This is a genomic window from Salinicoccus jeotgali, from assembly GCF_039538805.1.
Lineage (GTDB): Bacteria > Bacillota > Bacilli > Staphylococcales > Salinicoccaceae > Salinicoccus > Salinicoccus jeotgali.
This window is the reverse complement of sequence record NZ_BAABCK010000022.1, coordinates 57,672-115,342: the sequence shown is the minus strand read 5'-3', so window position 1 is coordinate 115,342 and position 57,671 is coordinate 57,672. Positions and strand designations below refer to the sequence as shown.

57 protein-coding genes (2 of these 57 cut by a window edge) are annotated in these 57,671 nt (G+C 44.9%); 10 read left to right on the top strand and 47 right to left on the bottom strand.

Annotated elements, in window-relative coordinates; all coding sequences use genetic code 11:
- The 3 genes in view from polX to zapA are tightly spaced (at most 28 nt apart) and all read right to left on the bottom strand, a layout consistent with a single transcriptional unit that may run on beyond the window.
- Positions 1 to 544: the beginning of a DNA polymerase/3'-5' exonuclease PolX gene (gene polX, locus ABD734_RS06710; RefSeq protein ID WP_344702727.1), read on the bottom strand. Its footprint begins 1,160 nt before the window's first position; 544 of the gene's 1,704 nt are visible here — the first part of the coding sequence; the start codon lies at positions 542 to 544; its stop codon lies off the left edge, out of view.
- Between the two features lie 28 nt (positions 545 to 572).
- On the bottom strand, positions 573 to 1,106 hold the full coding sequence (locus ABD734_RS06705; protein WP_344702725.1) for a CvpA family protein: 534 nt from the start codon (positions 1,104 to 1,106) through the stop codon (positions 573 to 575).
- A gap of 4 nt (positions 1,107 to 1,110) precedes the next feature.
- Positions 1,111 to 1,368 (bottom strand): cell division protein ZapA, encoded by a 258-nt coding sequence (gene zapA, locus ABD734_RS06700; RefSeq protein ID WP_344702723.1) that lies wholly within the window; start codon positions 1,366 to 1,368, stop codon positions 1,111 to 1,113.
- A gap of 118 nt (positions 1,369 to 1,486) precedes the next feature.
- On the opposite strand from zapA, the gene rnhC reads away from it, so the two are divergent.
- The gene (gene rnhC, locus ABD734_RS06695; protein WP_344702721.1) at positions 1,487 to 2,173 is read left to right on the top strand and encodes a ribonuclease HIII; all 687 of its coding nucleotides are present in this window, start codon (positions 1,487 to 1,489) and stop codon (positions 2,171 to 2,173) included.
- 79 nt (positions 2,174 to 2,252) lie between these two features.
- On the opposite strand, the gene pheT is transcribed toward rnhC, so the two are convergent.
- The 4 genes from pheT to ABD734_RS06675 all read right to left on the bottom strand — a co-directional run bounded on the left by pheT (position 2,253) and on the right by ABD734_RS06675 (position 7,809).
- Positions 2,253 to 4,661 carry a phenylalanine--tRNA ligase subunit beta gene (gene pheT / locus ABD734_RS06690; RefSeq protein ID WP_344702719.1) on the bottom strand — a complete coding sequence of 803 codons (2,409 nt, stop codon included), beginning with the start codon at positions 4,659 to 4,661 and terminating at the stop codon, positions 2,253 to 2,255.
- Positions 4,648 to 5,715, bottom strand: a complete 1,068-nt coding sequence (gene pheS / locus ABD734_RS06685; RefSeq protein ID WP_344702717.1) for a phenylalanine--tRNA ligase subunit alpha — start codon at positions 5,713 to 5,715, stop codon at positions 4,648 to 4,650. Before pheS ends, pheT begins: the two co-directional genes overlap by 14 nt.
- Positions 5,716 to 5,995: 280 nt before the next feature.
- The gene (locus ABD734_RS06680; protein ID WP_344702714.1) at positions 5,996 to 6,742 is read right to left on the bottom strand and encodes a TrmH family RNA methyltransferase; all 747 of its coding nucleotides are present in this window, start codon (positions 6,740 to 6,742) and stop codon (positions 5,996 to 5,998) included.
- Positions 6,736 to 7,809 carry a M42 family metallopeptidase gene (locus ABD734_RS06675; RefSeq protein ID WP_344702713.1) on the bottom strand — a complete coding sequence of 358 codons (1,074 nt, stop codon included), beginning with the start codon at positions 7,807 to 7,809 and terminating at the stop codon, positions 6,736 to 6,738. The genes ABD734_RS06680 and ABD734_RS06675 overlap by 7 nt, the downstream gene beginning before the upstream one ends.
- A gap of 155 nt (positions 7,810 to 7,964) precedes the next feature.
- On the opposite strand from ABD734_RS06675, the gene ABD734_RS06670 reads away from it, so the two are divergent.
- Entirely contained in the window at positions 7,965 to 8,240 is a 276-nt protein-coding gene (locus ABD734_RS06670; protein ID WP_344702710.1) for a hypothetical protein, read from the top strand.
- Between the two features lie 52 nt (positions 8,241 to 8,292).
- Here ABD734_RS06670 and rplT read toward each other — a convergent pair whose 3' ends face one another.
- The 26 genes from rplT to ABD734_RS06540 all read right to left on the bottom strand — a co-directional run bounded on the left by rplT (position 8,293) and on the right by ABD734_RS06540 (position 38,668).
- Positions 8,293 to 8,652: a 50S ribosomal protein L20 gene (gene rplT, locus ABD734_RS06665; RefSeq protein ID WP_344702706.1), complete on the bottom strand. Its 360-nt coding sequence runs from the start codon at positions 8,650 to 8,652 to the stop codon at positions 8,293 to 8,295.
- A gap of 25 nt (positions 8,653 to 8,677) precedes the next feature.
- On the bottom strand, positions 8,678 to 8,878 hold the full coding sequence (rpmI, locus tag ABD734_RS06660) for a 50S ribosomal protein L35 (protein WP_344702704.1): 201 nt from the start codon (positions 8,876 to 8,878) through the stop codon (positions 8,678 to 8,680).
- A gap of 19 nt (positions 8,879 to 8,897) precedes the next feature.
- On the bottom strand, positions 8,898 to 9,428 hold the full coding sequence (infC, locus tag ABD734_RS06655; RefSeq protein WP_344702701.1) for a translation initiation factor IF-3: 531 nt from the start codon (positions 9,426 to 9,428) through the stop codon (positions 8,898 to 8,900).
- A gap of 222 nt (positions 9,429 to 9,650) precedes the next feature.
- Complete coding sequence (gene thrS / locus ABD734_RS06650) at positions 9,651 to 11,579, bottom strand: threonine--tRNA ligase (RefSeq protein WP_344702699.1); 1,929 nt, start codon at positions 11,577 to 11,579, stop codon at positions 9,651 to 9,653.
- Positions 11,580 to 11,884: 305 nt separating this feature from the next.
- Positions 11,885 to 12,814: a primosomal protein DnaI gene (gene dnaI / locus ABD734_RS06645; protein WP_344702697.1), complete on the bottom strand. Its 930-nt coding sequence runs from the start codon at positions 12,812 to 12,814 to the stop codon at positions 11,885 to 11,887.
- Positions 12,815 to 12,819: 5 nt separating this feature from the next.
- Positions 12,820 to 14,151, bottom strand: coding sequence for a replication initiation and membrane attachment family protein (locus ABD734_RS06640; RefSeq protein WP_344702693.1), 1,332 nt, complete (start codon positions 14,149 to 14,151; stop codon positions 12,820 to 12,822).
- On the bottom strand, positions 14,138 to 14,611 hold the full coding sequence (gene nrdR / locus ABD734_RS06635) for a transcriptional regulator NrdR (RefSeq protein ID WP_344702691.1): 474 nt from the start codon (positions 14,609 to 14,611) through the stop codon (positions 14,138 to 14,140). The genes ABD734_RS06640 and nrdR overlap by 14 nt, the downstream gene beginning before the upstream one ends.
- An 88-nt stretch (positions 14,612 to 14,699) precedes the next feature.
- Entirely contained in the window at positions 14,700 to 15,704 is a 1,005-nt protein-coding gene (locus ABD734_RS06630; protein WP_344702689.1) for a glyceraldehyde-3-phosphate dehydrogenase, read from the bottom strand.
- An 85-nt stretch (positions 15,705 to 15,789) separates the two neighbouring features.
- Positions 15,790 to 16,380, bottom strand: coding sequence for a dephospho-CoA kinase (gene coaE / locus ABD734_RS06625; RefSeq protein ID WP_344702686.1), 591 nt, complete (start codon positions 16,378 to 16,380; stop codon positions 15,790 to 15,792).
- A 4-nt stretch (positions 16,381 to 16,384) separates the two neighbouring features.
- Positions 16,385 to 17,254 carry a bifunctional DNA-formamidopyrimidine glycosylase/DNA-(apurinic or apyrimidinic site) lyase gene (gene mutM, locus ABD734_RS06620; RefSeq protein ID WP_344702684.1) on the bottom strand — a complete coding sequence of 290 codons (870 nt, stop codon included), beginning with the start codon at positions 17,252 to 17,254 and terminating at the stop codon, positions 16,385 to 16,387.
- An 8-nt stretch (positions 17,255 to 17,262) separates the two neighbouring features.
- A complete protein-coding gene (gene polA / locus ABD734_RS06615) occupies positions 17,263 to 19,863 on the bottom strand; it encodes a DNA polymerase I (RefSeq protein ID WP_344702682.1) in 2,601 nt (866 codons plus the stop codon).
- Positions 19,864 to 19,978: 115 nt separating this feature from the next.
- Positions 19,979 to 21,556 carry an AbgT family transporter gene (locus tag ABD734_RS06610; protein WP_344702680.1) on the bottom strand — a complete coding sequence of 526 codons (1,578 nt, stop codon included), beginning with the start codon at positions 21,554 to 21,556 and terminating at the stop codon, positions 19,979 to 19,981.
- A 91-nt stretch (positions 21,557 to 21,647) separates the two neighbouring features.
- Positions 21,648 to 22,580: a malate dehydrogenase gene (gene mdh / locus ABD734_RS06605; RefSeq protein WP_344702678.1), complete on the bottom strand. Its 933-nt coding sequence runs from the start codon at positions 22,578 to 22,580 to the stop codon at positions 21,648 to 21,650.
- A gap of 28 nt (positions 22,581 to 22,608) precedes the next feature.
- The gene (gene icd, locus ABD734_RS06600; protein WP_344702676.1) at positions 22,609 to 23,874 is read right to left on the bottom strand and encodes an NADP-dependent isocitrate dehydrogenase; all 1,266 of its coding nucleotides are present in this window, start codon (positions 23,872 to 23,874) and stop codon (positions 22,609 to 22,611) included.
- Between the two features lie 40 nt (positions 23,875 to 23,914).
- Complete coding sequence (locus ABD734_RS06595) at positions 23,915 to 25,030, bottom strand: citrate synthase (protein ID WP_344702674.1); 1,116 nt, start codon at positions 25,028 to 25,030, stop codon at positions 23,915 to 23,917.
- Positions 25,031 to 25,263: 233 nt separating this feature from the next.
- Positions 25,264 to 26,811, bottom strand: coding sequence for a solute symporter family protein (locus ABD734_RS06590; RefSeq protein WP_344702672.1), 1,548 nt, complete (start codon positions 26,809 to 26,811; stop codon positions 25,264 to 25,266).
- Complete coding sequence (locus tag ABD734_RS06585; protein WP_344702670.1) at positions 26,808 to 27,119, bottom strand: DUF485 domain-containing protein; 312 nt, start codon at positions 27,117 to 27,119, stop codon at positions 26,808 to 26,810. The genes ABD734_RS06590 and ABD734_RS06585 overlap by 4 nt, the downstream gene beginning before the upstream one ends.
- Positions 27,120 to 27,307: 188 nt before the next feature.
- Positions 27,308 to 28,054 carry a hypothetical protein gene (locus tag ABD734_RS06580; protein WP_344702668.1) on the bottom strand — a complete coding sequence of 249 codons (747 nt, stop codon included), beginning with the start codon at positions 28,052 to 28,054 and terminating at the stop codon, positions 27,308 to 27,310.
- An 87-nt stretch (positions 28,055 to 28,141) separates the two neighbouring features.
- Entirely contained in the window at positions 28,142 to 29,902 is a 1,761-nt protein-coding gene (gene pyk, locus ABD734_RS06575) for a pyruvate kinase (RefSeq protein ID WP_344702666.1), read from the bottom strand.
- Between the two features lie 13 nt (positions 29,903 to 29,915).
- A complete protein-coding gene (gene pfkA / locus ABD734_RS06570) occupies positions 29,916 to 30,875 on the bottom strand; it encodes a 6-phosphofructokinase (protein ID WP_344702664.1) in 960 nt (319 codons plus the stop codon).
- Positions 30,876 to 30,992: 117 nt separating this feature from the next.
- Positions 30,993 to 31,943, bottom strand: a complete 951-nt coding sequence (locus ABD734_RS06565; RefSeq protein WP_344702662.1) for an acetyl-CoA carboxylase carboxyltransferase subunit alpha — start codon at positions 31,941 to 31,943, stop codon at positions 30,993 to 30,995.
- A 6-nt stretch (positions 31,944 to 31,949) separates the two neighbouring features.
- On the bottom strand, positions 31,950 to 32,801 hold the full coding sequence (accD, locus tag ABD734_RS06560) for an acetyl-CoA carboxylase, carboxyltransferase subunit beta (RefSeq protein ID WP_344702660.1): 852 nt from the start codon (positions 32,799 to 32,801) through the stop codon (positions 31,950 to 31,952).
- Positions 32,802 to 32,823: 22 nt separating this feature from the next.
- Positions 32,824 to 33,240, bottom strand: coding sequence for a FadR/GntR family transcriptional regulator (locus tag ABD734_RS06555; RefSeq protein WP_344702658.1), 417 nt, complete (start codon positions 33,238 to 33,240; stop codon positions 32,824 to 32,826).
- Between the two features lie 9 nt (positions 33,241 to 33,249).
- Positions 33,250 to 34,473 carry an NADP-dependent malic enzyme gene (gene ystJ / locus ABD734_RS06550; protein ID WP_344702655.1) on the bottom strand — a complete coding sequence of 408 codons (1,224 nt, stop codon included), beginning with the start codon at positions 34,471 to 34,473 and terminating at the stop codon, positions 33,250 to 33,252.
- Between the two features lie 76 nt (positions 34,474 to 34,549).
- The gene (locus tag ABD734_RS06545; RefSeq protein WP_344702653.1) at positions 34,550 to 37,690 is read right to left on the bottom strand and encodes a DNA polymerase III subunit alpha; all 3,141 of its coding nucleotides are present in this window, start codon (positions 37,688 to 37,690) and stop codon (positions 34,550 to 34,552) included.
- 15 nt (positions 37,691 to 37,705) lie between these two features.
- Complete coding sequence (locus ABD734_RS06540; protein ID WP_344702651.1) at positions 37,706 to 38,668, bottom strand: DHH family phosphoesterase; 963 nt, start codon at positions 38,666 to 38,668, stop codon at positions 37,706 to 37,708.
- A gap of 75 nt (positions 38,669 to 38,743) precedes the next feature.
- On the opposite strand from ABD734_RS06540, the gene ABD734_RS06535 reads away from it, so the two are divergent.
- Positions 38,744 to 39,100 (top strand): YtpI family protein, encoded by a 357-nt coding sequence (locus ABD734_RS06535; protein ID WP_344702649.1) that lies wholly within the window; start codon positions 38,744 to 38,746, stop codon positions 39,098 to 39,100.
- An 18-nt stretch (positions 39,101 to 39,118) separates the two neighbouring features.
- Here the strand turns inward: ABD734_RS06535 and ABD734_RS06530 are convergent, their stop codons facing one another.
- Both ABD734_RS06530 and ABD734_RS06525 read right to left on the bottom strand, forming a co-directional pair.
- Complete coding sequence (locus ABD734_RS06530) at positions 39,119 to 40,384, bottom strand: DRTGG domain-containing protein (protein ID WP_344702647.1); 1,266 nt, start codon at positions 40,382 to 40,384, stop codon at positions 39,119 to 39,121.
- 73 nt (positions 40,385 to 40,457) lie between these two features.
- Positions 40,458 to 41,147 carry a metal-dependent hydrolase gene (locus tag ABD734_RS06525; protein ID WP_344702645.1) on the bottom strand — a complete coding sequence of 230 codons (690 nt, stop codon included), beginning with the start codon at positions 41,145 to 41,147 and terminating at the stop codon, positions 40,458 to 40,460.
- Positions 41,148 to 41,246: 99 nt separating this feature from the next.
- Here ABD734_RS06525 and ABD734_RS06520 point away from each other — a divergent pair, with 99 nt between their 5' ends.
- The gene (locus tag ABD734_RS06520; RefSeq protein ID WP_344702643.1) at positions 41,247 to 41,825 is read left to right on the top strand and encodes a hypothetical protein; all 579 of its coding nucleotides are present in this window, start codon (positions 41,247 to 41,249) and stop codon (positions 41,823 to 41,825) included.
- Between the two features lie 93 nt (positions 41,826 to 41,918).
- Here ABD734_RS06520 and ald read toward each other — a convergent pair whose 3' ends face one another.
- Positions 41,919 to 43,031 carry an alanine dehydrogenase gene (ald, locus tag ABD734_RS06515; RefSeq protein WP_344702641.1) on the bottom strand — a complete coding sequence of 371 codons (1,113 nt, stop codon included), beginning with the start codon at positions 43,029 to 43,031 and terminating at the stop codon, positions 41,919 to 41,921.
- Between the two features lie 167 nt (positions 43,032 to 43,198).
- On the opposite strand from ald, the gene ABD734_RS06510 reads away from it, so the two are divergent.
- On the top strand, positions 43,199 to 43,696 hold the full coding sequence (locus tag ABD734_RS06510; RefSeq protein WP_344702639.1) for a universal stress protein: 498 nt from the start codon (positions 43,199 to 43,201) through the stop codon (positions 43,694 to 43,696).
- Between the two features lie 54 nt (positions 43,697 to 43,750).
- Here the strand turns inward: ABD734_RS06510 and ABD734_RS06505 are convergent, their stop codons facing one another.
- The 5 genes from ABD734_RS06505 to sppA are packed head-to-tail and all read right to left on the bottom strand — an operon-like array spanning position 43,751 to position 47,988.
- Positions 43,751 to 44,941, bottom strand: coding sequence for an acetate kinase (locus ABD734_RS06505; RefSeq protein WP_344702637.1), 1,191 nt, complete (start codon positions 44,939 to 44,941; stop codon positions 43,751 to 43,753).
- A 17-nt stretch (positions 44,942 to 44,958) separates the two neighbouring features.
- Positions 44,959 to 45,855: a class I SAM-dependent methyltransferase gene (locus ABD734_RS06500; protein ID WP_344702635.1), complete on the bottom strand. Its 897-nt coding sequence runs from the start codon at positions 45,853 to 45,855 to the stop codon at positions 44,959 to 44,961.
- A 58-nt stretch (positions 45,856 to 45,913) separates the two neighbouring features.
- On the bottom strand, positions 45,914 to 46,411 hold the full coding sequence (gene tpx / locus ABD734_RS06495) for a thiol peroxidase (protein ID WP_344702633.1): 498 nt from the start codon (positions 46,409 to 46,411) through the stop codon (positions 45,914 to 45,916).
- A 36-nt stretch (positions 46,412 to 46,447) separates the two neighbouring features.
- A complete protein-coding gene (locus ABD734_RS06490) occupies positions 46,448 to 46,978 on the bottom strand; it encodes an RDD family protein (RefSeq protein ID WP_344702631.1) in 531 nt (176 codons plus the stop codon).
- An 11-nt stretch (positions 46,979 to 46,989) separates the two neighbouring features.
- Complete coding sequence (gene sppA, locus ABD734_RS06485; protein WP_344702629.1) at positions 46,990 to 47,988, bottom strand: signal peptide peptidase SppA; 999 nt, start codon at positions 47,986 to 47,988, stop codon at positions 46,990 to 46,992.
- Positions 47,989 to 48,071: 83 nt separating this feature from the next.
- On the opposite strand from sppA, the gene ABD734_RS06480 reads away from it, so the two are divergent.
- Complete coding sequence (locus ABD734_RS06480; RefSeq protein ID WP_344702627.1) at positions 48,072 to 48,872, top strand: NAD kinase; 801 nt, start codon at positions 48,072 to 48,074, stop codon at positions 48,870 to 48,872.
- Positions 48,873 to 48,893: 21 nt separating this feature from the next.
- On the opposite strand, the gene ABD734_RS06475 is transcribed toward ABD734_RS06480, so the two are convergent.
- The 4 genes from ABD734_RS06475 to ABD734_RS06460 all read right to left on the bottom strand — a co-directional run bounded on the left by ABD734_RS06475 (position 48,894) and on the right by ABD734_RS06460 (position 53,739).
- Positions 48,894 to 49,661 carry a TSUP family transporter gene (locus ABD734_RS06475; RefSeq protein WP_344702625.1) on the bottom strand — a complete coding sequence of 256 codons (768 nt, stop codon included), beginning with the start codon at positions 49,659 to 49,661 and terminating at the stop codon, positions 48,894 to 48,896.
- Between the two features lie 5 nt (positions 49,662 to 49,666).
- Complete coding sequence (gene thiI / locus ABD734_RS06470; protein ID WP_344702623.1) at positions 49,667 to 50,866, bottom strand: tRNA uracil 4-sulfurtransferase ThiI; 1,200 nt, start codon at positions 50,864 to 50,866, stop codon at positions 49,667 to 49,669.
- Positions 50,863 to 51,978, bottom strand: a complete 1,116-nt coding sequence (locus ABD734_RS06465; protein WP_344702814.1) for a cysteine desulfurase family protein — start codon at positions 51,976 to 51,978, stop codon at positions 50,863 to 50,865. The genes thiI and ABD734_RS06465 overlap by 4 nt, the downstream gene beginning before the upstream one ends.
- A 66-nt stretch (positions 51,979 to 52,044) precedes the next feature.
- Positions 52,045 to 53,739 carry a septation ring formation regulator EzrA gene (locus ABD734_RS06460; RefSeq protein WP_344702621.1) on the bottom strand — a complete coding sequence of 565 codons (1,695 nt, stop codon included), beginning with the start codon at positions 53,737 to 53,739 and terminating at the stop codon, positions 52,045 to 52,047.
- Between the two features lie 105 nt (positions 53,740 to 53,844).
- Here ABD734_RS06460 and ABD734_RS06455 point away from each other — a divergent pair, with 105 nt between their 5' ends.
- The 3 genes from ABD734_RS06455 (at position 53,845) to ABD734_RS06445 (ending at position 55,999) form a co-directional block, all read left to right on the top strand.
- Positions 53,845 to 54,315, top strand: coding sequence for a GAF domain-containing protein (locus ABD734_RS06455; RefSeq protein ID WP_344702619.1), 471 nt, complete (start codon positions 53,845 to 53,847; stop codon positions 54,313 to 54,315).
- A gap of 226 nt (positions 54,316 to 54,541) precedes the next feature.
- Complete coding sequence (rpsD, locus tag ABD734_RS06450) at positions 54,542 to 55,144, top strand: 30S ribosomal protein S4 (protein WP_344702618.1); 603 nt, start codon at positions 54,542 to 54,544, stop codon at positions 55,142 to 55,144.
- Between the two features lie 198 nt (positions 55,145 to 55,342).
- Complete coding sequence (locus tag ABD734_RS06445; protein ID WP_344702616.1) at positions 55,343 to 55,999, top strand: potassium channel family protein; 657 nt, start codon at positions 55,343 to 55,345, stop codon at positions 55,997 to 55,999.
- A 52-nt stretch (positions 56,000 to 56,051) separates the two neighbouring features.
- Here the strand turns inward: ABD734_RS06445 and ABD734_RS06440 are convergent, their stop codons facing one another.
- Positions 56,052 to 56,678: a GNAT family N-acetyltransferase gene (locus ABD734_RS06440; protein WP_344702614.1), complete on the bottom strand. Its 627-nt coding sequence runs from the start codon at positions 56,676 to 56,678 to the stop codon at positions 56,052 to 56,054.
- Between the two features lie 91 nt (positions 56,679 to 56,769).
- Here ABD734_RS06440 and ABD734_RS06435 point away from each other — a divergent pair, with 91 nt between their 5' ends.
- Positions 56,770 to 56,979, top strand: a complete 210-nt coding sequence (locus ABD734_RS06435) for a hypothetical protein (RefSeq protein ID WP_344702612.1) — start codon at positions 56,770 to 56,772, stop codon at positions 56,977 to 56,979.
- A 14-nt stretch (positions 56,980 to 56,993) separates the two neighbouring features.
- On the opposite strand, the gene ABD734_RS06430 is transcribed toward ABD734_RS06435, so the two are convergent.
- Positions 56,994 to 57,671: the 3' portion of an alpha/beta hydrolase gene (locus ABD734_RS06430; RefSeq protein ID WP_344702610.1), read on the bottom strand. It continues 243 nt past the right edge of the window; the window shows 678 of its 921 coding nt (coding positions 244-921); the start codon falls outside the window, past its right edge; it ends in the stop codon at positions 56,994 to 56,996.

Sequence of the window (57,671 nt, the reverse complement as noted above, 5' to 3'; positions counted from 1 at the left end):
CGGCGATATCAAACCGCTTGACCCCTTCCAATTCTTTTAATGCATCCGTAATCATCATTTTGAACTTCTGAATTGTTTCAATGGGATGGCGTTCAGGACGCGTGAGTAATTCATCGATACCTTTTATGATGTTTTCTTCAGTCTTTTTCCCGAAGCCGCTCAAAGCACTGACATTGCCGGCCTCGCATTCTGTCCTCAGGCCTTCTAAAGTAGTTACACCAAGTTCCTTATGCAGTTTTGCTACTTTCTTAGCCCCAAGTGTCGGGAGATGGAGCAGTTGGATCAGCGACGCGGGAACAGTCGACTTCAGATCTTCGAGCATAGTCGAGCGGCCGGTATTCACATACTCTTCAATAACTTCATTGACCCCTTTACCTATACCTTTCAGCTCTGAGAAGTCTTCGATTTCAGAAAGTGTCCTTGGATCCCGCTCTATAGTACTTGCAGCCTTGCGGTAGGCGGAGACCTTAAACGGGTTTTCCAGGGCTAATTCCATGTAGGTCCCTATAGTTTCAAGCAGATTGATTATGTCCTTCTTAGTCATGTCTACCTCCTAAAAAAGAGCCATATCGCTATGACTCACTCTGTAACCATTCTATGAATTTTTCGGAAAGAATAAATGTGTTGTCCAGCAGGAATTGAGCCAAACCGGACTCCCCTACCATCGTTTCGATGAAGTCCAGCGGCACTAGAGCAATCATCGTCAAGAAAACTGCCAGTATATAGATCATTTCCATCAGACCGAGCAAAGTGCCCACTATATCACCAACTATACCGAACACACTAATCTGTTGTAGGTAATCGAATGCGCTGACGATAAGTTGGATGATGATTTTAGAGATGATGAAGATGATGAAAAAAGCGGTCATATTATAAAACGCATGTTCGGCATTCGCCAATTCCGGCATAAGGGGATTGGTAAGCGTATCGGAAGTTGAAGGATAGGGCATCACCATATCGAAGCGTGCAGCCAGCTTCTCATAGTTTTTAGCGGAGATGATGATGGCCGAGAGTGTACCAATCAAGTGGAGCAGTTGGAGGACCATTCCTCTTCTATATCCTATCACCATTCCTGCAATCAGGAGTATCAGCAGTATGAGTGTCATGATATCATTTACCCTGCTCTTCCATCTCTTCTATTAATGCCTGATGCTTCTCAAGCAATTTGACATACTCATCCATGACGTTCACTGCTGTGAGTACTGCCTTTCGCGTTGTATCCAAACCCGCATTCTTCGCTCCAATTTCCTGGATTTTCTCATCCACGAGCCTCGCTACATAGCGAATATGCTGAGGGTCTTCTTCCCCAACCAAGGTATATTGTTGATCATTGATTTCGACAGCAATGCGGTTTTTATATTCTGCCATCTGACATTGCCTCCCCGTAAAAATTTCGCTTCCCATATGTTATCATTAATTTATTATACTTATGTAATCAATGTTATACAAGTATATGCATAAGAAAAAACATAAAGGTAGGATAGCCATGAACTATGACACTATGAATACAATCGGCAGCGATGAAGCTGGGGTCGGCGACTACTTTGGGCCGATGACAGTCTGTGCCGCCTATGTCCCGAAGGATAAAGTCGCACTCCTCAAAGAACTTGGCGTAAGGGACTCCAAAAACTTAAGCAACAGCACAGTAAAGAAAATCGCAGGCGACATCATACATATCGTCCCGTACTCCCTTGTAATACTCGATAATCCTTCCTACAATGAAAAGATTGATCAGGGATGGAATATAGTCAAACTTAAGGCAGTGCTCCATGATCACTGCATCAAAAATGTCCATGAAAAATTGACGACTGACTGGAAGGAGACATTGGAAGCCATTGTCATCGACCAGTTCACATCTGAAAATGCATATCGGAAATATGTCCCCCACCCTTTCCGTGAAGATTTGATATACCAGGAAACGAAAGCGGAATCCAAATCCATCGCGGTGGCCTGTGCAAGCATACTGGCACGCAGCAAATACCTGGAACAGATGGAGAACCTGAACCGCAACCTAAAAGCAGAGGTGCCACGCGGTGCAAGCAGCAAAACCGATGTCTTCGCTGCCAAGCTTGCAAAAAAGCATGGTTTGGGATACCTTGATGACATCACTAAAAAACATTTCAAGTCACGTCAAAAAGTCATCGACCTGATTAACAGCAGAAATCATGGCTGACGATATTATTTGTATGGTGCATTTCAAAAAGAGTAAAGATGCCTATGGCGACATCGTCCGCCATAGGCATCTTCATTTATCATCTGATATGTGCACCTTGTGCTTCCAGTGCTTTGACAACCGGATTGTATGAATCTTCCACTTCCGCATCGGTCAGTGTTTCCTCTTTATTCAGGTATACGAGCCTCAAGGCGATTGATTTGCTCCCTACTTCCAGATGCTCACCTTCATACACATCAAATACAAATACATCGTGAAGGTATTTTCCAGCCGTTTTCTGGACCGTCTCAACAAGGTCCCCAGCATGTGTCTCAGAAGAGACCACCAGCGCGATATCCCGGGTAATGGACGGGTATTTCGACAACTGCTGATAGATGATCTCCCCTTGGGCCTTCTCAAGCAATTCACCCATGCTGATTTCAAATACCGCAGCACTATCCAGATCATTCTCATTTGCATACGCAGGGTGGACTTCACCTACGAATCCGATGACAGTATCATTCTCGAGAATGATGTCTGCTGTTCTGCCGGGGTGCATCTCGCTTAAACGCGAAGATGGTCGATAGGTGATATGTGCAGACATGCCGAGTTTCTCAAACACCGTCTCCACAATGCCTTTGGCTGCATAGAAATCTGCAGGTACTTTAGTTCCGAGCCAATCTGTACGGTGCATATCACCCGTCACTATACCAGCAAGCATTTCTTTTTCCAACGGAAGTTCCGCTTCTCCACGCGGGATGAATATCCTGCCCATTTCATACAGTTGGACGTCTTTTTGTTGGCGGTTGCTGTTATATACTGCACTATCAATGAGATGAGGCACCAGACTGGTGCGCAGCACCGCATGATCTTCACTCATCGGCATCAGAAGGTCCAATGTTTCGTCGATTTCCGTAAATTGTCCGGCTTGACTACGGCTTGTCAATGCATAGTTGACTGCCTGCGATAAGCCAAGCGATTCCAGTTGATGTCTTATGACCCGGACCTTTTTCTGGACATCCGTCAATTGCCCTGGAGTAATCTTCGAATACTCGGGGAGTGAGCTCGGCAAAGCATCATAACCGTATATTCTTGCGATTTCCTCTGTGATATCTGCTTTAATCTTCAAGTCATCGCGCCTTGACGGTATCGATACCGTCAATATCCCTTCTTTTTCCGAGGCAACAAGCCCCAACTTACCCAAGACATCGGTAATCTCTTTGACGGTCAGATCCATGCCTAACCGATTATTGATGTAGTCTTCTGTGATTTCTATCGTGGAATCTTCTACGTCCAGTTCACCTGCTGAGATGACTTTCGACGTGGCTTTACCACCTGCATATTTCTGCAGGAGATAAGCTGCGCGGTCGAGTGCCTTCAGTACAAATTCATGGGAGACACTCTTCTCAAAACGCGATGATGCTTCACTGCGCAAGTTCAGGCGATTGCTTGTCTTACGCACGGAAAATGCATCAAAGACTGCCGATTCGATGACGACGTCGGTCGTGTTCTCCGTGACTTCAGAAAATGCGCCACCCATAACACCGGCCAGGGCAATCGGCTCGTTGCCATTGGTTACAACGATGTCACTCTGCTTGAGGGTCTGTTCCTTACCATCCAGAGTCGTCATCTTTTCGTTTTCCTTGGCGTAGCGCGTCACAATCTTATCAGAGCCAATCTGTTGACGGTCGAACATATGCAATGGCTGTCCAAATTCAAGCAGCACATAGTTGGATATGTCGACGATATTGTTGATCGGACGGAAACCTGCTTTAATCAGACGTATCTGCATCCAGACGGGTGAAGGATAAACTTTGACGTCTTCGACCACCCGGGCAGCATAGTAGGGGACTGCCAGATCATCTTCATTATCGACACTCAATTCAGCATCATCACCGAGATGCGCATCATCAATACCATATTCAGGGAGTGAAACCTCTCCACCGAATAGAGCCCGCGCTTCATAGGCGACACCTATCATGCTGAGGGCGTCCTTGCGGTTTGGAGTCAAGTCGAATTCCATGACCTGATCATCGAGGCACAATGCCCGAAGAGCATCTTCGCCGGCAGTTTTCTCCTCTTTAAAAATGAAGATTCCATCACGATATTCCGACGGCACCTGATCTTCATTGATGCCAAGCTCCTCAAGCGAGCATATCATTCCTTCCGAGACTTCACCGCGTAGTTTTGCCCGTTTGATTTTCACACCACCAGGGAGTCTGCCGCCGACTTTACAGACGATGACATAGGAATCGGGAACTACGTTAGGAGCTCCGCATATTATCTGGTTTGTCCCATCCCCTGTATCGACTTGACATATCTTAAGGCGATCTGCCTCAGGATGCTGCTCGACTGACTGGACATGGCCGACCACCAGGTTTTTGATTTCTGCCGTATAATCCTTCAGTTCGTCGACTTCGATACCACCGCGTGTAATCTTTTCAGCCAATTCTTCCGCAGGAACATCGAGTTGTATGAACTCCTGCAACCATTCTTTAGATACTTTCATTCTTTGCACCACCATCTTCTGTCACTTTGAACTGATTGATGAACCTCAAATCATTTGTATAGAAGTGTCTGATATCTTCTATACCGTGTTTCAGCATAGCTATCCTATCAGGCCCCATGCCAAAAGCAAAGCCGGAGTATTCACTGGAATCAAAGCCAGCCATCTCAAGAACATTAGGATGAACCATTCCTGCTCCGAGTATTTCTATCCAACCAGTATATTTGCAGACATTACATCCGTTACCCTTGCATTTGAAGCAGGAGATATCGACTTCCACACTCGGTTCTGTAAATGGAAAATAACTTGGGCGTAGGCGTATTTCACGCTCTTCCCCAAAGATTTCCTTGGCGAAAAGCTCCAAAGTGCCCTTCAAATCACTCATATGGATATTCTTATCGACCACCAGGCCTTCAATCTGGGTAAATTGGTGACTATGCGTCGCATCATCACTATCCCTACGATAAACTTTCCCGGGACAGATTATCTTGACCGGACCCTTTCCTGCCCGGGATTCCATCGTGCGCGCCTGGACAGGTGAAGTATGTGTTCTGAGCAGCATCTCCTCAGAAATATAAAAGCTATCCTGCATATCGCGTGCAGGATGTGATTTTGGCAAGTTGAGCGCTTCAAAATTATAGTAGTCGGTTTCCACTTCATACCCTTCTGCTATTTCATAGCCGAGACCTATGAAGAAATCCTCAATATTTTCGATGATCAAACTGAGGGGATGTGGACTGCCCAAACTAAAATTGCGTCCTGGCAGTGTAACATCAATCGTCTCTTCCGCTAATTTAGCCTCAAGCGCTTCAGCCTCAAGTGTTTGGGTCTTCTGTTCGATAATTTCTGTTATATGGTTGCGTGTTTCATTCACTGCCGCCCCAAACTGAGGACGCTCCTCTTTGGACAAGTTCTTCATTTCCTTCATGAGTCCTGTCACTTTGCCTTTTTTCCCTAAGTATTCCACTTTCAACTGCTGTAGACTCTTTAAATCTTCTATATGGGCCACAGCCTGATCGAATGATTCCTGGACTTGCCCTATTTCTGATGTATCCATCATTTCACTCCTAAAATATAATAAAAACCCCGCCCTTCATCAAAGGACGGAGTTTCCGCGGTACCACCTGATTTTCTGCATGACAATACAGACGCTTATGGAAAGATAAGGGATTGACCCATTGCTCCATCTGCCAGGTGAACCCTGATCTCATCCGTACGCAGCATTCCAGTCCATGTGCTGCGCTCCCTGTTTCGGAATTATAGATCATTTATGTCCGGCTTCATCTGAAGCATCGTATTCATCTTATAAAATCATTATAAATCAAACTACCGAAAAATCAAGCTTTGAAATGATGCATAATAATGCTTCCGGCAACCGCCACGTTCAGACTTTCACTATCGCCAGGCATGTCTATCTTCAGTTTCTGATCGACCAATGAAAGTACTTCTTCTGAAACGCCACGCCCTTCATTACCAAGCACCACCATAACGGACTCCTTGGGTGAACGAGTATCATCGAGCAGTACTGCGCCATCGATGGCAGTTCCCATCACAATACCCTGAAACGCATTAACTGCGGCTGTAGGTTCTACTGTTTCGAGACGGATGTGAAAGAGGCTGCCTTGCGTACTCCTTAACACCTTATCGCTGAATGGATCCACCGTATCATGAGACAAAATGATGTGCTTGAATCCAAATGCATCCGCCGAACGGATCAACGTCCCCAAGTTGCCGGGGTCTTGTACACCATCAAGGAGCAGCGTATTGTCCTCCCCCACTTCAGGAGCCACATAGGACACAGCCGCCATGACTCCTGGCGGCGTATCAAGGGTGGATAAGGTTTTCATCACAGCCCGGCTGACGGTGAGCATCTCAATGTCCTCAGGTATCGGCAGAGCAAAATCGCATCCCTCCAAGAGTATCACAGTATGGAGTCTCTGGTGATATCTGACGGCTTCTTCAACCAGATGCTCCCCTTCTATCAGAAAGCGCTCTTCCTTTTTGCGGTATTTTTTCATCTGTAGTTTCTTGAGGTCTTTGATGCGCTTATTATCTTTTGAGCCGATGAATGTTGGTACTACCAAATGATTTCCTCCACAGCATCATCATTTAGCGACCGGACGATTTCCGTCACGAGGCGGACCGCGTTATTATAGTCATTCCTGTTCAGAATCGAAACATTCGAATGCATGTAGCGGAGCGGTACACCGATGGAGATTGACGGCACGCCTTCGTTGGATACATGGAATGCGCCTGAATCTGTGCCCCCGCCAGTGATCGCCGACCACTGAACTGGTATATCTTTTTCTTTGGCCAATTTCTCTACGTGGCGCCTGAAACCGACATGACCGATATTCGAACCGTCAAGTAGCAGAACAAGCGGACCATCACCCATCTTTCCGGTGCCGTCCTTTTCACTCATACCTGGCGTATCCCAGGAAATGCCGACATCGACTGCAATCGCAAGATCCGGCTTCACTTTGTTCGCTGCCACTTTGGCACCGCGCAGACCGACTTCTTCCTGTACCGTGGCTCCGCTGACAACATTGATGTCCAGATCCTCATCCTTCAATGACTCCAGCACTTCAATGGCTACGCCACAGCCGAACCGGTTATCCCATGCTTTTGCCAACAGATAATCCTTGTTGGCCATTTCTGTGAATTCACAATGAGGTGTAATCATGTCACCGACTTTGACCCCTGCCGATTCTGCTTCTTCTTTTGAAGCGACACCGATGTCTATAAACATCTCTTTCATATCGACAGGTTTCTTTCTTGCTTCTGGAGATAATACATGAGGTGGTTTGGAACCGATGACCCCTGTCAGCACTCCCGTTTCAGTCACTACATTCATCCTTTGGGAAAGCATGACCTGGTTCCACCAGCCACCGATCGGTGTGAATTTGATGAAGCCATTATCATCTATCTGCGTTACCATGAAGCCGATTTCGTCAAGATGCCCACCAATAAGCAGTGTGCGCGCACCATTTTTGGCATTTCGTTTGCCGAACAGCCCTCCAAGGTTATCTTGGATCAGCTCGTCACTGACTGGTTCCAAATATTTTTTCATGACATTTTTAACATCATATTCAAAACCGGAGATGCCATTTGCATCCGTTAGACTTTTCATCATTTCAAGTTGTTTATCCATAATCGGTCATCAATCTCCTTATAATTAATTGGTCGATTTCATTCTATCATAAATTATTTCACTTTTCGTAATATAAAACTTATTAATACACATTTAGCCTTTTAATTGTTATCATCAATAGGAGAAGCGTAAAGCTTGTAGAAGGAGGCGTTATAGTGATCGATATAAAACTATCCAGAATTGAACGTACAGGAAAAGAGTTGGATGTCTTGAAGAAGACATATGAAAGTGAAGAAGAAGCCATTGAAATCTATAATAAACTCACTGATGAATATGCAGAACAGACTTTGCCGTTCTTCGATGAGGATGAACCCCTCATCCGCTTGGACATCATGCCGCAGTCTGATGGAGATCAAGGGAATAAGGAACAGAAGGAATGCTATTTCGAGTACTCGGATGATCTGATGGATACACTCTATAAGAGAATATAGGCAGCATATGTAAAATGGCCGCTCCTGTTAGGAGCGGCCATTTTTTTAAGCATTATTTATTCAAAGCGTTTTTAGCTTGTGTAACGATTTCGCCGAATGCTTTTTCATCTGAAATTGCAATTTCGGAAAGCATTTTACGGTTGATGTCGATACCTGCTGTTTTAAGTCCGTTCATCAGACGGCTATAGCTCAATCCATGCTGACGTGCAGCTGCATTGATACGTGTAATCCACAATTTGCGGAAATCACGTTTAGTCTGACGGCGGTCGCGGTACGCATACTGGCCGGATTTTATTACCTGCTGTTTCGCTGTTCTATAAAGTGTGCTTTTCGCACCGAAATATCCTTTTGCCTGCTTCAGTACTTTTTTACGTCTTTTACGGGACGTTAAACCATTCTTGACACGTGCCATGTGTGATCCTCCTTAATTCGATTGATTATTTTATATATGAAAGTAGCTTTTTGATGCGTTTTTGGTCTGCTTTAGCAACTAGCGTCGCTTTTCTCAAGTGACGTTTCTGCTTTGTAGTCTTGTTGGCGAACAGGTGTGATGTGAACGCACGATGACGTTTGAATTTACCTGTTCCAGTACGCTTGACGCGTTTAGCATAACCTTTGTGAGTTTTCATTTTCGGCATGAGACTAACCTCCGGATTATTATTTTTTGTCAGTGATCGGTGCGACCACCAAGAACATTGAACGGCCTTCCATCTTAGGTCTTTGTTCAATTGTAGCAACTTCAGACAATTCATCTGCAAAGCGCTGGAGCACTTTACGGCCGATATCTTTGTGCGTGATTGCACGGCCGCGGAAGCGGATGGAAACTTTGACTTTGTCTTCCTTCGAGAGGAATTTCTTAGCCTGTTTCAATTTAGTGTTGAAATCATGGTCCTCGATTGTTGGAGAAAGCCTGATTTCTTTAACATTGATCACTTTTTGCTTTTTACGCGCTTCTTTTTCTTTAATCTGCTGCTCATACTTGAATTTACCGTAATCCATGATGCGTGCAACAGGCGGTTTGGCATTAGGCGCGACCAATACTAAATCAAGTTCTACGCGCTCAGCCATCTCTTGTGCTTCGCGGGTGGGTTTTACCCCAAGCTGTGAACCATCTTGTCCGATGAGACGAACTTCTCTGGCGCGAATCTTGTCATTGATTAATGTTTGATCTTTTGCTATCTTTGACACCTCCATATAGTTTGAAGACGAACAAAAAGGGCGGGCACATATATGCGCCCGCCAACCAGTAATGAGAAATTCTGGAATGGTAATATGCCAATCCGTCGTTATCTCACTGCGTGACCCGGTCACTACCTCATAGGTGTTTGCGGGTGAGAAGCGGGAGCTTCTTCTTGTCCGTTCTTATCAACTCTTATAATTCTACAGTCTTTCCCAGACTTTGTCAAGCAGTTATTTTTTCAGCCTGATTTCATCAACAAGTTCCCAGATGAAGTCTTCCCTATCATAAGTGTTCTGGTCCTTCTCGCCGTACTTTCTGACGTTCACCTGGTTCTCTTCAATTTCCTTATCCCCTATTACCACCTGATAAGGCACCTTCCTCATCTGGGCTTCTCTGATTTTATACCCAAGCTTTTCATTCCTATCATCGATGCTGACTCGCATGCCGTGGCTCTTCATTTCATCTTTGAGTGCACGGGCGTAGTCATAGTGCAGATCAAGGTTGACCGGAATGATTTCCACTTGCTGCGGGGCGAGCCAGAGTGGGAATGCACCTTTATATTCTTCGGTCAGGAACGCAACGAAGCGTTCCATGGTAGAAACTACTCCGCGGTGTATCACTACAGGGCGATGCAGTTCGCCATCGCTGCCCGTATAGGTCAATTCGAACCGTTCCGGCAGCAGGAAGTCCAACTGCACTGTTGATAGGGTTTCTTCTTTGCCAAGGGCAGTTTGTACTTGAACATCAAGCTTCGGCCCGTAGAAGGCAGCTTCCCCATCAGCCTCAGTGTACTCGAGTTCCATTTCATCTACTGCCTCTTTTAGCATCAGTTCCGCCTTATTCCACATTTCATCGTCATCGAAATACTTCTCAGTATCTTCAGGGTCGCGATAGCTCAGGCGGAATGAATAGTTCTCGAAGCCAAAATCGTCATAGACATCAATTATCAGTTGGACGACACGTTTAAACTCTTCTTTTATCTGATCCGGCCTGACGAACACATGGGCATCATTCAATGTCATTCCCCTGACGCGTTGAAGTCCGCTCACAGCACCACTTGCTTCGTATCTGTGCATCGTACCGAGTTCTGCAATCCGTATCGGCAGTTCCCTGTATGAGTGCTTGCTCGACTTGTAGATCATCATGTGGTGCGGACAGTTCATCGGGCGCAGCACCAACTCTTCCCCATTCATATCCATCGTCGGGAACATGTCATCCTGATAGTGTTCCCAGTGGCCACTTGTTTTATACAGGTCGACATTCGCCAGTACAGGTGTATAGACATGGTCATAACCTAAAGCAACTTCCTTATCGACGATGTACCGTTCGATTTCGCGTCTGATTGTTGCACCGTTAGGCAGCCATAATGGCAAGCCTGCACCCACCAACTGGTTGTTTTGGAATAATTCCAGGTCCTTACCAATTTTTCTGTGGTCACGTTCCTTACGTTCTTCCAATAGGTTCAAGTAGGATTTCAAATCTTTCTTATCAAAGAATGCAGTGCCGTATATGCGCTGCAGCATCTTGTTATTGCTGTCTCCCCGCCAATAAGCACCGGCTGTAGATAGGAGTTTGAAGGTCTTTATTTTTGATGTGGACGGAACATGTACACCGCGGCACAGGTCTGTAAACTCACCTTGCGAATAGACTGTTACAGTCTCATCCTCAGGAATCGCCTCGATGAGCTCCTGCTTATAGGGATCATCCCTGAATAATTCCTGCGCTTCATCCCTTGTGAGTTCCTTACGCTCTATTTCCACATTCTCATCTACAATGCGCTGCATTTCTTTCTCTATTTTTTCAAAGTCATCCGAGGAAATATTCTCGTCAGTATCAAAGTCATAATAGAAGCCCTCTTCAATTACAGGCCCAACACCGAATTTCACATCGCCGTAAAGGCGTTTCAGTGCTTGCGCCATAAGATGGGCTGTAGAGTGGCGTAAGACTTCAAGTCCTTCTTCGTCCTTATTGGTAATAAGCTGCAAATCAGCATCTCCATTAATCGGTCTTCGCAAATCATACATTTCCCCATTCACTTTTGCGGCAACGGCCGCTTTTTTCAAGCCTGGGCTTATGGATTGTGCAATTTCTTCCGGAGTCACACCCGACTGTAAATTTTGGACATTGCCATCTGGAAATTTTATTTCTATCTGCGTCATGTTTTCCATCCTTTCATCATCATAGTCTCACCAGAAAAAAATCGCCCCTCTACTAATAGAGGGACGATTGACACCGCGGTACCACCCTGATTCACGAGATATAACCCGCCTTCAGCCGGAGATAACGGTCCGCGCCGTCCGGGTTTTGGCCCGGCATATATCAAGGGAGTATCTCAGTCGTTTCATTATGCATGTTCCAGCACTTCATGCACTCTCTTTGAATGAATACGAAAAAGCATTGTCCTTGGCGTTTACTGATGGAATTATATATTGATTATACTGAAGGCCGATTCAATTATCAAGCCTCAACCGTTTCTGTAGTTTCTGCCTTCAAGCTGGACTTCTTCACATAATGAGCGCAACCGCTCCGTCATCCTTCGGGCTTTAGTCTCCTCCACACCGTTTTCCTTCGTCCGGCTATAACGATACTCCAGTTCTTCTATCGAATAGTTTGAACTGATGAACGTCGGTAGGCCTTCGACCATACGGTAGTGGAGCAGGCTTGTAATGACTTCATCCCTCACCCAAGGGGTCACATCTTCGGCCCCCAAATCATCAAGCATCAGCACTTGCGCCGTTTTCAGTGTCTTAAATTTGATATCCGTCGTCCCATCTTTGAAACCTGATTTGAGATCCCGGATGATTTCAGGTACATAGGCGATTATCGAAGAGACCGACTGTTCCTTCAATTCATTGGCGATGCACCCTAGCATATAGGATTTGCCGATGCCGAAACTACCATGTATATAAAGCCCTTTTGTCTTTTCCCCATCGATTATCTTTTTGCTTGCTGAAATTGCCTTTTTGATGATTTCCTGCCTGTTGGAGTCCCCATCCAGAAAAACCGTATCAAATGTCGCATTTTTGACATCTTTAGGTACATGATAGGATTCAATCATCTTCTCCTTTTCCCGGAAGCGGTCTTCTTTGATTTTTGTAGGACAAGGGGAATAGATTACATGTATCCGCCCGTCCCTTACATCTATCGAAGGTACATAACCTTGTGGATGGTTCACACACCCACTCAGCGAGCCACATTTCTCACAGGCTAAAGATTGTTCGGAGTAGCGTTTCAATTGAAGCAGATCATTTTTAATCATAGAACGCGTAATCTCATGCTCGCTGTTTTCGATCAGTTCTATAATGCGCGGATGCTTGATGAGCGATTCATAAAGGCGCTCATTATTCTCCTGCAGTTTCTTTGAGTTTTTTAAAAATTGGTTTATGGGTTCCATTAAAATCACCTAGATTTTCTGAATTCATCTATCATTCTTTGTAGCTCGGGATCATCTTTTGCTGTCTTTTGGGCAGGTGTTGTCTTTTTCTCACTGCCTTTTTTCGCATCATTTTTCTGTTTAGCGGATGGCTTATCCATCCATGCAGGTTTCTTTTCACCTTGGCGTTCTTTGCGTCCGCCTTTTTTCGAGTTGCGTTGCTTTCTGTATTCCATTATCGATTCATAAGCTTCCTTAGCCGAACGTATCCCCTTCTCCTCCCAGTCCCTTGCAATTTTCATTGTATACGGATAGTTCAGGTCTCCACCCTTCTGCTGATAAACATACTCAAGAAGTAGGTTTATGACACCGCCTGGAAGGCTTGTACGGGCAATGATGTCGGTGACAAGCTTCACGTCATTGTCGCTTGGCCGCTGGCCGCGTATATCATTCAGCCGGTCTAAGGGGTTAATGGATTCGAGCTGCTCTATATATGATTCCTTACCAGTGTTATCTTCAGCCGTCTGTTTCGCCGGACCATCAAATTTGGGGACTTTACCCTTGTTTTCTTTCTGATAGTATTTCCTCGCTTCATACTTCAACTGTTCTTTATCTATTCCTGCATATTGTGTTGTAGATGGCAATAGTATTTGTTTTATATCATAGGCATTAAAATTAAAAAGGATACTCAATTTAACGATAAGCATGCGTATTTCCTTAGTGAAGAAAGCACGGTCGATGCGTGTCCCTTTCAGATGTGTAAAAAGTACATCAAAGTCAAAGTCCTCAAGATCGACCTGCGGCCCTGCAGATTCGTTTTCCTTCCTGAAGGTTTCAGTGGGTACTTCGAAACCTTCACCACTCCCTGTGTGGAACACTTCGGTGAACTTACGCGTTACTTCGGTGAAGTTTTCCGGCATGGGCGGATATTGGAGTCGACCCTTCTTTTTATTGAAAGCCACAGAACCCACTTGGCCATAGAGATAGAGGCTAAGCATCGGATCTTTGAAGAAGGCATCTGGTGTGAGCGGCAACAACAGCTCGTATATGAAACGATCTTCATGGGCGTTATTGGACACGAACGTGCGGATAAGTCCAATCGCTTCAAGCTTCTCGAGTATACTTGAGAAGCCTGAGAGCGGCATGTTCAATTCATCCATTACTTCTCTGTGGAGTCTTGTTTCAAGTTTGCTGTAATGGTTTGAAGATTCCTGGAGGTAGATATATGAAATGGTCGCTTCCTGTCCAATCAGGGGGAGATACAGTTCATTGATGATGTTCAGATGGGACTTTTCGAACGATGATGGCATATAAACGATGAACTCGGTATTTGGTTTTAGTCTTTCATTGAAGTTCATTATCGTCACTGCCTTTAGCCAGATGCTTCAAGGTCTCCATGAGCTGGTCGATGTCCTTGAACTCCTTATAGACCGAAGCGAACCTTACATATGCCACTTGATCCAAGGTGATCAGCGCTTTCATGACATGTTCTCCGATATCATTGCTCGAAACTTCCGATTTATTCAAATTCCTGAGATCCGACTCTATCTGGGCTGCTGTCTTCTCCAACGTCTCATAAGAGATTGGACGCTTTTCGCATGCACGGAGCAATCCATCCATCAGTTTCTCCCGGCTGAAAACTTCCCTGTTTCCATCCTTTTTAACTACGACCAGCGGTGATAATTCCATACGTTCAAACGTCGTGAACCTAAAACCGCACTCTTCGCATTCCCTACGTCGGCGTATCGCAGACAGTTCATCGGTATGTCTGGAATCGACCACTCTCGAACTTGTATGATGACAATTCGGGCATTTCACTATGACCACCTCTTCCTACCCAGTTTGGTATACCATTATAATACATTGAACATAAAAAAAGAAGAAACTCCCGTTTCTTCTTTTCTTTCTATAGATTTTCCGCAATTTTTTCAGCAAATTCCACCACTCGGGTCGAATAACCCCATTCATTGTCATACCATGCCAGGACTTTAACTTTATTGTCGTCCATGACCATCGTCAACGACCCATCTATAATTGAACTTCTGCTGTCAGTGTTGAAATCACTGGACACAAGTGGCTCATAAGTGACACCCATGATACCGGCTAGCGCACCATCAGCGAATTTCTCGAATGTTTCATTGAGTGAGTCTTTCGTCACAGGTTTTTTAAGATCAACCACAAGATCGACAAGTGATACGTTCGATACAGGCACTCTCAATGCCAAGCCATGGAGTTTGCCATTCAATTGGGGGAGAACCTCACCCAAAGCTTTTGCTGCGCCAGTCGAAGTCGGTATGATGTTGTCTGCACAAGAACGTGCCCGTCTAAGGTCTTTATGCGGGTTATCGATGTTCTTTTGATCGTTTGTGTAGGCATGGACAGTCGTCATCAGACCATTTTCGATGCCATACTCCTCATCCAGCACTTTGGCGACCGGCGCCAGGCAGTTTGTCGTACAAGATGCATTGGAAAATACATCATATTTATCTATATCGAATTCTTCATCATTTACACCAAGAACCACTGTTTTTACATCTCCGCCTTTGGCCGGTGCAGTCAGCAATACTTTCTTGGCCCCTGCTTTAACATGGGCTGCTGCTTTGTCACCATGGTTGAAGGCGCCTGTCGCTTCGATGACAATATCCACACCCAAGTCTCCCCATGGCAGCTTTTCTGGATTTCTTTCTGTCGTGATCAGAATTTCTTTGCCATCCATGACCAGCTTGTCTCCATTGCCTTCTATCTGCTTTTCGAATTTCCCGTGTGTGGTGTCGTAGTTGAGGAGATGAGCCAGTGTTTCAGCAGGATAGCTGGCGTTCACCGCTACGAGCTCCAATTCATCTGAAGCGGCAACGATGCGAAATACCATCCTTCCAATTCTTCCCAAACCATTGATTGCTACTTTTTTCATGACGATTGCCCCTTTATGCTATACTTTTCACTGATTAGTATAACATATTGAAAGCGTGTTTAAAGGTGTATTCTGCATAAAATGTTCACTTTTCAATCTTGTCTAGAAAGCTTTGAATCTGGCCCCTCAATTCCTGAATAGAGCCACTATTCTGAAACACAACGTCACTTCTATCGCGCTTATCTGACAGCGGCATTTGACTTCTTATTCTCGACAACGCCTCTTCTTCTGTAAAGCCGTCTCTGTCCATCAACCGCTTTTTCTGCGTTTCTTCATCGACATAGACTGTTGCAGTCAAGTCGCATTGTTCATCCAGTCCATTTTCGAATAACAGCGGGATATCCAAAAATACATGACTCTCCAGGCTCAACCGTTCTTTATCCTCATTCATCATGCGTCTCACTTCAGGATGGACCAGACCATTCAATATTTGCCGTTCTTCTGGATCATTGAAAATGATTGCACCCAACTTCCTTCTGTCTATTTCCCCGTCCGACCTTGCAATGTCCTCCCCGAAGTGGTCGAGTATCCCTTTATAGGCAGGGCCATTTTGTGCAGTCGCTTTTTTGGCATAAATATCCGCATCAAGTACCGGATAGCCTTTTGATTGAATATATTCTGAAGCGGTCGACTTGCCGCTGGCAATGCCTCCGGTCAGACCGATAATGTAGTTCATTGGATCACCTCTGACAATTTGTACAATAAAATGTATTTCTTCCTGCTATAGTCTTTGTTTTGAGGGGCGCTTCACAGTCCGGGCATACCTTCTTCTGGTAGACTTTAAACCGGTCCTGCATGCTGCCCCTCTCCCCGGATATCCCTCTATAATCCGAAATTGTGGAACCACCTCGGCTCAATGACAGCTCAAACACTTCAACAATCGCCTGGTGCAGCTTCGTTAACCGTTCAACTGAAATATTCCCCGCCTTCCGCACAGGGGAGATCCCTGACATGAACAATGCTTCTGAAGCATAGATGTTGCCGACACCTGGTATGATCGTGCTATCCATTATCAACGCTTTGATCGCTTTATTGCTTCTGCTGGGATCTTTGATTTTTTCAATGAATTCAGCAAGACTATCCGGATGCGTATACTCTAGGGCCATCCTTTTAAAGGGAGGAAAGTCATTTATCCTTTTAATGGTCGACATTTCCCCAAAACGTCTGATATCACTGTAGACAAGGGACTGCCCATCTGACAGCGGCATGGACACTTGCCAATGCCTACGGTAGTTCAAGTCTTTGATCTGTTCTATCGAGTCGGCCACAAAGAAAGCACCCGACATGCCGAGGTGGGAAATCAGATGGAAGACGTCCCCATCTTTTTCCATGATGAAGTATAGATATTTCCCGCGTCTTCCCACCTTTTTAATACGGCCTCCATCGATTTTCTTTTTAAATGATTCAAGATCTTCTTTTATTATGGTTCTTCGGCCAACCTCATGTCCTTTATATATATGGTCAGAAAAAGACATGGCACCGATTCCCTTCTCTTCTACCGTTCGTTCTAGAGAACGCTTAACCAATTCCACTTCTGGTAATTCAGGCATTCTACCACCTACTTCACTTGATACCAATCACTGCCATAACCATAATCCACATTGAGCGGTACACTGAGTTCAATCGCATTCTCCATAATGCGCCGAATAATTGAGATGAAATCTTCCACTTCATCTTTTGGAACATCGAAAATCAGTTCATCGTGGATTTGAAGCAGCAGTTTTGCATCATATTTTTTCGCTTCTTCAGATCTGTCATATTCTACCATTGCCAATTTTATTATATCGGCTGCTGTACCCTGGATTGGGGAGTTCATTGCAGTGCGTTCTGCAAAGCTTCGTGCATTGAAGTTCTTGCTATGGATATCAGGTATATATCTTCTGCGATTGAGCATTGTCTTCACATAACCATCACGTTTGGCATCTTGTATGATCGACTTCATGAACGCCTTGACCTGCGGGAATGAATTCAGGTAATTATCAATGAAGGTTTTGGCTTCTTTACGGGTGATGCCAAGGTTTTGACTCAATCCATAGTCACTTATGCCATAGACGATGCCAAAATTCACCGCTTTCGCATTTCGCCTCATGTTCTGCGTAACATCCTCTTTATCGACTTTAAATACTTCCATCGCAGTTTTGGTGTGGATATCGGTATCACTTGTAAAGGCATTGATCATCGTTTCATCTTGAGTAATGTGTGCAAGCACCCTCAGTTCAATCTGTGAATAATCAAGAGCCAACAGAACATGATTTTCATCTTTTGGAACGAAAGCTTTACGGATCTTACGTCCTTCGTCTATCCTTATCGGGATATTTTGAAGGTTCGGTTCAACTGACGACAACCTGCCTGTTTGGGCCAGTGTCTGATTGAATCGAGTGTGGATCTTCGAGTCTTCTTTAATTTCTCCCTGGAGTCCAATCACGTATGTGGATTGGAGTTTGGCCAAGGTACGGTAATGCAGTAGATGCTCAATGATTTCATGTTTATCCTGCAGCTGTTCCAGAACGTCTACTGCAGTGGAATAGCCCGTTTTAGTTTTTTTGATGACAGGTAGATTCAGTTTTTCAAACAGAATATGCCCCAACTGTTTAGGCGAATTGATATTGAACGACTCTCCGGCCATCTCATATATGGTACTTTCGATTTCATCCAGCCGCTTCTGTATGTCCTTCTCCATTTCCTCAAGGCGAGAAGCATCTACTTTGATGCCCCTATATTCCATATCAGCAAGGACCTTAGCCAATGGTATTTCAAGTGTTGCCCAGAGTTCATGCATCTCATCTCTTCTCAAATATTCCTCCATCGGTTCTCTGACCTTATGGATGGCCATCACCTTGCTATTAAGAAACTTTTCATGTTCTGCACCGGTCGGGGTTACAGCTTTCTTCCCTTTGCCGTAATGATAGTCATCGCTGTCTATATTGATCGCGAAGTCAGCAGCAGTTTCCGCAACATCAATAATCTTCTTGGAAGGATCCAGGAGAAAACTGCCGAGCATGATGTCGGAATCAAACCCTTTGAAATGAATGTCCAAATGCCTAAGCAGCCCCATTTGCCGCTTGATGTCATATACATTAATGGAATTCCTGGATGTCAGGAAATCTTCAATTGATGACGATTCCAGTTCATTAAGCGGCTTTATGAATGTATGTGTTCCATCTGTTGCAGCAAGATACACAGGCGCATTGACAAGATAATTTTCTGCCCTTACTTCCAGATGGAATGAAACATCACCGCTCAACTCTTCTAGCGAATCCACTAGTTCATCTTCGAATTCGACTTTGTCTTCTGTTTCAGCTGCATCCATATTTTTTAGCAGGGATTCGAATTCCAACTCTTTGAACAGTTCATATTTATCTTCTTCCCGGTCCTGTTCAAACTTCAGGCTGCCAATATCGAAATCGATAGGAACCTCTTTATAGATCGTTGCCAGATCCTTACTCATTAGAGCATCTTCCCGATATTCCGTTAAGTTTTCTTTAAGCTTCTTGCCTTTCACTTCATCAAGATGCTCAAGTACACCTTCCACACTATGGTGTTCTTTAAGCAACTTGAGTGCGGTCTTTTCGCCAATTCCAGGAACCCCAGGTATATTGTCCGACTTGTCGCCCATCAAGCCTTTAAGGTCGATGATCTGCTCTGGCTTGAGACCATATAGTTCTTCGATGAAGGCCGGGGTATAGCGGTCTATGTCGGATATCCCCTTTTTAGTGTAGTAGATTGTTGTGTGGTCACTGGCAAGCTGTGTAAGGTCACGGTCCCCTGTAATGATGATTGTCTCCAGACCTTCCTTATCGGCTTTAGTGCTTAAGGTACCAATGATGTCGTCAGCTTCATATTCATCAAGTTCGTAACGTTTGATGCCATAGACATCAATCAATCTCCTGATGGGTGCCAGCTGTTCACCCAACTCGGGAGGCGTCTTCTGCCTTCCTCCTTTATATTCTTCATATTGTTTATGCCTGAAAGTAGATTTGCCGGCGTCAAAGGCTACCAGAAAATGGGTAGGCTTTTCATCCGTAATGATTTTTTCAAGCAGTCTTGCATAACCAAATATCGCATTCGTATGCAGGCCGCTCTGGTTACTGAGGAGCGGCAGACCATAGAACGCCCTGAAGGCAACACTATTGCCATCTATCAGAATCAACTTATCCATTCCATTACCCCTCTCTTCCAATGGTCTTATTAAACCATTGCTTCATTAAGAATTATACATTCCAATCCAAACTTAATCCATGAAAAAAGGTACAGCTCATGCTGTACCTTTATTTTTACGGTGTATATTCAATTGGTGCGTTTGGTCCAAGCGGCAATCCGAGAAGCATCCAAACGATCAGCATCAGTGCCCAAGTAACAAAGAAGAAGATGGAATAAGGCAACATGACAGAAATCAATGTCCCGATTCCCACGTTTTTGTTATATTGCTGCGCAAAGGCAATGATGATCGCAAAGTATGTCATCAAAGGTGTGATGATGTTTGTCGATGAATCCGCAACACGGTACGCCATAGTCGTCAACTCCGGTGAATATCCAAGCTGCATCATGATCGGTACGAATATCGGAGCCATCATCGCCCATTTTGCACTCGCACTACCTATGAACAGGTTGACGATTGCTGTGACGAGCATGAAACCTACGATCAATGGAATCCCGGTCAATTTGAGGGTTTCCAGCAACTCAGCTCCATACACACCTATAACAAGACCCATATTGGATTCTGCGAAATAAGAGACGAACTGGCCGGCAGTAAATGCCAACACGATGAACATGCCCATCGATGCCATCGTTTCAGTCATCTGATTCGCTACGTCCTTATCGCTCTTGATTGAGCGTGTGATCAAGCCATAGACAAGCCCCGGTATAAAGAAGAGGATCGCGATGATCGGTACAAGTCCGTCACTCATAAATGGCGATTGGACGATTGTATCCATATAGGATCCGACTGCATCATCTCCACGCATCGGTGAATTTGGCAGTACGACAAGAAGCAATGCAAGCAACGCGCCTACTATCATCGAAATGATTGCCCATGCCAATCCTTTTTTCTCGATTGGTTTTAGTGGATTCATTTCGTCCGTATCAGTAACGGCAGTTGAATCCTCATCTTCAGCATTGTAAGTCCCCAAGCGAGGTTCTACAATCTTGTCTGAAACAAACCAGCCTACAAGAGTCAACAAGAAAACACTTGCCGCAATGAAGAAGTAGTTCATTGCAACATTCATGCCATCGGCGTACTGCGGGTCGATGACGGAAGCTGCCTGAATAGAAAGTTCAGCCAGCATTGCGTCTGTACCACTCAGAAGCAGGTTGGCCGAGAATCCAGCGGAAACCCCGGCAAAAGCAGTCGCAAGACCAGCTAGTGGATGCCTTCCGAGGGCAAGGTACAACACTGCACCAAGCGGCGGCAACACTACATATCCTGCATCAGATGCAAGTGAAGACATGATACCTGCAAAGACAAGGCCTGCTGTGATCAGGGTCTTAGGTATGGACAATACAAATCCACGTAAAGCTGCGCTTATCAGACCTGAACGTTCAGCAACACCAATACCAAGCATCGTTATGAGAACGACCCCAAGCGGCGCAAAGTTGATGAAGTTATCAGTCATGCTGGAGAATATGTAACTTATCCCTTCACCATCCAGCAGGTTATTGATGGTAACGGTTTCTTGATTCTCTCCTGGATGTTCCACTGAAATTTCAAACGCCGATAAGATTGCAGATGCAACGAGCGTAAGAAGTGCGAGTATCGCAAACAGGGTGACGGGATGAGGGAGTTTGTTACCGAGCCATTCTACAAAATCAAGAAATTTCTGAAAAAAACCTTTATTCTTTTTGCCATTTTCCATTCCCAAAATTTCCTCCCAAAATACACTAAACTGAAAAGGTCCCCTAGTCAGGTGATCTTTTCAGTTTAATGCCATTACAGAATCATAAATCTCATTTCAACAATTTCATTACATTCACAACTGAGTCCCTGGACTTATCCAGTTGTTTCTTTTCATCTTCTGATAAATCCAGCTCGATGATCTTCTCTACACCATTTGTTCCTATCACTGCCGGTACACCAAGATAGATGTCACTGTAGCCGTATTCTCCGTCCAGATACACAATGGATGGAAGCACACGCTTTTTATCATGGAGGATGGCTTCAGCCATTTCCACTAAAGAGGCGGCAGGGGCATAATAGGCAGAACCATTGCCCAACAAGTTTACAATTTCAGCTCCGCCTTTTCTTGTACGTTCGATGATTTCGTCTATCTTGGTTTTGTCCATAAGACTTTCCAGTGGCACACCTCCAACCGAAGAATAACGAATCAAAGGTACCATGTCGTCTCCATGTCCCCCAAGAACAAAACCGCGTACATCATTGACGGAAAGATTCAGTTCTTCAGCTATGAACGTCCGGAAACGGGCAGTATCGAGTACTCCCGACTGACCGATAACCCGGTTTTTTGGAAAACCGGACTCTTTATAAACTGCATACGTCATAGCATCTACAGGATTTGTCAGCACAATTATTGTACAGTCCGGTGAATGCTCGACTATTTCCCGTGTCACTGCTTTCATGACTTTTTGGTTAGTCTTGATGAGATCGTCCCGGCTCATCCCTGGCTTCCGTGCAATACCTGCTGTAATAATGACGATGTCGGAATCTTTAGTATCTGCATAATCACTTGTACCGGTGATATTTACATCGACTCCAAGAACTGGTGTCGCTTCCTGCATATCAAGTGCCTTGCCGCGTGTCGGATCTTCCGCTTGCGGAATATCGACGAGAACCACATCTGCAAGCGCTTTAGAGGCTGCGATAAAGGCAGTCGTAGCGCCGGTGAACCCGGCGCCTATGACTGATATTTTTTTCCTGTTCATGCTATTCCCCCTTAAAAGGTGGCTTCAACTACATATTTTTGACAAGTTCGTCTGCAAACTCGGAACATTTAACTTCCTTGGCACCATCCATCAGGCGGGCGAAGTCATAAGTCACGACTTTAGATGCAATCGTCTTCTCGACAGCTTTTGTTACAAGGTCTGCCGCTTCCTGCCAACCTATATGTTCAAGCATAAGAACGCCTGAGAGGATGACGGATGATGGGTTGACTTTGTCCAAGCCGGCATACTTAGGTGCTGTTCCGTGTGTTGCTTCGAAGATTGCATGACCTGTTTCATAGTTGATGTTCGCACCAGGAGCGATACCGATTCCACCAACTTGTGCTGCCAATGCATCAGAGATATAGTCTCCGTTTAGGTTCATTGTCGCTACAACACCGAAATCTTTTGGACGAAGAAGGATCTGCTGCAGGAAGATGTCGGCGATTGCATCTTTGATGATGATTTTGCCTTCTGCTTCCGCCTCTGATTGTGCTTTGTCGGCTGCTTCTCTTCCTTCTTCCTCAACGATCTTGTCGTAAGCATTCCATGTGAACACCTTATCCCCGAACTCACGCTCAGCAAGTGCATAGCCCCAAGCTTTAAATGCACCTTCTGTGAACTTCATGATATTCCCTTTATGGACAAGAGTTACAGAAGGTCTATTGTTTTCAATCGCATAGTTGATGGCAGAACGCACCAATCTCTCAGTACCTTCTTTGGATACTGGCTTGATTCCGATTCCTGAAGTTTCTGGGAAGCGGATGTTTTTAGCGCCCATCTCATCTTGAAGGAAGTCGATTACCTTCTTCGCTTCATCAGTGCCTTCCTGGAATTCGATTCCTGCATAGATATCCTCTGTGTTTTCGCGGAAGATGACCATGTCCGTCTCTTCAGGACGCTTCAATGGAGATGGAACACCTTCAAAATACCTTACTGGTCTGAGGCATGTAAACAGATCCAGTTCTTGTCTCAGTGCAACGTTCAATGAACGGATACCGCCACCGATTGGTGTCGTGAGAGGGCCTTTGATTGCGAGTAGGTATTCATTGATTGTATCCAAAGTCTCCTGTGGCAGCCATTCGCCGGTCTTGTCATACGCTTTTTGACCTGCCAACACTTCTTTCCATTCAATCGCTTTTTTACCGTCATATGCTTTTTCAACTGCTGCATCGAGTACTTTGTTAGCAGCTTTCCAAATATCCGGTCCGATGCCGTCCCCTTCTATAAATGGGATGATTGGCTTATCAGGTACGTTCAGAATTCCGTTGTTTGTTGTGATTTTTTGACTCGACATAAATAAAATTCCTCCTGGTTAATAATTTCGAAAATTTGTTTTAGCGCTTCTCGATTGCTTCATATTTCTTGCCGGTTTGTCCAACATATTCAGCTCTTGGTCTGATCAGACGGTTGTCTTCGTACTGTTCCAGAATATGTGCAATCCATCCGGACACGCGGCTGACAGCAAAGATTGGCGTGAATAAATCATGGTCAATCCCCATCGCATGATAGACCGAGGCGCTGAAGAAGTCAACGTTTGGCAGAAGCCCCTTTTCACGTTCTACAACTTCTGCGATCTTTATGGATTTTTCGTAGAGTTCAGGCTCTCCGATTTCTTCAGTCAACTGTCTGGACATTTCTTTCAAATATTTTGCACGTGGGTCGCCGTCTTTATAGACACGGTGTCCCATTCCCATGATTTTCTCTTTATTTTCGAATTTCTCTTTCAAGTAGTCTTCTACAGATTCAGGAGACTCGATTTCACCAAGCATCTTCATTACGCGTTCATTCGCTCCACCATGAAGTGGTCCTTTGAGTGCGCCAGCTGCAGCTGTCACGCCGGAATACATATCTGAAAGGGTCGCGACGCATACGCGTGCCGTAAATGTTGATGCATTCAGTTCGTGGTCTGCATGAAGCACAAGGGCTTTATTCATTGCTTCGACTTCTGTACTGTTAGGCTCTTCGCCTTTCATCATATACAGAAGATTTGCAGCGTAATTAAGTCCTTTTTTAGGTTTGACGACTTCTTTGCCACTTCTTATCCTTGAGAATGCTGCAACGAGTGAAGCCACTTTAGCTTGGATACGGATGGCTTTTTCCTGATTCGCTTCATCACTCATGTCTTCAGCATTCTCGTCGAAGTGAGAAAGATATGACAATGCTGTACGCAGACCTGCCATTGGATGGATCTTATCCGCTGCGTATTCCTCGAAATGGGTGTAGATTCTAGGATTAAGCGTCATATGATCAAATAATTTCGCCTGGAAATCATCAAGCTCAGTCTGGTTCGGCAATCTGTCGTTCCATAATAGGAATACGACTTCTTCAAATAGTGCATTTTCTGCAAGGTCATCGATTTCATAACCGCAATAAGTGAGCTGCGAACCAATGATTGAACTGATGCGTGATTCGGTTGCAACTATACCTTCTAAACCTTTTTTCTCAGACATATATCGATTCTCCTTCTAGTTAATTCTTAGTATAGCCAGTCGGCCTTATTGCCATTATATCAAATTAAAGAACTTTGTGAATAATACAGTATCATTTATTCCTTTGTGAAATTAATACCATTAACCTTCTAGAGGACGCTTATACTAACAATAAAAGCCTCAATTCAGCTGAATTGAGGCTTTTATAAGGGTCAGTTAATTATCTTATTGATATGCATAAGTTTATCTTATGATTAATGTGTCGTTTCGGATGTATCAATACCTGTCACTGATTTAACCTTCACTTCGCGGTACTTTTCATGTGATTCGGCTTTACCGAGGAAAGTGCCTAAGAAAGCACCTAAAAATCCGGCTGGTACTGAGATGATTGCTGGATTCGTCAGAGGGAACAATGGTTCCATTGAAATAAATGCATTGCCTGAAGGGTCCATTACATTCGGGCTCATGATAACAAGTATAAGAGATACCGCAAGGCCTGTTATAATTCCAGTAATTGCCCCTTGCGTATTAAAACGCTTCCAAAAAATCGTATAGATGATGACCGGCAAGTTGGCGCTTGCTGCCACGCAGAATGCCAATGAAACCAGAAATGCGACGTTTTGGTTTTGGGCGAAGATCGCCAGTATTATAGACAGGACACTTACACTGAAGGCCGCAATTTTAGCTGCCAGCATCTGCTGTTTATCTGTTATGTTGCCCTTTTTGATTACTTGGCCATAGATATCATGCGCAAATGCACTTGCCCCCGACAGCACAAGACCAGCTACTACTGCGAGGATTGTCGCGAATGCCACTGCAGACACGAATGACATGAGCAGATCGCCACCGAGCTTTTCTGCTAGCAATGGTGCAGCCATATTGCCTGCCGGGTTCGCAGCGATGATTTCCTCCCTTGTCAGCATCGCTGCAGCTCCAAATCCAAGGAATATCGTCAAGATGTAGAATATGCCGATGATCCAAGTTGCCCACATGACTGAGCTACGAGCTGTCTTAGCGTCTTTAACTGTAAAAAATCTCATGAGGATATGCGGGAGGCCGGCCGTACCGAACAATAATGCGATGATAAGCGACACGTTATTCAGAGGAGATCCGCCTTGAGACCCAGGATTCAAGAACGGGCCTTCAAGCTCTGGTGCCGTTATGTTCTTCATTTCACCGAACATGGTAAAAATATTAAAATTAAATTGCAACAGTACGAGTACAGAAATGATGACTGTACCAACCATCAGCAAGATTGCCTTTACCATCTGCACCCAGCTTGTTGCGGTCATGCCACCGAATAATACATAAATCGTCATCATTATGCCAACTATTATGACAGCCACACTGTATGGTATATCAAACAGCAGTTGAATCAAGGCTCCCGCCCCCACAAGTTGAGCGAGCATATAGAAGATGACAATCGTAATAGAAGAAAGCGCGGCGAAGGCGCGCACCTTCTTAAGTTCAAACCGGGCAGCAATCATATCAGCAACTGTGTACTTCCCGAGGTTTCTAAGCGGTTCTGCAACAATGTACAGTACAACGAGATAAGCTGTGAGATAGCCCACACTGTAGAAAAATCCATCAAACCCCCATAATGCAATCGCCCCTGCAATACCAAGGAATGAAGCGGCTGAAAGGTAGTCTCCGGAGATTGCGAGACCGTTTTGCCAACCAGTCAGCCCCCCACCTGCCGTGTAGAAATCTTTAGTGGATTGCGTCCTTTTCGAAGCGAAGTATGTAATCACCAACGTTAAACCAACGAATACAATGAACATGATAATGACGGTCAGATTCATTTATAGTTTCCCTCCCGATACTTTCTGATTATCTCATCGGCTTCCCTGTCGAATTCCTTGGCTTTCTTCATATAGATCGTGACCAGCGTCCAGACCATTATGAATAGGAAGAATGCGTAGATCCAAGCCCATGAAATATTTCCGAATGCTTCGTTGCTAAGCAGAGTGGTATAGCCTGTCAGTATCGGAAAAAGCAGTGTTGCGATGATGAAAAAGATGCTGATCGGTAAAATGAACCTGTTCCGCTTCTTAAGCAGTTCTTCAAATTCAGGTTGTGAAGCAATTAATGCGTAATCGATTTTTGCCATTTCTATTCCCCCTTATAGTCTACATTGTATTTATTTGACAGAAATATGTCAATTTTTCGACAACTATTTTTATTGTAAATATTCCTCTTCCGAACTATTGATGGTATAGAAAATAAAAAAAGCCAGCCATGCATCATTTAAATGATGTATGGCTGGTTTTCCCGTTTGAAATCTATCCAATTACCCCACTACATTCCCTTTGGTTTTTCTATCACGTTGATCTCCCCGATTTTGTCCATTGTGATATTTGATGAAACATTAATGGTTTGATCATCCATTTCCATAGTAAGTGTCAATTCAGCACTTTCGTACTGATAATCTTCATTGAACTTCAGTAGCACAAGACCATTGATGTTATCCACCGCTTCAAGTGACGACTCCAGATCGTCGTTTATAAAGGGCTTTACGCCGGCTTCACCTTCTACTTCATAACGAATTTCATAACCTGATTCGAGTTGCTTGGCTGTGCCTTCTTTGAACGGCTCGAGCTGACTGATTAAATCTCCATAGCTGCTGCCTTCAATATTACGTCCGTCATCCTGTCTTTCCACGTCGCCATTTTGATAGATGAAGTGTTCTCCCTCAAAGATGTAATGGGTCTTGATATCAGTTCCATCATCAACTTCGATTTTAATTTCATCCTGCTTGCTTCTGGTGGTTATTGTACGGATTACATGCTGGCTTTCTTCTGTGGAAATTGTAGTCGTCTGCCGCTCTTCATAGCTCGTTTCCTTACTTTCTTCAGATTGTGCATTTTTAATGATATCTGCTGCTGACATTTCTTCTTCCGGCTCTTCAGTCGTCTGTTGTTCTTCTGTAGCGGACTCTGTCGATTCTTCACTCTGATCTGCATTTTCATCAGATGAGTCATCCACAGGCCCGTCGTTAGTGCACGCTGTTAAAAACAGGAGCATGATAAGTAACATTTTTTTCATATGTGCCACCTCATCTAATATTATACTGTGCAGCATCTGTGACTACAACATAAAAAGGCACTTTAAAAAAAGTGCCTTTTTACTGGATTATAGTACATTAGCATGTCCATCGAATATACAGTTCTGCTCTGAGTCGACTGTGACGACTGCGCCCTCTTCCAATACTTCGTATGCGGCTGACGCCCCGACTATTGTCGGCAGATCAAGATTCAGGCCAACAATCGCACCATGCGAAGTGAGTCCTCCTTCGACGGTGACAAGACCTGCAGCCTCTTCGAGATAAGGTGTCATATCAGCATCTACAGATTGGGTTACGATGATTTTTCCTTCCAGATCTTTATCTTTTAAGGCTTCTGCAGAGTCAGCGAACATCACTTCACCGACGCTGCTTCTCCTGCCTATGCCCTGAGCTCGGATCAGCTTATCTCCGACAATGTGGAGTTTCATCAGATTCGTGGTACCTGCTTCTCCTGCAGGAACCCCTGCTGTGATGATCAATAAATCTCCCTGTTCTGCAAAACCTTTTTCCATTGCTGCTGATACAGAGATGTTCAGAAGTTCATCAGTGTCCCGCTTCCCTTCCTTGATTACAGGGTGTACGCCCCATACAAGCTGTAGTTGTCTGGCTACATGATGGTGCGGAGTAACTGCCACGATTTCTGCATGAGGACGATATTTTGATATCATCCTTGCTGTGTGCCCTGATTCTGTGGCTGCTACTATCGCACGGCAATTTAGATTCAGTGCAGTGTGTGCGACCGACACGCCAATTGCCGTCACCAAGTTCGTCTGCAGCGACTTAGTCCGTGTGGAAAGTAACTTTTTGTAATCCTGTGCATCTTCAGCCGAAACAGCTATGCTCGCCATCGTCTGGACAGCTTCCAGAGGATAATCGCCAGCAGCTGTTTCGCCGCTCAGCATTACAGCATCTGTACCATCATATATGGCATTCGCCACATCACTGGCTTCCGCACGTGTACAGCGTGGGTTATGCTGCATAGAATCAAGCATCTGGGTAGCAGTGATGACCGGTTTACCAAGGTGATTACATTTCCTGATCAGATCTTTTTGAACCATAGGTACTGACTCAGGTGGAATTTCAACACCCAAATCCCCGCGCGCCACCATAAGTCCATCAGACACTTCGAGTATATCGTCTATATTGTCGATGCCTTCCTGGTTTTCGATCTTCGGGATGATTTCAATGTGCTCGCCCGACTTTTCTTCAAGCAACTTGCGTATTTCCAGAACATCGCTGTTCGTGCGGATAAAGCTTGCTGCAATCAGATCGACGCCTTCATCAATACCAAAGATGATATCTTCCCGATCCTTATCAGTGATGCCCGGCATTTTTACAGAGACGCCCGGCACATTGACACCCTTTTTATTTTTGAGGACACCATCATTCAGGACGTGGCAATGGATTTCACCATTCTCCCGGTCGATGCTTTCAATTTTAAGTTCTATCAAACCATCATCAAGAAGGATGCGATCTTTTTTATCCACATCTTCAATGAGGCCAGAGTATGTGATGGAGATCTTTTCTGGCGTACCCACTACTTCTTCCATAGAAACTATGATGCTTTGCCCTTTCGTCAGCTCAATTTCACCATTCTCCATGCTGTGGGTACGAATCTCAGGTCCCTTTGTATCGAGTAGAATGCCTACTGTACGATCCAATTTGTCGGCAACTTTTCTGATGTTGTTTATTCTGGCACGATGTTCATCATGATCACCATGTGAAAAATTCAATCGTGCAATATTCATGCCAGCTTTTATCAATTTCTCAAGCATCTCCGGTGATTCCGATGCAGGACCGATTGTACATACTATTTTAGTGTTGCGCATAACTAGATTCCTCCTAAATGGATAACTCTCTCGAAAGTCTATACAGACCCTCATCTATCATATGACTTTCTTCAAACACTTTATCAAAACGGGTTGCGGACAGTTTATTGTGCTCAGTGCCTACCGCCTTTCCATGCACACCATCTAAAAGAAGCTCAACAGCGAAAGCACCAAGGCGTGAAGCCAGCACTCGATCTTGACCGGTCGGTTTTCCTCCACGCTGCATATGGCCAAGCACACTCTCACGGGTGTCTACGTTTATATACTTATGCAACTCATCTGCACACTGTGACGCACTCATGACACCTTCAGCTACAACAATGATCGAGTGTTTCTTACCGCGGCTCATACCCGACTCAATCCGCTCTGCAACTTCTTTCATGTCAGAGGGGGATTCGGGAATGAGTATGGTCTCTGCGCCCCCGGCGACTCCGGCCCAAAGCGCCAAGTCTCCAGCATCCCTGCCCATCACTTCTATAATGAAGGTGCGCTCATGGCTGGTTGCTGTATCTCTGATCCTGTCTACGGCATCGATTATGGTGTTTAAGGCAGTATCGAACCCTATAGTGTAGTCCGTGCCATTGATGTCATTATCGATGGTACCGGGTACTCCTATGGTCTTGATGCCTTCTTCATCGAGTCGTTGTGCACCTCTGTAGGAACCATCTCCCCCTATGACCACAAGCGAATCTATTCCTTTAGCTTTAAGGTTTTCGATGGCTTTTTTGCGTACAGCGGGTTCAATGAATTCTGGGCACCGGGCCGAGTAGAGCTTCGTCCCTCCTCTTTGGATGATGTCACCGACATCCCCAAGTTCCAGCTTATGGATATTATCAGTGACAAGGCCCTGATAGCCCTGGAAAACACCATAGACTTCAATGCCTTCATATATACTCTTTCTGACGACGGCCCTTATGGCAGCATTCATACCGGGCGCATCGCCTCCACTTGTAAGTACTCCAATTTTCCTCATGGGTTCCCTCCGTTAAAACAATCTCTTATTTTTAAAATAGCATAACTTATATTCCTTATCCATCATTAAGGTTGATGAAACCGTTTTATGAAACCAAAAAAAATGAACAGCATGAAATTACAGCTGTTCATCATATATTCCGATATTCACATATTTATCGTAGCGGTCGGCCACCATTTCTTCGCGATCAAGTGCAAGGAGTCCTGCCAGATGTTCTTCCAGGATGCCATCGAGATTCTCAAATACCTTGTCCCTGTCGTTATGGGCACCACCTTGAGGTTCTTCTATCACTGCATCCGCTATGCCGAACGATTTCAGATCGGCTGCTGTTATCTTCAACGATTCTGCAGCAATCTCCTTCAATGATGCATCCTTGAACAGGATGCTCGCAGCACCTTCTGGTGAGATTACAGAATATGTCGCATTCTCCAGCATGATCAGACGGTTGCATACCCCAAGTCCCAAAGCTCCACCTGAACCACCTTCTCCGATGACGACGCTTATTACCGGTACATGGAGACCTGCCATTTCGACAAGATTGCGGGCGATCGATTCACTCTGTCCCCGTTCTTCAGCAGCTTTACCTGGATATGCACCTTTAGTATCGATAAAACAGATGATTGGACGGTTAAATTTATCAGCCTGTTTCATCAAGCGAAGCGCCTTACGGTAGCCATCGGGGTGGGCCATGCCAAAATTACGGTGGATGTTGCCTTTTGTATCCCGGCCACGTTGATGCCCGATAACCGTCACAGGACGCCCTTTGTAGGCAGCAATACCTCCTACAATGGCAGGGTCATCGCTATGTACGCGGTCACCATAGAACTCTGTAAATTCTTCAAACAAAGCTTCGATATAGTCATAGGTAGTTGGACGCTTTATATATCTTGCAATCTCCACACGCTGCCAGGGAGTGAGGTTATCATAAATTTCATTTTTTTTATCACTGACCTTTTTCTCCAAAAAACTGACTTCCTTTGTGAGGTCTACTTTATTTTTTGCTGCATATTTTTCCAATTCTTCAATCTTCTCTTCCAATTCATAGATTGGTTTTTCGAAATCGAACATTCCTATCTACACCCCACTATGCAATTTCAGGATTCGGCCGAGATAATCTTTCATATCCCGTCTGTCTAAAACTTCGTCCAGCTGTCCATGCTTTAAAAGGAATTCGGCAGTCTGGAAATCATCCGGCAGTTTCTCCTTGATTGTTTCCTGGATGACGCGCCTGCCGGCAAACCCAATCAATGCACCCTTTTCTGCCAAGTTTATATCGCCGACTGAGGCGAAACTTGCAGACACCCCACCTGTTGTAGGATTGGTCATATAGGCGATGTAGAGCAGACCTGCATTATTGTGGCGCTCTATCGCAACACTGACTTTAGCCATCTGCATCAGAGAGATGATGCCCTCCTGCATACGTGCGCCCCCACTGGCTGTGAAGATGATGACAGGTAATCTGTGTTCTGTTGCATACCCAAAAGCACGGGCGAGTATTTCGCCGACTGCAGAGCCCATGCTGCCCATTCTGAAGCGGGCATCCATGACGGCTACAACGGCACGCTCACCTCCGATGTTCCCATCTGCACATAACACCGCTTCATTCAGTCCCGTCTTTTCCTTATCGTTCGAAATCTTGGCTTCATAATTAGGGAAGTTCAGTGGATTGGCAGATGTGATGTCTTGGAACAACAGATTGACTTCCCCTTCATCCATCAACGCTTCCAGACGGTCCTGGGCTGAAATAGGCAGATGATGGCTGCAGTTGGCACATACATTAAGACGTTTATATAAGTCTTTTGAATATAATATCTTCTTGCAGCTTGGACATTTTGTCATGATGGATTCACTTTTTTCGAAAGTGCCATCATTACGGTCTGTTTCATTGACTTTTTTATTCAGTTTAGAGAACAAGTCTTTCAGCATATTAAACTCCCTGTTTTCTTTATTATTTGAATGCCTGCGAATATTTATCGAGCAACACATAGATTTTTTTCATTATAATGTTCTCGTCTTCTAGTACATCAGCATTTCCTTTCTTTTCACTGACATATTCTTCTATCATCTCTTTGATTTCTATAATTTCATTCTGTTGACGTTCTGATTTGATGAGATATTTGCCGATCAGCTGAAACAGTTGATGGCTATCGATATCAGCAAGAAAGGTGCCCTCGCCCCGCTTCACATAGATGATGCCAAGCAGTTCAAGTGCTCTGAGTGCTTCCCTTACACTTTGCCTGCTGACATTCAATTCGTCTCTCAGATATCTCTCGCTGGGCAGCTTTCCACCTACCTGTATCTCTTCCTTTTCGATGACATTGTGGATTTCTTCAATAATATTTTCCAAACCTTTTTTTTCAGTCATCTTATAGGATCACAGCGTCAAACTGCGTGCTTTCTGATAGATGTCTTCAGGGTCGACTTTAATGCGGCTGACGCCCGTCTGCATGGCCGCTTTCGCTACAGCCCTCGCTACACTTGGTGCAACTTCCTTATTGAAAGGTTCCGGGATGACGTTTTCGGCGTTCAATTTATCATCTTCAATCAATTCTGCGATAGCAAGGACGGCAGCTTTTTTCATCTCGTCATTTATATGTGTCGCCCGAACATCAAGCGCACCTCTGAAGATACCTGGGAAAGCAAGCACGTTGTTGATTTGATTTGGAAAATCGCTTCGTCCTGTGCCGACTACAAGAGCTCCCGCAGCCTTCGCCTCATCAGGCATGATTTCAGGGTTCGGATTGGCCATGGCAAAAATGATTGGATCTTCTGCCATTGTCTTGACCATCTCGGCAGTCAGGGCACCTTCTACCGAAACACCGATGAATACATCAGCCCCTTCAATCACATCAGCCAATTCCCCTTGCTTATGATGATGGTTACTGAACTTGCTCACTTCGTGTTTGATATCGTTCATCCCTGCTTCACGACCTTCAAAGATGGCACCGCGCGAGTCACACATGATCATTTCCTTCACGCCGAAGCTGTGCAGGAGTTTTATGATGGCTACACCCGCTGCCCCCGCTCCGTTCAGTACAACCTTAATCTGGTTCAGAGATTTCCCCGAGAGTTTAAGGGCGTTCATCAGGCCGCTCAAGGTGACGATTGCCGTGCCGTGTTGATCATCATGGAAAACAGGTATATCGGTCTCGCGTCCTAGGCGTTCTTCAATTTCAAAACATCTAGGCGCTGAGATATCTTCTAGGTTGATGCCGCCAAAAACGGGTGTCATCAGTTTGACTGTATTCACGATTTCATCGACGTCATTAGTATTGAGTGCAATCGGAAAGGAGTCCACTCCGGCAAAATTCTTAAAGAGCGCGCTCTTACCTTCCATTACAGGTAAACTTGCCATAGCACCTATATTCCCCAGGCCTAAAACAGCGGAACCATCCGTAACGACGCCGACAGTATTACTCTTAATCGTATAATCGAATACTGTGCGTTCATCTTCATATATTTCTTTGCATGGTTCAGCCACTCCTGGTGAATATGCAAGGCTCAAGGCTTCCCTGTCCTTGATCTCCACTTTTGAATTTACTTCTAGCTTTCCTTGTTTTTCCCTGTGCATCTCTAGTGCATCATCTCTCAAGGACATATAATCTCCCTTTCCTAGTGGTCATACCACCGCAATATAAATATAGTAACATTATCAGTTTTACATGACAACTTCTTTAGTTCAATATACGTATGTCGGCTGCCTCGACCGCTTCCAATATACCTTCAATACCTTCTTTTCCTATTTTGCCAATTATCTTCTTTTTGTCAAAATCTTTGACCGGTATGCCTGAGTCACTCATGAAACCAGTCAGGTTGTATGCATGGGCATTGCGGATGACAATCTGTTTTGCCCGATCATAGTATATCTTTTTGAATGCATCTACGGTTTCTAGTGAGTCGACGATGAGTTGTGGACGTGATCTGCGCGTTTCTACCCTTCCCTCCACGACAGCAATCTGTCTTGTCAAGTTCGGATGGACATTGAAATAGACCTTTGGAAAAACGACTCCTTCCATTTCATGAAGCCCGTCGGTGAACTTGACGAACGCCATATTCTGTCCATTTTTTGTCCTGATTACTTTAATGTCGTCCAAAAAAACAAGATAAATCCCCTTACTTTGATTGAGAAGGTTGAACGGAATGAATTGGAGAGATTTCCTTAGTGCTATGACGGGGTGGTCAGAGAGGTAGAATCCGAACACGTCCTTCTCCCCTTCGACCTTTTCCATATCATCCATTTCAGCAGCGTGGTGGTATTCTTTCTTTATATTGAAGCCAAGCGTACTGAGGAACGAATCATGAGCATATTCTTCAGCATTCAATTCATCAAGCATGGGTAGCGTATTGAGGAGCGTTTTTCTATTCTCCTCAAAAACATCCAAAGCGCCCGACTGGACGAGACGCGTGAGCACTTTCCTATCCAGATTGACGTCCTGTACCCTAGTCTTCAAATCATATATATCGCTGAACGGGCCGTTTTCACGTTCTTTTATAATTGCCTCGGCATGACGATAAGTGACGCCTTTGATCATCGAGAAACCGAGTTCTATGCCTTCATCGCTTCTGTTATTCCATAAGGAGCTGTTGATGTTCGGAAGAAATAACGGAATTCTACGCCGCTTGATTTCACTTACGGTCTGGTTGACCTTATGCTCATTGCCGAAATGATGGGTAAGTATGACGGAATAGAACACTTCAGGATAGTGGGTTTTGATGTAGGCAAGGGTGTAGGATATCCGACTGTATGCCACCGCGTGGCTTTTTGGGAATCCGTAGTCGGCGAACTCCAAGATCAGGTTGAAAATATGATGGCCCACCTGGCTTGCGTATCCTTTACTTTCTGCCCCCTTCTCAAAGCGGCCCCTTTCATGTTCAAGCGTTTCCCTATCCTTTTTACTCATTGCCCGCCTCAATATATCCGCTTCCGCATAACTGTAGCCTGCGATCCTTGAAGCGATCTGCATGATCTGTTCCTGATAGACGATGACGCCATACGTCTCTTTGAGTATATCTTTAATGTCTTCGTGCGGATATCTGACTGCGTCTGGTTTTTGCTTCCCGGCGATGAAATTCGGGATTTCCTTCATCGGCCCTGGCCGGTACAAAGCGATTACTGCGACAAGGTCAAGAAATCCTTCAGGCTGCATTTCCCTGATTACTTTGCTTATGCCATCCGACTCCAACTGGAAGATGCCGATGGTCATTCCCTTCCCGAGCAACCGATAGACTGCTGGATCATCATCCGGAATTTCATCCAAGTTGAATGAAATTCCGGACTTTTCTATTTTATTGACCATGAACTTCAACAACGTCAGATTTCTAAGTCCCAGAACATCTATCTTCAGAAGTCCTGAAGGCTCCACCTCATTCATCGTCCACTGACTCAATGTGTGTCCGTCACTGAAGGTCACCGGGATGTTCTCGGTAAGGCGTTCCGCACTGAGCAGTATGCCGGCAGCATGGGTGGATGTATGCCGCGGCAACCCTTCAATTCTTTTACACAGACTCGCATATGTAACATACTTGGGATCCGCTTCTGAAAGCGACCGGAACGCATCTTTCTGAAACGCCTCCTGGAGTTTTGCCCCAGGGGTTTCTGGAATAAGTCCTGAAATCATTTTCAGTTCATCATCTTTAAAACCGAGTACCCTGCCAACATCACGTGCTGCCATCTTGGCACTCAACGTGCCATATGTGACTATATGCGCCACATTCATCGTACCGTACTTCTCAATCAGATAATCGACTACCTCATCGCGTCTGGCATCCTCAAAATCAATATCGATGTCAGGCATCGTCACACGTTCAGGGTTGAGGAAGCGTTCGAATAGCAGGTTATACTGAAGCGGGTCGACTTCAGTAATGTTCAGCAGATAGGATACAAGGCTCGCACTTGAGGATCCCCGTCCTGGTCCTACATAAATCCCATTTCGTTTTGCATGGTTGATTGCATCCTGCACAATCAAAAAATAATCTTCATATCCCATATCCACGATTACACCATATTCATACTCGAGCCGTTTTCTATAGACGCTTCCACCATCCGTCTTGGATTCGAGCTGCTGTTTCAGCATTTGCCATAGAAAGGATTTTGAATCTTCATTCTGGGGATTGGGGAAATGTGGCAAAGTCCGTTCCGTCCTCGGTATTTCGACATTACACTTCTCTACGAGGCGTTGATTGTTTTTAAGGTGGGAAGCTTCAATCTCAGTGAGATCCGAGAGCACTCTGATATGATCGGAGCCCGTGGCGTCATGCACGGAGGCCGTATCCAGCTTCTCATTATCCCGTATCGCATTCAATGTAACCCTTACCGGCAGATCTTCAGGTTCCATGTAGTGGGCCGGATTGATGAAGACTGTCCCGTACTCCGGGTGCGAGAGGTGGTGGGATATGTACTTATCTCCAGGTTTTATGGCCATGCCGTCCAAAAGTGGGATGCCTTGCTCATTCTTTGCGATCGCTACACACGACTGGATATTTTTATTGAGGTATTGGACCGGCGTAAATTCCAGATTCTTATAGGAAAGCATGGCCGAAAGACGGATCAGTTCCTTATAGCCTCCAAGATCTTTAGCGATGAGTACCAACGGGATGCCCGACATCTGATCATCTACCGAAACTTCCATCCCGATCAAGGGTTTAATGCCAGACTTCGACGCATGGGTATAGAACTCATATACACCATGTAGACGATTGAAATCAGTAAGTGCAACTGCCTTTTGTCCATCTCTGGAAATTTTATCAAGAAGCGGGCCGATCTTGATATTGCTGTCCAGAAATTCATAGCAGCTATGCACATTTAAATTGATCATTAGGCAAAACCCTTTCTACAGTTTACTCTCCAGCGCTTTGATCAGTTCCTGGACTTCTTCGTTATCCTTCAATGTAATTCCGCTTGCGAGGGGGTGCCCGCCTCCCCCGAACCGTTCTGCCACATCGTTGATGACAGTGTCCTTGGCGCGTAACCTTACGCGGATTTCATCATTTTCCTCGATGGCCATAAACCATATTTTAGCTTCATCGATTTCACGATAGATGTTGACATGCATACTCGCCTCATTACTTGATAGACCGTACTTCTCCAACGTAGGCTCATCTATATAAATAGACAGTACACCTTTATCGGTGATTTTGAATGCATCAATCAGATGACCTTTGAACTTGAATTGTTCCAGACTCTGCTTATTCATTTCATTCATATCTTTGGCAGCTTCAAACTTGAACCGCTTGAGTTCGGCTACGACCTTATGGGTCAATTCTGTAGTGTTATTGAAGAGAAATCTGCCAGTATCACCAACGATTCCGGCAAACAGGAGACGTGCCGACTCATCATTGATATAGTCGTTGTCGAATCCCCATGCTGATGCCAGCAGAAAGATGAGCTCGGAAGTGGACGACACACCCGTTTCAACGATATTGATCGTGCCATAAGGATCGTGGTTCGGATGATGGTCTATCTTGACCACTTCAGCACCCATCGATACATCTCCCTCAATCCGATCAGTATTGGCTGTATCCACTACAATGACAAGTGGGTGATCTAGGGTAACGGCAGTATCCATCTCACCGAGAAAAGAAAGAGATGGTTCAGTCTCTCCAAGCGCCGCCACTTTCTTATTTGGAAACATGTGCTGGATGATGGATTTCAATCCAAGTTGGGCCCCTATCGCATCAGGGTCCGGTCTCACATGCCTCAATATGATGATTTCGTCATAGGTGTTGATCTTGTTTATCAACGCCTTATAGTTGTCCTTTAGAGTCGGGTATCCATTTATATATTCTGTGAACAATTCTCATTCTCCCCTTATTTGATTTACTTGTTTCGCATAATAAATTATACTACATATTGGAATGGAGTTGTAACGATGGAAACATCCTATCAGATTGCAGTATCCTTTCTCGTCACACTGCTGCTCCTGAGCTTTTTTATGTTCCTGCTCTATAAGGTCAGGAAAATCAGGACGGAACGGGACGTCAGAAAGGCGTATTTCAACAGCATATCGAGAATCTGGCTCGGGTTGTTGATCGCTGTCTTCGGCCTTAATACAATCATACAATTTTCGTCGGCAGTATCATATATAGTCGGTGGTCTGTTCATCATCATCGGCCTCTACAATGTATGGCATTTCAATGCTGCCCGAAAGTACTTTAAAGGAAATCTCCCCATAGAGGAGAAGGCTTGGGCGGAGTTCAACCGTAAAACTCGGCAGAATGGAAAATAGACAAGTGAGCTCACTTGTCTATTTTTCTTTATAATGCTGGATCAGCAGCACCGCTTTCATGTGAATCTCTCCATTTGCCCTAGTAATGACTTCCATCCTAAGGAACTGCTCCCCAGCATCCAGGACTTCTCCTTCTATCACAAGTTCCTGATTCAATTGCATCAGCTTCATATTCATGATGTTCATCGTATCTATGTGATAACTGGCTATATTCCTCTCCTTGAGCATCGCATCTATCAGACGCTCCATAAGTCTGATGAACTCGGACTGTATCATACTGCCATGTTCATCAGTCAAGAATGGCATGACTTTAATATGAAGTCTATTACCATCTATATGCACATTCCTGCCGAGGTCTGGTTCTGCTGAGGACAACCCTTCAGGTTTCTGCAGCTCTCTTTGCTTGAATACATCCCTCCTATCTACAACACCGAGCCATCTGCCTTCATCGTCAATAATCGGTATGATGTTGAGATGGTGCCAACTCATGGCTTGGCGTAGGCGCTGGATTGTACTCTGTGGTCTTGCTGAGGCATCGAATACTAAGCCTTCCGGTCCATCCTCCCTCAATTTCATGAGATCTTTAGAACGGATGAGGCCCAGATAGAATCCTTCTTCTAGAATGATCGTCACCTTATCTGCCGGATAAAAGTCCTTCCCAAAATCATTTTTAATATCATACACATATTCCTCCTGACGCACCAGAAGGTCGGCAGCAGTAATGACATTGGTCGTCATGAATCTGTTGTACAATTCGCGCTGTATTGCCGACGCAACAGTAAATGTGTCAGAAGTCGTCGACAGGACAGGGAGACTGAATGCGTCCGCCCGCTCCAATATTTTCGGATCGGCCCCAAAACCTCCAGTAATCAGAATACCCGAATGGTTTTCCAATGCTTTCCGCTGGGCATCTTCACGATTCCCCACGATGAGGAGCGCACCTTCCTCAAGATATGTTTCGAGGGCTTCGGTACGCATTGCGCCTATGATGAATCTGCTGATTTCTCCATCAAGCCCTTCTGAACCAGCCAGGACAGTACCTTCAATCACCCGCTTCACCTGTTCAAAACTAAGTTTTCCTTCTATGTATTCCTCTTTCGGCGCAACCCTTATCGTGCCTACACGCTCTATGGTCTTTACAAGACCCTCTTTCTCAGCATCTTTAATTGCCCTGTAACTTGTGCCGTCTGAAACACCCAGATGGGCAGATACTCGCCGCACGGAAATTTTGGCACCTTCCGGCAGGCGATATATATAATCTATGATTTCATCATGTTTTGACATTCTTTACCTCCGCTACCTGCTTTATAAAAAAAGGGGCAGAACCCTGCCCCTGATGCCCTATTACATCTAAAATCTATGCCTTGAACTTTACAGTTTGTCCTGCTTCCAGTGTCTGGCAGTCTCCCTCCACTTTATCTGCAAATGCCTGTGCGTCCTGCTTGATTGGTGAGAAAGTATTGTAGTGAACAGGAACTGTGACGTCCGGCTTGATGAATTCATTTACTGCATAAGACGCATCATCTATGCCCATTGTGAAATGGTCGCCGATCGGGACGAAGGCGACATCAAACGGGCCATTGAGTTCCGTAATGAGTTTCATATCACCGAATATCCCAGTATCCCCAAGATGATAGATTTTTTTGCCGCCTGCTTCAATAATGATTCCTGTCGGCATCCCTGTATATATTGCATTCCCATCTTCCTCTGTAAAGCTGGAGCTGTGGAATGCATGGACATATTTGACTGTCCCGAATTCAAATGAATTTTTACCGCCAATATTCATCCCCATAGCTTCCACACCTTGCCCTGACAGATAATCTGCCAACTCTACAGGGGCAACCACGGTCGCGTCATTGGCTTTGGCGATCTCCACGGTATCACCGACATGGTCATTGTGCCCATGGGTCAATACGATATAGTCAACTTTCACATCTTCGACTTTCAAGTCCGTCAATTCATTGCCGTTTATGAATGGATCGACGATCATTTTTGAACCATCATTCTCAAGTTGGATGATCGAATGTCCATGATAGCTGAGTTCCATAATCCTATACCTCCTAAATGAATATCATATGTTTTCACTATACCCTAAAACCGCGGCAACCATTCATATTTATGATACAATTTTCATGAGGTGAATCAAATGAAGACAATTAGACGCAGCCATGCATTATCTGAAAATCATCTCTCTGAAATCATTGCCAGAGATGATTTTGATATACCCAATCTCGCATTGCCTCCGATGAAGAAGGCCCTTCATCCGGAAACAGAATATTTCGTTTCACTGAACCATATGGATGAACATGATCCTTTCCTTCTACAGAACCTCGTCATAGAAACCATACGCATGATAGAAGGTGCTGATGGTTTCGTGACTGACCAGATCTTTACAAATGATCATCATCACATCAATCATAGATTTCTTGATGAAATATCCATACAGACGGGTGAGCGGCACCTTATAATAGGGCCGAGTTTCAGTCGTGTACCGTCCTTTCTGCAAAGCCGCCTATTGGATGAGCTGGTAGACGCCGATGTTTCAGGAATCATGTTCGATGTGAGGAGCATGGACATCGATGACTTTGCTGCATTACAGCCACTTGCGAAACTTAAGATCCATGCAAAGAAACGGATCGCCATCATTCCCGTGGTGAAGGATGAACACCAGCGGAATGCTTTAGTCGACACCATCCCTTTTGATGTCGTCTGCATTGCAGACTGAATCCATAATAAGATAAAGATTGCCCGGACACGGTAAGAAAAAATCCTCCGCCATTTTCTAAGGCGGAGGATTTTTGGTTTTAATATTGGTTTACTACAGTAATTCTGTTACATCTTTATATTCTAGTTCCTGCGCTTCTGCAACTGCTTTATAAGTCACATGGCCGCCGTACGTGTTGAATCCACCAATCAATGTCGGGTTATCTGCAACTGCTTTACTGCAGCCTTTATTCGCTATTTGCAGGCCATAAGCCATAGTCGCATTCGTCAAAGCGATTGTAGACGTACGCGGTACCGCACCAGGCATGTTCGCAACTGCATAGTGGACGACTTCGTGCTTGAAGTAGATCGGATCATCATGTGTCGTCACTTTATCTGTAGTTTCGAAGATACCACCCTGGTCGATTGCGATGTCCACGATAACAGAACCGGCATTCATCGATTTGATCATGTCTTCACTTACAAGACGAGGCGCACGCGCTCCAGGTATCAGCACTGCACCGATGACAAGGTCACTTTCCTTCACTGCCTGCGCGATATTTAATGGAGAAGACATGAGCGTCTGGACATCGCGTCCAAACAGATCATCGAGTTCCCTCAACCGCTTAGGGTTAAGATCTAGAATCGTCACTTCTGCACCCAGGCCAATTGCCATTTTGGCTGCATTGGTTCCAGCCATTCCGCCACCGATGATGGTGACCTTGCCGCGGGAGACGCCTGGCACTCCGCTCAGGAGCACACCTTTGCCGCCTTTGATCTTCTGCAGGTACTCTGCACCGACTTGAGCCGCCATGCGTCCAGCCACTTCACTCATAGGGGAAAGCAACGGCAGTGAACCGTCCGGCAGTTGTATCGTTTCATAAGCAATTGCCGTTACTTTTTTATCTAAAAGCGCTTTTGTAAGTTTTGTTTCAGGTGCCAAGTGGAGGTAGGTGAATAGGATTAGATCTTCTTTGAAATAATCGAATTCCTCTGCCAAAGGTTCTTTGACTTTGACCACCATATCGACATCCCAAGCAGCTGCTGCAGAGTCTACTATTTCAGCTCCTGCATTGCTGTAGTCGGCATCCTCGAAATAAGAGCCGCCTCCTGCATTCGTCTCCACCTTGACTGTATGTCCTGCTTCGACGAAGGCGTGAACACCGCCAGGTGTCAGACCAACTCTACTTTCGTTGTTTTTAATCTCTTTAGGAACACCAATAATCATTCTAGAAACCCCTTTCATTTTTGAATGTTTCACCCTATTAATTGTATCATAAAGATATTGAAAAGTTATGACGTAAATATGACTTTATCAATGTAGAAATATATAAAATATTCAAAATGTGATATAATTGATGTGAAGAAGATATCACATCGAAAGGGGTTCTCAAAATGCTTAAGTATCAAAATATCCTTATCGCGGTTGATGGATCGAGAGAAGCGGAATGGGCATTCCATAAAGCAATCGACATCGCAAAACGGAATGATTCGAAACTATCAATCATCAACGTCATCGACACCCGTTCTTTCGCGTCAGTAGAAGCTTACGACCGTACAATTTCCCAACGTGCCAATGACTTTGCACAAAAGTTGCTGGATGGTTACGAAGATCTCGCATTGAAGAATGGTGTACTCGAAGTCGATAAGATAATCGACTATGGATCACCAAAGTCAATCATCCCTAAAAAGGCTGTTAAAAAGACCGGCGCAGATCTGATTGCGTGTGGTGCTACAGGTCTCAACGCTGTTGAGCGCTTCATCATCGGTTCAGTGTCTGAAGCAATTGTTCGTCACGCACCGTGTGATGTACTAGTTGTAAGAACTGAAACATTGCCTGATGATTTCGAACCTGTAGTTGCAACTGAAGAATTCATGAATGAAAACAAGTAATCCCAATTAAGTAGAAAAGGCTCCTGAAACCGATTGGTTTCAGGAGCCTTTTCTCTATACGCCCGTAACTCTAGCTACATCCCGTGCAATCATCACTTCTTCATCTGTTGGAATGACGATTATTTTTACAGGAGAATATGGGTGGTTGAGGAACTTCTCTTCCCCACGGACATCATTCATGGTCGGATCAAAATAGACACCCATGAATTCAAGGTTCTCCAGTACTTTTGCACGCACAATGTCGGAGTTTTCTCCAACGCCTGCTGTAAATATGATCGCATCGAGGCCGCCCATGCGTGTGGCGTAGGAGCCCATATATTTGTGGATTCTCTCACCGAACACTTCGAGTGCCAAGACTGCCCTCTTATTGCCTTTTTGAGCTTCATTCTCGATATCACGCAGGTCGCTTGAGAACCCGCTCACACCAAGTAGACCTGATTCCTTATTCAAGACATTGAGTACTTCTGCGGCGGACTTGCCCGTCTTTTCCATTATATAAGGAATGAGCGCCGGATCTATATTACCTGAGCGTGTACCCATGGTGACGCCTGCCAATGGAGTGAATCCCATTGACGTATCGATCGACTCGCCGCCTTTCACAGCCGCTATGCTGGCACCATTTCCTAAGTGGCAGCTGATTATCCTCAACTCATCAAGCGGTCTGTCCAAGAGTTCACTTGCCCGCTTGGTTACATATTTGTGGCTTGTACCATGAAAGCCGTATTTACGGATGCCGTAATCTTTATAATAGTGATAGGGCAAGCTGTATAAATAGGAACTTTCTGGCATGGTCTGGTGGAAAGATGTATCGAAGACAGCAACGTGTGGCACGTCTGGCAGAAGTTCCCTGAACGCGTTGATTCCCATCAAGTTCGCTGGGTTATGCAACGGTGCCAACTCACTCAGATCCTGGATCTCTTGAACGACTTTATCATCTATCAGAATCGAGTCATCGAAAACTTCGCCACCATGGACGACACGGTGCCCACTGGCATCTATATCATTTATATCCTTAAGCACATTATATTCAACTAGTTTCTTCAACATGAGGTGAACGGCTTCTTCATGGTCCCTGAAATTTTGGTTCAGTGTGTCTTTGTGTCCATCCACTGTGATGGAAAATATACCGTTGTCCATGCCGATTCTCTCGACAAGGCCTTTGGCTATCTCTTTTTCTTCAGGCATTTCAAACAATTGGAATTTAAATGATGAGCTGCCTGCGTTAATAGCTATAATCTTTGACATAACGCCCTCCTGATTCTTTAATTCCCAACATAGCTATCATACCATGACTCGGTCTGCTGCAAAAAGTTTTTAAACTGTGTGGCATTCTTAAAGTCCGGCACTTCGCCTATCAGCACTTCGTTGTTTTTTAGTGGAGAGAATTTCTTTTTGATGACCATGATGGATTTCCGTTGCTTCTCAGTCTTGAAGATTGTTTTCGGCAAATGCAGGAACATCAACAATGTCGCTTCTTCTGATAGATACTTCTTGATGGTTTCATTATCATTCTCAAGCATATCCGAAGGGACAATGAATGCTCCAATTCCATCATCTTTCACATAGGCCATGGCACTTTCAAGCATCAATAGGTGCGCGTAGCTCCGACCTTCTTCAAAAGCTGTTGTAAAGCCCTCTACTTTAAGAGGATAATGTCCTACCGGAAGGTCACCGACTGCTGCATCCACTTCTCCTGCCCTAGAAGGTTCTATGATGTCTTGAGGATAGATATTCATTGGTACCTTCAGGAATTCACATAGATTTGCATTGAGCTGGGCGAGGACTGGATCAACTTCTATCCCATTCAATTCAATTTCAGGCATGCGTTCCTTCATTGTCATTGATAGATGACCGGTTCCACTACCGGCGTCCAGGAGGCGGATGGAATCGTCATTAAACAGCTGTATCAGATGAGATATCAAATAGCCGAGACTGTCTGGTGTCATCTGATGATTCGGTTGAACAGGTTCCTTCTGTGCCTGTTGCAGATAAGCGAATTGGAATGCTTTCCTCTTCTCGTCCATACTGCCTTCCGCTTCAACCGTCAAAAGCGCTTCGCTCAATGCTTCAAGCCTTGAGAGCGCTTCGTCTTTCTCTATCAGGCGGTCTGTCTCCTGAATCAACCCATGGTATGTTTTTTCCATTTTTGTCTGTTCCATATTATCCCCCAATAAAATATGGACTGCCATCGGCAGTCCAAATGCTTTCTACATTATATTACAATGCTTTTAATGCTTCAATCGCTTTGTCGTAATCAGGGTGGTCTGTTCCTTCGGGAACATATTCGACGTATTGAATCTTGTCGTTCTCATCAAGCACGAAGACGCTACGTGCAAGAAGTCTCAACTCCTCCATCACCACGCCGTAATTTTCACCGAATGATAAATCTCTATGGTCACTCAATGTAACTGCATTTTCCAATCCCTCATCAGCTGTCCATCTTTTCTGTGCAAAAGGAAGGTCATTCGAAATGGTGATGACGGCAGCATTGTCGACGCTTGTTGCCTGCTCGTTGAATGTTTTGGTCTGGGTGCTGCACACACCAGTGTCTATCGATGGTATTACACTGATCAGTTTTTTCTTGCCTTTAAAATCATTGAGACTGACTTGTTCAAGGTCTGTATTCAGTACGGTAAAGTCAGGCGCCTGGTCTCCAACCTTTACCTGCTCACCGCGCAATGTCATTGGATTGCCTTTAAAAGTAACGTTAACCATTGATGAATCATCCTCCTAGGTAGATTGCTTATGCTATTATATTTCCCTGAAATAACGTGCTTTAATCATATTTTTATAATCTTGGTAGCTGTTCTTGACTACGTGCGTATTTGCGAAGTAGTCGTGCAGTCCGATTCTATCCTTTGTGAACAGTACAATCAAGTATGGGAGATAGAACAACTGGTTGCTGATATAGCGGCCAATCAGTTCTCTGAATATGACTTGGCCAAATGAGAGGCGTTCTCCGAATTCCGAGACCACACTGATGCCTGTAATCATTTTGCCGAGCGTTTGCCTGAAGTAGTATGTCATAAGAATGAAATAGGTGAAATAGATAGTTGCGTTTAAAATGTTTTCTGCACTGAACAGCGGAATCCATATTTGGAAGTCTCTAATGTCAAACACGTTTAAAATCGGGTATATGATCATTTGGGAAACTGACCACAGCACTATGATATCAATCAGGTAACTGATGAATCTTGTGAAAAAATGTGCCGTGGCCATGTAATCCAGTTTGTCGTCCAATGTGTCCGTCTCTCTGTAATCATCCCTGACAATCTGTTCCACATCCATACCCCCTACTTCTCATACAGGTACATAGGTTCTATGCCCTGCCTGTTTTTTAATAGAGATTCAATCTGTGCAATTTCAGTTTTCCCCATCAGGCGATCCATCAGACTGGCAGCTCCATAGTTAAGCAAGAGTCGATTGCCTTGACCCTGACCGTATTCGATGATTTGAGGGTTTCCTCCAATGCTCTCCTTCATTGATGCCATCGCATCTTCAAGATAACCCATCTCATCTACGAGGCCATTATCCATTGCGTCTTCGCCAAGATAAATCCGGCCATCGGCCAATTCCTTAACTCTTTTCTGGTCCATGCCCCGTCCTTCAGCCACTACATCAACGAAATCCTGGTACATGCTGTCGACCATGTTTTGTACGTATTCCTGCTCTTCTTTGCTCGGGTCTCTATGGCCGCTGAGCATTTCCTTCATATCTCCGCTGGCATACGTTTCAAACTCTACTCCATAATCCTCTGCAAGCTGACTGTAATTGATGCTCTGCATGATTACACCAATCGAACCGGTGAGCGTTTCATCGGAAGCAAAAATCTTATCGGCGGGGGCCGAGACGTAATAGCCACCAGAAGCTGCCATGCCGCCCATTGAACTGTAGATTGTTTTGCCGGCTTCTTTGGCTTCCATCAGATACTTATGTATCTCTGCGCTCTCATAGACTCCTCCGCCTGGTGAATTGACATTGAGTAGTATGCCTTTTATATCGTCACTGCTGATGATTTCCTTTAAAGCTTCTATCGTCAATTCATGATTATATGCTTCTGAACTGAACACGCCTTGTGAACCCGTATCCATAATGGTGCCTTCTATGTTCAATATGGCAATCTTATTGCTAGTGTTGCCTTCTTCAACGACGAAGGACGGCGGGAATTCACTGCTAGTGTATTCATTGATGGTGTCCTGCCAGTCACTGGCCCATAAAACATTGAATAATGAAGCCATTACACCAAAGAAAAACAAGGCCAATGCCACTACAACCGCGACTATCCGTTTCATTTTAACATTCCTTTCCGAATATGCTGTATACTTCTATTATGATACCATATAGTCATAATAAACAACCACTGGGAGTGAAACCTTTGATCAACTATAAGACGATATATTTCTTTGCCCCGCACGGAGATGAGACTAAAAAAATAAAGCAAGATTTGTCAAAACTGTTCGATCGCCTCGATATTCGGACCGTGGAATCTGACAAGGAAGCAGACATCATTGCTTCCATCGGCGGTGACGGCGCCTTCCTACAAGCTGTGCGCCGGAGTAATTTCCGGGATGACTGCGTCTATCTCGGAATCGCCGCAGACAGCAACAGACATTTCTATGTCGATTTTCATTACCAGGACATCCAAGCGCTTGAAGAAGCGTTCCAAAAAGATGATATGGATGTCAGAAGATATCCCACAATAGAAGTTAAGGTAAACGATAATAGCCCGAGCTATTGCCTGAATGAATTCACGTTGCGCTCGAGCATTGTAAAGACGTTGAAGATGGATATTTATATCAGTGACTTCTTCTTTGAACACTTTAATGGTGATGGCATCTTGGTCTCCACTCCTACTGGATCGACAGGCTACAACAAATCAGTAGGAGGGGCTGTGGTTGATCCGCTCATTGAATCGATGCAGGTCACCGAACTCGGCAGTGTAAACAATAATACGTATCGGACTCTGGGAACGAGTTTCCTGCTCAACAGACAGCGGCCACTCACTCTACTGATCGACAAGAATACCGACTACTACCCTGTCATGTCGCTTGATAATGAAGCGATAAGTGTTCAAAACACTGAAAAGGTTGAATTGAGGCTCAGCAAAAAACATATTCAGACGTTGAAGCTGAAAGATAATACTTTCTGGCACAAAACACAAAGAAACTTCCTCTGATCAGAGGAAGTTTCTTTGTGTTTAGGCTTGGAGAAAATCATACAAGTTTTTGATTATCAGCACAGCAGTCACTATGATGAACAACCCCTTTACGTACCCAGAGCCTTTAGTGATGGCCATATGGGCACCGGCATACGAACCGAGGATCATGCTTGCCCCCATGATCAGACCATAAGTATAATTGACCTCCCCCATCACGATAAATAGGATGAGGGCGCCGATGTTACTTGCGAAGTTCAACACTTTTGCATTGCCGGCCGACCTTAAAAAGTCAAACCCGGTAAACAGCATCAAAAACATCAGGAACGACCCTGTGCCTCCTCCCATGAAGCCGTCATAGAAACCGATCAACACTACAAAAATGATGAGCAGGATTATTTTTCTGGGCGTAAAGACCGCATGACGTTCAACCTCTCCCCAATCCTTCTTCAACAGGGTATAGATGAGGACGATGAACAGCATGGCCAGAACGAGTGGTTTCAATACCTCTCCGGGCGTATATACAGCTGTAAGTGCCCCTAAAATTGAAAAGATGAAACTGATCGGGGACAGTTTCATGACCATCTTAAAGTCCACATGACGTGCCCTTAAGAACCTCAGGGAACTGGTCAGAGATCCGAAAGAGGAGGCAAGCTTATTGGTGCCTAGGGCCGTCGCTGGACTGATGCCTGTAGCAAGCAGTGCGGGGATGGCGATAAGCCCGCCACCGCCCACTACTGCATCGATGAATGCTGCCAGAAAACCAAGGACGATGATAAGCAGTATGACTGATACATCAACTTCTGCCATATCTTCTACAGGAGCCCGGCAAATGCTTCTTTTTCTTCTGCTTCGTCAGCAGATAAGCATTCGACGTTTTCAAGCGCTTCTGCAATAAGCGGACGGAAGTCGACTTTCGATTCGAATTTCTCAACCTTCTCAAGGGAGGGCCTTGTCTTAGGAGCTTTCGGCTTGAATATCGTACAGCAATCTTCATAAGGCAGGATGGACGTCTCATAAGTGCCGTATGCACGTGCCTTCTCAACGATTTCGTTCTTATCCAGAGTCAGAAGCGGACGCAGAACCGGGAAACTGGTAACCGCATTGATGGCATGCATACTCTGGAGTGTCTGCGAAGCGACTTGTCCCAGGTTCTCGCCGTTGATGACCGCCTGGGCATTGACGGTACGTGCCAGCTCCTCAGCAATCGTAAGCATGATGCGCCGTGTGGTCGTCATACTGAAATTGTCGGGAATCCACTCATATATCGTAGTCTGCAACTTTGTAAAAGGTACTATGTGGAGTTTTATATCGGTGCCGGTGCGCCGGGACATGATTTCCACGAGTTTTTTCACCTTGTTTGTTGCTTCAGGGCTTGTATAAGGTGGGGAGTGGAAATGAATTGCTTCAATTTCCACTCCTTTTTTCATGACTTCCAATCCAGCAACAGGGGAATCGATGCCCCCAGACAACATGAGGAGGCTTTTCCCTCCAGTGCCTGCAGGAAGTCCACCCACGCCTTGCCTTACTTCATAGTACATATAAATGGCCTCGGGCCGCACTTCCACATTGAGTTGATGATCTGGATGCTTGACGTCGACACTTATCCCCTCGATATTTTCCAAGATATATCCACCAAGCAGGAGCTGTATATCGTAAGTGTTCAAATGATACGTCTTATCCACGCGTTTTACTTCAACTTTAAATGTTTCTCCGTGCTTGAACTTCTTCCCAAGAGCAATCGCAGTTTTGAGCATGCTCTCTTCATCCGTTCCAATTTTGACGACTGGGGAAAAACTCAATATACCATTTATGTTTTCCAGAGCGTCCATGACCAACTCATGTGACTCATCCTTTATTTGGATATATGCGCGGTCTCTTTGCACATCTATTGCCACATCATATCCTTCCATGGCCCTTTCAATACTTCTCTCAAGTGCATTCAAGAACATTTTCCTGTTCTTTGTCTTTAACGTGATTTCTCCGTAACGGACCAATATATAATCGTAGTTCATTCCAGGACCTCCTTTATTTCTTCATATACAGCTCCTAAAGCATCACACAGCTGGTCGACCTCCGCTTGAGCAGTCATATTGCCGAAGGAAATCCGGATGCTGCCTTCTATCTTCTCTTTACTGGATCCGATTGCCGATAAGGTTTCATTCAATTTCCTCAACTTAGACGCGCATGCACTCGTCGTGGACACCATGATGCCGCGTTTTCCGAGAGCGTTGACGACAACTTCCCCTTGCGCCCCGATAAAAGAAATGTTCAAGATGTGCGGCACTCCCCCAGGGTGGATATGGATTGATTTAAGATTTCTGACCTTATCCTGAACCTGTTCATTATAGCGGCTTAGCCGCGCCGTATTCTCTTTCATGGCCTCCCCGGATATGCGCATGGCCCTGGCCATCGCAACTGCTCCAGGAAGGTTCACGGTTCCGCTCCTTTTGCCGTATTCATGGCCCCCGCCGTAAATGATCGGGGATAATTTCCCTCCATCTCTGGAGAGTAAGGCGCCGATCCCTTTTATACCGTGGAATTTATGACTACTGAAGCTGATTGAGTCCACCCCTCGGTAATCCATTTGAATCTTCCCTACTGCCTGGGTGGCATCCACATGGAAATGTGCTTTAGGGTGGCCTTCGAGCAGCCTGGCCACCTCCTGTATGGGTTGCACACTCCCTATTATATTATTGACGGCCATGATGGTTACAAAAATCACGTCCTCATCAATCAGCTCCTCCAGATGGGCAAGGTCTATCATACCTCCAGCAGTGGTCCGAATGTATTTGACCCTGACTTCTTCCTTCATCGCTTCGAGGGTATTCATGATGCTTGGATGCTCAATCTCGCTGACAAGTATCGTTGTGCCAGACCTTTTCTTTTTTTCAATGATGCCTTGGATGGCAAGGTTGTTGCTTTCAGTCGCACCTGAGGTGAATATACAGTCATACTCCTCAAGACCAATCAGTCCCTTCACTTGGGCACGTGCAGCTTCCAATAGCCGCGCCGCTTCACGGCCTTTCGTATGGATGCTGGCGGTATTGAAGTAATAGTCATCACCAGTATTCATATAAGTCTCCATGACAGACTTGTACGGTTTTGTCGTTGCAGCATTATCCATATAGACCACAAATTTCTCCCCCTACATAAAAGAGACTCGGGAAATAAATCCCAAGTCATCTGTATTCTAATGCTCATCAAATTCTTTTTCGATACGTTGTGCCGCACCCGGTTCCACTTTCTCGAGTGCATTCCGTGCGATATCCAATGCACGCTTGTACCTGTTCTCCCGGAATAGGCGCTCCGCTTCACTCAGCATCTGACTGAAATCCGGGTCATCTTTCCTGTAGCGGTTGCCGTATTGTACCATAACCTCGGTCAAACGGGCATTTTGAAGCACTTCATAGGATTCCTGTTCATATTTATTCATCAATATGACTGCCCTATTGACCTTATCTTTAATGTACTGGACATTCAGAGGACGGCGTTTGAAATATTTATGGATTTCCTGAACTTCAATATCCAATTCATTCTTCATTACAAGGAATTTTTCCGGAACACTTGTCAGATTGGAACCGAAGAGTTCCCGGTGGATCTCTTCTTTGCGATCTTGGATCAGAAGGGCATTCTCCCTTGCTTCCGTCTCATCTTCCCTGAGGTTTATGAGATATTGCTGGATCTGGTTCTGTTCTTCATTGATTGAACCGATGTTCTGTTTGATGTATTCGAGATTATCCAGTACCTCACTAAAACGTGCCATGGATTTGGAAGTCTCCGAGATGATGTCGTCGTATACATCAATCATATTTTCAATCTCATGCTCGAACTTCTGGACTCTATGCATATCCGTTTCATTGATATGGAAGTACTCTTTCAAATAATCGATTTCAGTCCTTAATGTGTAGTTCAAATCTTTTGCATGGAAGAGATCGTCTGTGATGATGTCCTTTTCGTGATCGACTTTGGTTTTTGATTTGACTTCATGTTCAACCAGCTCGAGCATGTCATCCAGTTCAGCATTGATGCCATCCAATATATCCTTCGCTTCATCCAGGTCCAACCGGGATATCAGGGGCTCGACGAGATTGAGCTTGCCTTTTAGCGTCGACAGCTTCCCTTCCACCTTTATGTGTTCCAGGTCATATCCTTCCGCCTTGAGATCCCTGCAGCCGAAGCGGACTTCCTGGAACTGTTGCGGCAGATCCTTCTGAACTTCCTTGATCATCACCGGAATTTCATCCATGCTCTTTTTTAGGATGCTGAGCTCTTCGTGTACTTCGTCAATTTCTTTATTGGCTGTAATATAATTCCCCTCGTTGACGTGATTCTCATAGGATTTCAGTTCAGGTTCATAAGTTTCGATCAGCTTTTCAAGGGAAGGCTGACTATCTCCAAACTGATGGCCGTTCGCCAGTACGTCACGTTTTGCTTCGCGATAGATCCTTTCAGCTTCTTTGAATTTCCTTTCCCCGATATCATTCGATTCAAAGAAGTTTCCGATCTCCGAAGTGAGCGTCGTGTACCCAGCCTCTGCTTCTTCTATCTTCTTTTTCGCAGAGTCACTCTTTTCACGGCTATCGTTGAAGCGGAATTTTTCTGCGTCCTGTTCTGCCTCAGAAAGTTGAGTGTCTACAAACGCCAAGTCGGTCTTCAGCACATCCTGCCATCCAGCCTGCCATTTTTTGTAGAGGGTCTGCGCTTCGCCGTGAAGGTTGTAGTCTTTAACTTTAACAAGCTCATCCTGAAATGGCAGGTTGCGCACTCCTTCAAGCTTCGCCTGCTGTGCTTTGATATCTTCTTTTCTGACATTGCGCATGTATAACAGCGCACCGATCGCGATGACGACGGCCAGAATAACAATAATTAAAACATAGACCCACATACATTTACCTCCTAAGTATATAATTAGATTATAGCTTAAAAAATTGAAAGAAAAAACATTAAAATGTATAATTCACTAATATTGATATAAGATAGGGTGATTTCATTGTTTACAAAAACACAGATTAAAGATTACACTCAGCTCAATCAGATGCTGAAAAGTCTCATTGAAGATGAAAGCGATAGAATCGCCAATCTGTCAAATGCTGCCAGTCTTCTCAATGTGTTTCTCGAAGACATCAATTGGGTTGGCTTCTACCTTTATGACGAGGCAGCGGATGAACTGGTCCTCGGTCCGTTCCAGGGGCTTCCTGCATGCGTCCGGATCGGGAACGGCAAAGGAGTATGCGGCCTTGCACTCCGTGGTAACGATATCTTCATAGTCGATGATGTAACACAGTTCCCTGGGCATATTGCCTGTGATTCGGCAAGCCGTTCAGAAATTGTAGTTCCAATATATATTGATGAAAGGCCAATCGGTGTGCTCGACGTTGACTCGCCTTCCTTCGACCGCTTCAAAGAAGAAGACAGGGCCGGCCTCAGCAATTTTGTGGAAGTACTGAAACAGTATATATAATTACATCCACGTTGACAAACCTTAACTCTACATGTATAATCAGTCATTGTGTAAATGAACGGATTAAGTAGCGGATGATCATTACATGTCAGCATGTGGTTCCCTTGTTGGTGTGCTGCGTAACTGATGCTATAAGGCGAAGGTACTTAAAACCGCATGCCCATGTAAGTGGTCGTCACCCTTATGATGTTTTTTGCATATACAAACACAATAAGGAGGAGTCATTATGGCTCGATTTACAGGTTCAATCTGGAAAAAGTCCCGCCGTCTTGGAATTTCCCTGACAGGCACAGGAAAAGAATTGGAACGCCGTCCATACGCCCCTGGTGATCATGGACCTACACAAAGGGTAAAACTTTCCGAATACGGAATGCAGCTTCAGGAAAAGCAGAAGCTCCGTTTCATGTACGGCATCAACGAACGCCAGTTCCGCAAGATCTTCGATCGCTCTGCAAACATGAAAGGCGTTCATGGTGAAAACTTCATGATTCTCCTGGCTTCCCGCCTGGATGCAGTCGTATACCAACTCGGCCTTGCAAGGACGCGCCGCCAAGCACGTCAACTTGTCAACCACGGTCACGTGACTGTTGATGGCAAGCGTGTGGACATCCCATCCTACACACTTAAAGCAGGCCAAACGATCGGGCTTCGTGAGAAATCACAGAATCTCGATATCGTTAAAGAAGCCATCGAGTACAACAACTTCGTTCCGGAATACCTTTCTTTCGACGAAGAAAAACTTGAAGGTACTTTCGTACGTCAACCGGAACGTTCTGAACTTTCCGCTGATATCAATGAACAGCTTATCGTAGAGTTCTACTCCAGATAATAGGCTATCATCAAAACTCCCCAATTTCTCAAGCAGAATATGGGGAGTTTTATTTTTACCCTTTGTTCCAAAACCGTGAATAACGTAGTACTACCTGCATTTATTACCATGCGCTGAATCCGCACTTTACATCCTGCGGTTTAAGGCGTAGTATAACGATGGATATAAGAGTTAACTGTGTGGATTGGAGGGATAAGCATGAATAAGTCATTTGCTGTATTCGGTCTCGGCCACTTCGGAGGTACCCTCGTACAGGAATTTCATGAACAGGGAATCGAAGTGATTGCAGTAGATAAGGATGAGGACAAAGTGAAGGAGTTCTCTGAACTTGCGACATACGCAGTATGCACTAGAAATATGGATGAGAGTCTGTTGAATGACCTGGGTGTCAGGAACGTCGACCACGCTTTCGTATCATTCGGCGATGATCTTGAAGCAAGTATACTCACTTCCCTGCTTCTGAAGGATATCGGCGTACCAAAAGTATGGACAAAATCTCAAAACTCCCATCATACGAAAGTTTTAAAAAGGATTGGAGTCGATCGCGTCATCCAGCCATCACACGATATGGCTAAAAAAATCGCCAGGCATATCAACTCTGATAAAATGATCGATTTCATCGAGCTTTCCGACAAATACAGCATGGCCGAAATTGTTGCCACATCAAAAATCGATGGTGAAACGGTCTCATCTTTGAATCTTCGCGCTAAATATGGCTGCATAATCGTCGGCATACACAGGGATGATGGTTTCAATATTTCTCCACCCATCGATGCTAAGATCTTTGAAGGAGATATACTGATTATAATCGGCCGGAATGATGATATAGCACGTTTTGAAAAAACCGGATTATAGTGTGGCCGGCCCCATAAAAAGGAGCGCTTTCAAGAGCGCTCCTTTTTTAAACTCATTTCCTATAATATTTTATATATTCTCCATCGAAACCACACCCTGCATAATCTGCACCATTTAAAAGCATCCATTCTGTGTCCTTATAGTGAATGAAGCGTGGTGCCCCCGATGGTTCATATCCTTCGGAGAGATCCAACTGCATAACATGCCTTTTTTTGCCGTTGTATTTATACGCTGTATCCACAATTCTGAAACCCAGTTTGAATTTATCTTTCAGGCTCGGAATATTATTTGGCATGACAGTCGTCAATACGTATTCAAAACGACCATCAGACCGCACTTTTTCAAGCAGACGCTCCCCCATCCTAGTCTGGAGGCCCTGCCCCCTTACGGCGGATTTGATGAAACTGATTTCGGAATAGATGACCGAATCCCTGTCGTCTATCCCCGCGTTCTCTGCCAGATGCTCTTCTTCGTCAGGGGACGGGATGTACATTGACCTAGTGCCGGCCAGCTTCCCTTCATCATATGCACCTATGATGAAACCTTGTTGGATGATCGCTTTGAATTCAGCACGTGTCAACGTTTGAAGCACTTCTTTATTTTCGAGCCCTTTGTATACTTTTTCCTGCAGTTCAAGTAATGCCGGTAATTCTCCGAGATGTATCGTCCTCAAATCCATCCAACCATCCTTTACGATTTATGTTGTGCGCTAAATATTTAGGTTTAACCCTAGCGACAGTGGGTTATATAGTGATGAGGAGTTGGTGCATATGGCAATCTTAGTTAAGGTTAAGGACAGCACGAACAACAGGACGGATTTTGATTATGTAGGACAAGACAGCATGAATCAGTTTGATAAGACTGAATATATACTGAAGGAAATGACTTCTGAAGACGATCATAAGTATATCCAGTTCATTTACCCAAATCATACTGAAGTGTTTACACAATTCAAAATCGATTATGTTAAAAGACGCTGAAAATTTCAGCGTCTTTATTTTTCTTTCAGCGTCTCCTGAAGCCAGCTGAACATCAACCCTGTCCAGTTTGCAGCCCTTACGTCCTCAATGCCGGTCATTTCTGTGGCCAAGCTTAAACCATGTCCACCCGATTTGAACGTATGGAGTTCCCATGGTATTTGATGCGCTTCAAGTCCTTTAGCAAAATCAAGGCTATTCTGTACGAATACCAATTGATCCGCAACAGTATGCCAGATGAAAGTCGGGGGCACATCCTTAGAGATGTTTTTTGCTAACGTTGCCCTATCCAGGAGCTCATCTGTCACATGCGGTCCGAAAATCATCCTGGATGCCGTCGTCATATATTTCGGATCGCCTATACCACGCTCTTCGGCTATAGATTTATTCATCATGAAATCCAGTATCGGATAGGATAGAATTTGGAAGTTCGGCTTGTACCATCTTGGTTCAGTGCCCGTCAATTCTTTTAGCCACGAAGTATTCCAGTGCACACCCAGGCTCGCAGCCAGATGTCCCCCGGCTGAAAAGCCTATGACCCCTATCTTATCGGGATTCACATTGAATTCATGACAATTTTCCCGGATGAAAGTCATCGTTTCCGCCAATTCAACCAGCGGGCCTGGAAACTCGGAACCGAGGGTTTCGTCTGCTTCAACCAAAGACGCGATCTGATAAAGTTCATCCCTGTTTAC

Coding starts and splice junctions, on each gene's coding strand:
- ABD734_RS06585 (WP_344702670.1), bottom strand. CDS start 27,119: ATGGCAAAAATCGATTACGCATTAATTGCTTCACAACCTGAATTTGAA.
- tpx (WP_344702633.1), bottom strand. CDS start 46,411: ATGGTTAACGTTACTTTTAAAGGCAATCCAATGACATTGCGCGGTGAG.
- ystJ (WP_344702655.1), bottom strand. CDS start 34,473: ATGTCCTTGAGAGATGATGCACTAGAGATGCACAGGGAAAAACAAGGA.
- ABD734_RS06590 (WP_344702672.1), bottom strand. CDS start 26,811: ATGAATCTGACCGTCATTATCATGTTCATTGTATTCGTTGGTTTAACG.
- rnhC (WP_344702721.1), top strand. CDS start 1,487: ATGAACTATGACACTATGAATACAATCGGCAGCGATGAAGCTGGGGTC.
- ABD734_RS06510 (WP_344702639.1), top strand. CDS start 43,199: ATGCTTAAGTATCAAAATATCCTTATCGCGGTTGATGGATCGAGAGAA.
- ABD734_RS06565 (WP_344702662.1), bottom strand. CDS start 31,943: ATGTTCGATTTCGAAAAACCAATCTATGAATTGGAAGAGAAGATTGAA.
- ABD734_RS06505 (WP_344702637.1), bottom strand. CDS start 44,941: ATGTCAAAGATTATAGCTATTAACGCAGGCAGCTCATCATTTAAATTC.
- ABD734_RS06435 (WP_344702612.1), top strand. CDS start 56,770: ATGGCAATCTTAGTTAAGGTTAAGGACAGCACGAACAACAGGACGGAT.
- ABD734_RS06465 (WP_344702814.1), bottom strand. CDS start 51,978: ATGGATAATGCTGCAACGACAAAACCGTACAAGTCTGTCATGGAGACT.
- pheS (WP_344702717.1), bottom strand. CDS start 5,715: ATGGATACATCAGAAATAGGGCAAGTCCAGGAATCATTCGATCAGGCT.
- pfkA (WP_344702664.1), bottom strand. CDS start 30,875: ATGAGGAAAATTGGAGTACTTACAAGTGGAGGCGATGCGCCCGGTATG.
- ABD734_RS06545 (WP_344702653.1), bottom strand. CDS start 37,690: ATGATCAATTTAAATGTGCATAGCTGCTATGAATTTCTGGACAGCAAT.
- ABD734_RS06475 (WP_344702625.1), bottom strand. CDS start 49,661: ATGGCAGAAGTTGATGTATCAGTCATACTGCTTATCATCGTCCTTGGT.
- ABD734_RS06520 (WP_344702643.1), top strand. CDS start 41,247: ATGAAGACAATTAGACGCAGCCATGCATTATCTGAAAATCATCTCTCT.
- mdh (WP_344702678.1), bottom strand. CDS start 22,580: ATGAACAGGAAAAAAATATCAGTCATAGGCGCCGGGTTCACCGGCGCT.
- ABD734_RS06535 (WP_344702649.1), top strand. CDS start 38,744: ATGGAAACATCCTATCAGATTGCAGTATCCTTTCTCGTCACACTGCTG.
- ABD734_RS06500 (WP_344702635.1), bottom strand. CDS start 45,855: ATGGAACAGACAAAAATGGAAAAAACATACCATGGGTTGATTCAGGAG.
- ABD734_RS06530 (WP_344702647.1), bottom strand. CDS start 40,384: ATGTCAAAACATGATGAAATCATAGATTATATATATCGCCTGCCGGAA.
- polA (WP_344702682.1), bottom strand. CDS start 19,863: ATGGATAAGTTGATTCTGATAGATGGCAATAGTGTTGCCTTCAGGGCG.
- coaE (WP_344702686.1), bottom strand. CDS start 16,380: ATGAACTACATTATCGGTCTGACCGGAGGCATTGCCAGCGGCAAGTCG.
- ABD734_RS06580 (WP_344702668.1), bottom strand. CDS start 28,054: ATGAAAAAAATGTTACTTATCATGCTCCTGTTTTTAACAGCGTGCACT.
- ABD734_RS06640 (WP_344702693.1), bottom strand. CDS start 14,151: ATGAACTTCAATGAAAGACTAAAACCAAATACCGAGTTCATCGTTTAT.
- mutM (WP_344702684.1), bottom strand. CDS start 17,254: ATGCCTGAATTACCAGAAGTGGAATTGGTTAAGCGTTCTCTAGAACGA.
- ABD734_RS06610 (WP_344702680.1), bottom strand. CDS start 21,556: ATGGAAAATGGCAAAAAGAATAAAGGTTTTTTTCAGAAATTTCTTGAT.
- ABD734_RS06630 (WP_344702689.1), bottom strand. CDS start 15,704: ATGAAAAAAGTAGCAATCAATGGTTTGGGAAGAATTGGAAGGATGGTA.
- icd (WP_344702676.1), bottom strand. CDS start 23,874: ATGTCGAGTCAAAAAATCACAACAAACAACGGAATTCTGAACGTACCT.
- rpmI (WP_344702704.1), bottom strand. CDS start 8,878: ATGCCGAAAATGAAAACTCACAAAGGTTATGCTAAACGCGTCAAGCGT.
- ABD734_RS06525 (WP_344702645.1), bottom strand. CDS start 41,147: ATGGAACTCAGCTATCATGGACATTCGATCATCCAACTTGAGAATGAT.
- thiI (WP_344702623.1), bottom strand. CDS start 50,866: ATGAACTACGATTATATATTGGTCCGTTACGGAGAAATCACGTTAAAG.
- ABD734_RS06440 (WP_344702614.1), bottom strand. CDS start 56,678: ATGGATTTGAGGACGATACATCTCGGAGAATTACCGGCATTACTTGAA.
- sppA (WP_344702629.1), bottom strand. CDS start 47,988: ATGAAACGGATAGTCGCGGTTGTAGTGGCATTGGCCTTGTTTTTCTTT.
- ald (WP_344702641.1), bottom strand. CDS start 43,031: ATGATTATTGGTGTTCCTAAAGAGATTAAAAACAACGAAAGTAGAGTT.
- zapA (WP_344702723.1), bottom strand. CDS start 1,368: ATGGCAGAATATAAAAACCGCATTGCTGTCGAAATCAATGATCAACAA.
- thrS (WP_344702699.1), bottom strand. CDS start 11,579: ATGACGCAGATAGAAATAAAATTTCCAGATGGCAATGTCCAAAATTTA.
- ABD734_RS06705 (WP_344702725.1), bottom strand. CDS start 1,106: ATGACACTCATACTGCTGATACTCCTGATTGCAGGAATGGTGATAGGA.
- ABD734_RS06555 (WP_344702658.1), bottom strand. CDS start 33,240: ATGACTGAAAAAAAAGGTTTGGAAAATATTATTGAAGAAATCCACAAT.
- pyk (WP_344702666.1), bottom strand. CDS start 29,902: ATGCGCAACACTAAAATAGTATGTACAATCGGTCCTGCATCGGAATCA.
- rpsD (WP_344702618.1), top strand. CDS start 54,542: ATGGCTCGATTTACAGGTTCAATCTGGAAAAAGTCCCGCCGTCTTGGA.
- accD (WP_344702660.1), bottom strand. CDS start 32,801: ATGCTGAAAGACTTGTTCTCTAAACTGAATAAAAAAGTCAATGAAACA.
- ABD734_RS06445 (WP_344702616.1), top strand. CDS start 55,343: ATGAATAAGTCATTTGCTGTATTCGGTCTCGGCCACTTCGGAGGTACC.
- ABD734_RS06595 (WP_344702674.1), bottom strand. CDS start 25,030: ATGTCTGAGAAAAAAGGTTTAGAAGGTATAGTTGCAACCGAATCACGC.
- pheT (WP_344702719.1), bottom strand. CDS start 4,661: ATGAAAGTATCTAAAGAATGGTTGCAGGAGTTCATACAACTCGATGTT.
- ABD734_RS06460 (WP_344702621.1), bottom strand. CDS start 53,739: ATGTGGGTCTATGTTTTAATTATTGTTATTCTGGCCGTCGTCATCGCG.
- ABD734_RS06675 (WP_344702713.1), bottom strand. CDS start 7,809: ATGGATAAACAACTTGAAATGATGAAAAGTCTAACGGATGCAAATGGC.
- dnaI (WP_344702697.1), bottom strand. CDS start 12,814: ATGGAACCCATAAACCAATTTTTAAAAAACTCAAAGAAACTGCAGGAG.
- rplT (WP_344702706.1), bottom strand. CDS start 8,652: ATGGCACGTGTCAAGAATGGTTTAACGTCCCGTAAAAGACGTAAAAAA.